The 57,671-nt window shown below is 43.2% G+C and carries 52 protein-coding genes and 1 pseudogene (2 of these 53 running past the window's edge); 20 read left to right on the forward strand and 33 right to left on the reverse strand.

All coding sequences use genetic code 11. The features are described 5' to 3' along the window. The 3 genes from fdrA to AABS66_RS13495 all read right to left on the reverse strand — a co-directional run. Window positions 1-614 carry the beginning of an acyl-CoA synthetase FdrA gene (fdrA, locus tag AABS66_RS13485; RefSeq protein ID WP_430225031.1) on the reverse strand. It extends 937 nt beyond the left edge of the window, so only the first 614 of its 1,551 coding nucleotides appear in the window; it begins with the start codon at window positions 612-614; its stop codon lies beyond the left edge, outside the window. Then, a complete protein-coding gene (locus AABS66_RS13490; RefSeq protein WP_272538897.1) occupies window positions 604-1,527 on the reverse strand; it encodes a DUF2877 domain-containing protein in 924 nt (307 codons plus the stop codon). Before AABS66_RS13490 ends, fdrA begins: the two co-directional genes overlap by 11 nt. A 148-nt stretch (window positions 1,528-1,675) precedes the next feature. Then, window positions 1,676-2,281 (reverse strand): ankyrin repeat domain-containing protein, encoded by a 606-nt coding sequence (locus AABS66_RS13495; protein ID WP_206085113.1) that lies wholly within the window; start codon window positions 2,279-2,281, stop codon window positions 1,676-1,678. Window positions 2,282-2,881: 600 nt separating this feature from the next. On the opposite strand from AABS66_RS13495, the gene AABS66_RS13500 reads away from it, so the two are divergent. Beyond that, window positions 2,882-3,817 (forward strand): LysR substrate-binding domain-containing protein, encoded by a 936-nt coding sequence (locus AABS66_RS13500; RefSeq protein ID WP_206085112.1) that lies wholly within the window; start codon window positions 2,882-2,884, stop codon window positions 3,815-3,817. Between the two features lie 259 nt (window positions 3,818-4,076). Here AABS66_RS13500 and AABS66_RS13505 read toward each other — a convergent pair whose 3' ends face one another. Together AABS66_RS13505 and AABS66_RS13510 are read right to left on the reverse strand one after the other, a co-directional pair. Beyond that, entirely contained in the window at window positions 4,077-4,934 is an 858-nt protein-coding gene (locus AABS66_RS13505; protein WP_430225032.1) for an alpha/beta hydrolase, read from the reverse strand. Window positions 4,935-5,086: 152 nt separating this feature from the next. Further along, window positions 5,087-7,135 carry a TonB-dependent receptor domain-containing protein gene (locus AABS66_RS13510; RefSeq protein WP_272538899.1) on the reverse strand — a complete coding sequence of 683 codons (2,049 nt, stop codon included), beginning with the start codon at window positions 7,133-7,135 and terminating at the stop codon, window positions 5,087-5,089. A gap of 262 nt (window positions 7,136-7,397) precedes the next feature. Between AABS66_RS13510 and AABS66_RS13515 the strand changes: the two genes are divergently transcribed. The 5 genes and pseudogenes from AABS66_RS13515 (at window position 7,398) to AABS66_RS13535 (ending at window position 15,251) form a co-directional block, all read left to right on the forward strand. Beyond that, complete coding sequence (locus AABS66_RS13515; protein WP_430225033.1) at window positions 7,398-8,480, forward strand: efflux RND transporter periplasmic adaptor subunit; 1,083 nt, start codon at window positions 7,398-7,400, stop codon at window positions 8,478-8,480. After that, complete coding sequence (locus tag AABS66_RS13520; protein WP_430225034.1) at window positions 8,477-11,563, forward strand: efflux RND transporter permease subunit; 3,087 nt, start codon at window positions 8,477-8,479, stop codon at window positions 11,561-11,563. Before AABS66_RS13515 ends, AABS66_RS13520 begins: the two co-directional genes overlap by 4 nt. Before the next feature lie 108 nt (window positions 11,564-11,671). Next, window positions 11,672-11,898, forward strand: a pseudogene (locus AABS66_RS13525) (type II toxin-antitoxin system Phd/YefM family antitoxin). A gap of 640 nt (window positions 11,899-12,538) precedes the next feature. Next, on the forward strand, window positions 12,539-13,711 hold the full coding sequence (gene emrA / locus AABS66_RS13530; protein WP_375083841.1) for a multidrug efflux MFS transporter periplasmic adaptor subunit EmrA: 1,173 nt from the start codon (window positions 12,539-12,541) through the stop codon (window positions 13,709-13,711). 16 nt (window positions 13,712-13,727) lie between these two features. Further along, window positions 13,728-15,251 carry a DHA2 family efflux MFS transporter permease subunit gene (locus tag AABS66_RS13535; protein ID WP_206085107.1) on the forward strand — a complete coding sequence of 508 codons (1,524 nt, stop codon included), beginning with the start codon at window positions 13,728-13,730 and terminating at the stop codon, window positions 15,249-15,251. A 44-nt stretch (window positions 15,252-15,295) separates the two neighbouring features. Here the strand turns inward: AABS66_RS13535 and paaY are convergent, their stop codons facing one another. From paaY to paaA, 13 genes are all read right to left on the reverse strand, one after another. Then, complete coding sequence (paaY, locus tag AABS66_RS13540; RefSeq protein ID WP_430225035.1) at window positions 15,296-15,889, reverse strand: phenylacetic acid degradation protein PaaY; 594 nt, start codon at window positions 15,887-15,889, stop codon at window positions 15,296-15,298. Window positions 15,890-15,910: 21 nt separating this feature from the next. After that, complete coding sequence (gene paaX, locus AABS66_RS13545; protein WP_430225036.1) at window positions 15,911-16,849, reverse strand: phenylacetic acid degradation operon negative regulatory protein PaaX; 939 nt, start codon at window positions 16,847-16,849, stop codon at window positions 15,911-15,913. A gap of 150 nt (window positions 16,850-16,999) precedes the next feature. Then, the gene (gene paaK, locus AABS66_RS13550; RefSeq protein WP_206085099.1) at window positions 17,000-18,310 is read right to left on the reverse strand and encodes a phenylacetate--CoA ligase PaaK; all 1,311 of its coding nucleotides are present in this window, start codon (window positions 18,308-18,310) and stop codon (window positions 17,000-17,002) included. Window positions 18,311-18,424: 114 nt separating this feature from the next. Next, window positions 18,425-19,627, reverse strand: a complete 1,203-nt coding sequence (gene pcaF, locus AABS66_RS13555; RefSeq protein WP_430225037.1) for a 3-oxoadipyl-CoA thiolase — start codon at window positions 19,625-19,627, stop codon at window positions 18,425-18,427. After that, on the reverse strand, window positions 19,620-20,063 hold the full coding sequence (gene paaI, locus AABS66_RS13560; RefSeq protein WP_272681299.1) for a hydroxyphenylacetyl-CoA thioesterase PaaI: 444 nt from the start codon (window positions 20,061-20,063) through the stop codon (window positions 19,620-19,622). The genes pcaF and paaI overlap by 8 nt, the downstream gene beginning before the upstream one ends. Next, window positions 20,060-21,610 (reverse strand): 3-hydroxyacyl-CoA dehydrogenase, encoded by a 1,551-nt coding sequence (locus tag AABS66_RS13565; protein ID WP_430225038.1) that lies wholly within the window; start codon window positions 21,608-21,610, stop codon window positions 20,060-20,062. The genes paaI and AABS66_RS13565 overlap by 4 nt, the downstream gene beginning before the upstream one ends. A 2-nt stretch (window positions 21,611-21,612) precedes the next feature. Beyond that, the gene (gene paaG / locus AABS66_RS13570; RefSeq protein ID WP_206085086.1) at window positions 21,613-22,407 is read right to left on the reverse strand and encodes a 2-(1,2-epoxy-1,2-dihydrophenyl)acetyl-CoA isomerase PaaG; all 795 of its coding nucleotides are present in this window, start codon (window positions 22,405-22,407) and stop codon (window positions 21,613-21,615) included. Window positions 22,408-22,409: 2 nt separating this feature from the next. Continuing rightward, window positions 22,410-23,183 (reverse strand): 2,3-dehydroadipyl-CoA hydratase PaaF, encoded by a 774-nt coding sequence (gene paaF, locus AABS66_RS13575; RefSeq protein WP_206085082.1) that lies wholly within the window; start codon window positions 23,181-23,183, stop codon window positions 22,410-22,412. Window positions 23,184-23,191: 8 nt separating this feature from the next. Beyond that, window positions 23,192-24,250: a 1,2-phenylacetyl-CoA epoxidase subunit PaaE gene (paaE, locus tag AABS66_RS13580; protein WP_206085080.1), complete on the reverse strand. Its 1,059-nt coding sequence runs from the start codon at window positions 24,248-24,250 to the stop codon at window positions 23,192-23,194. A 10-nt stretch (window positions 24,251-24,260) separates the two neighbouring features. Continuing rightward, window positions 24,261-24,770 carry a 1,2-phenylacetyl-CoA epoxidase subunit PaaD gene (paaD, locus tag AABS66_RS13585; RefSeq protein ID WP_206085071.1) on the reverse strand — a complete coding sequence of 170 codons (510 nt, stop codon included), beginning with the start codon at window positions 24,768-24,770 and terminating at the stop codon, window positions 24,261-24,263. Between the two features lie 4 nt (window positions 24,771-24,774). After that, window positions 24,775-25,533 (reverse strand): 1,2-phenylacetyl-CoA epoxidase subunit PaaC, encoded by a 759-nt coding sequence (gene paaC / locus AABS66_RS13590; protein ID WP_430225039.1) that lies wholly within the window; start codon window positions 25,531-25,533, stop codon window positions 24,775-24,777. A gap of 10 nt (window positions 25,534-25,543) precedes the next feature. Then, complete coding sequence (gene paaB, locus AABS66_RS13595; protein WP_206085056.1) at window positions 25,544-25,831, reverse strand: 1,2-phenylacetyl-CoA epoxidase subunit PaaB; 288 nt, start codon at window positions 25,829-25,831, stop codon at window positions 25,544-25,546. Between the two features lie 33 nt (window positions 25,832-25,864). Beyond that, the gene (gene paaA / locus AABS66_RS13600) at window positions 25,865-26,803 is read right to left on the reverse strand and encodes a 1,2-phenylacetyl-CoA epoxidase subunit PaaA (RefSeq protein ID WP_430225040.1); all 939 of its coding nucleotides are present in this window, start codon (window positions 26,801-26,803) and stop codon (window positions 25,865-25,867) included. Window positions 26,804-27,124: 321 nt separating this feature from the next. Here paaA and paaZ point away from each other — a divergent pair, with 321 nt between their 5' ends. Both paaZ and AABS66_RS13610 read left to right on the forward strand, forming a co-directional pair. Continuing rightward, window positions 27,125-29,188, forward strand: coding sequence for a phenylacetic acid degradation bifunctional protein PaaZ (gene paaZ, locus AABS66_RS13605; RefSeq protein ID WP_430225041.1), 2,064 nt, complete (start codon window positions 27,125-27,127; stop codon window positions 29,186-29,188). Window positions 29,189-29,236: 48 nt separating this feature from the next. Further along, window positions 29,237-30,046: a class I SAM-dependent methyltransferase gene (locus AABS66_RS13610; protein ID WP_430225064.1), complete on the forward strand. Its 810-nt coding sequence runs from the start codon at window positions 29,237-29,239 to the stop codon at window positions 30,044-30,046. Window positions 30,047-30,050: 4 nt separating this feature from the next. Here AABS66_RS13610 and AABS66_RS13615 read toward each other — a convergent pair whose 3' ends face one another. From AABS66_RS13615 to proP, 3 genes are read right to left on the reverse strand one after another with little or no spacing between them, the layout of a single operon-like run. Next, window positions 30,051-30,362: a monooxygenase gene (locus AABS66_RS13615; RefSeq protein WP_206085043.1), complete on the reverse strand. Its 312-nt coding sequence runs from the start codon at window positions 30,360-30,362 to the stop codon at window positions 30,051-30,053. 60 nt (window positions 30,363-30,422) lie between these two features. After that, window positions 30,423-31,862 carry a deoxyribodipyrimidine photo-lyase gene (gene phrB, locus AABS66_RS13620; RefSeq protein WP_206085041.1) on the reverse strand — a complete coding sequence of 480 codons (1,440 nt, stop codon included), beginning with the start codon at window positions 31,860-31,862 and terminating at the stop codon, window positions 30,423-30,425. Window positions 31,863-31,879: 17 nt separating this feature from the next. After that, entirely contained in the window at window positions 31,880-33,382 is a 1,503-nt protein-coding gene (gene proP / locus AABS66_RS13625; RefSeq protein WP_206085039.1) for a glycine betaine/L-proline transporter ProP, read from the reverse strand. Between the two features lie 483 nt (window positions 33,383-33,865). On the opposite strand from proP, the gene AABS66_RS13630 reads away from it, so the two are divergent. Together AABS66_RS13630 and poxB are read left to right on the forward strand one after the other, a co-directional pair. Next, window positions 33,866-34,837 carry a 3-oxoacyl-[acyl-carrier-protein] synthase III C-terminal domain-containing protein gene (locus AABS66_RS13630; protein ID WP_306803735.1) on the forward strand — a complete coding sequence of 324 codons (972 nt, stop codon included), beginning with the start codon at window positions 33,866-33,868 and terminating at the stop codon, window positions 34,835-34,837. A gap of 328 nt (window positions 34,838-35,165) precedes the next feature. Further along, complete coding sequence (poxB, locus tag AABS66_RS13635; RefSeq protein ID WP_272681288.1) at window positions 35,166-36,890, forward strand: ubiquinone-dependent pyruvate dehydrogenase; 1,725 nt, start codon at window positions 35,166-35,168, stop codon at window positions 36,888-36,890. A gap of 65 nt (window positions 36,891-36,955) precedes the next feature. Here poxB and AABS66_RS13640 read toward each other — a convergent pair whose 3' ends face one another. Continuing rightward, window positions 36,956-37,855: a DNA-3-methyladenine glycosylase family protein gene (locus AABS66_RS13640; RefSeq protein ID WP_375083848.1), complete on the reverse strand. Its 900-nt coding sequence runs from the start codon at window positions 37,853-37,855 to the stop codon at window positions 36,956-36,958. A gap of 149 nt (window positions 37,856-38,004) precedes the next feature. On the opposite strand from AABS66_RS13640, the gene AABS66_RS13645 reads away from it, so the two are divergent. Genes AABS66_RS13645 through AABS66_RS13655 form a run of 3 tightly spaced genes read left to right on the forward strand, consistent with a single transcriptional unit; the run spans window position 38,005 to window position 39,415 of the window. Beyond that, the gene (locus AABS66_RS13645) at window positions 38,005-38,508 is read left to right on the forward strand and encodes a DUF2569 domain-containing protein (RefSeq protein WP_206085026.1); all 504 of its coding nucleotides are present in this window, start codon (window positions 38,005-38,007) and stop codon (window positions 38,506-38,508) included. Between the two features lie 22 nt (window positions 38,509-38,530). Continuing rightward, window positions 38,531-38,893, forward strand: a complete 363-nt coding sequence (locus AABS66_RS13650) for a DUF488 domain-containing protein (protein WP_206085024.1) — start codon at window positions 38,531-38,533, stop codon at window positions 38,891-38,893. Further along, window positions 38,894-39,415 (forward strand): DUF2569 family protein, encoded by a 522-nt coding sequence (locus AABS66_RS13655; RefSeq protein WP_206085023.1) that lies wholly within the window; start codon window positions 38,894-38,896, stop codon window positions 39,413-39,415. Between the two features lie 35 nt (window positions 39,416-39,450). Here the strand turns inward: AABS66_RS13655 and AABS66_RS13660 are convergent, their stop codons facing one another. Further along, entirely contained in the window at window positions 39,451-41,022 is a 1,572-nt protein-coding gene (locus AABS66_RS13660; RefSeq protein ID WP_430225042.1) for an ATP-binding cassette domain-containing protein, read from the reverse strand. A 21-nt stretch (window positions 41,023-41,043) separates the two neighbouring features. On the opposite strand from AABS66_RS13660, the gene AABS66_RS13665 reads away from it, so the two are divergent. After that, on the forward strand, window positions 41,044-41,166 hold the full coding sequence (locus AABS66_RS13665; protein WP_272516277.1) for a hypothetical protein: 123 nt from the start codon (window positions 41,044-41,046) through the stop codon (window positions 41,164-41,166). A gap of 147 nt (window positions 41,167-41,313) precedes the next feature. Here the strand turns inward: AABS66_RS13665 and glpD are convergent, their stop codons facing one another. The 6 genes from glpD to AABS66_RS13695 all read right to left on the reverse strand — a co-directional run bounded on the left by glpD (window position 41,314) and on the right by AABS66_RS13695 (window position 46,484). Then, window positions 41,314-42,804: a glycerol-3-phosphate dehydrogenase gene (gene glpD, locus AABS66_RS13670; protein WP_272538912.1), complete on the reverse strand. Its 1,491-nt coding sequence runs from the start codon at window positions 42,802-42,804 to the stop codon at window positions 41,314-41,316. A gap of 291 nt (window positions 42,805-43,095) precedes the next feature. Continuing rightward, complete coding sequence (locus AABS66_RS13675; protein WP_225820094.1) at window positions 43,096-43,854, reverse strand: DeoR/GlpR family transcriptional regulator; 759 nt, start codon at window positions 43,852-43,854, stop codon at window positions 43,096-43,098. 28 nt (window positions 43,855-43,882) lie between these two features. After that, window positions 43,883-44,731 carry a rhomboid family intramembrane serine protease GlpG gene (gene glpG, locus AABS66_RS13680; RefSeq protein ID WP_272538913.1) on the reverse strand — a complete coding sequence of 283 codons (849 nt, stop codon included), beginning with the start codon at window positions 44,729-44,731 and terminating at the stop codon, window positions 43,883-43,885. Window positions 44,732-44,747: 16 nt separating this feature from the next. Continuing rightward, window positions 44,748-45,071, reverse strand: coding sequence for a thiosulfate sulfurtransferase GlpE (glpE, locus tag AABS66_RS13685; protein WP_047756248.1), 324 nt, complete (start codon window positions 45,069-45,071; stop codon window positions 44,748-44,750). 87 nt (window positions 45,072-45,158) lie between these two features. Continuing rightward, window positions 45,159-45,737 (reverse strand): Fe-S biogenesis protein NfuA, encoded by a 579-nt coding sequence (gene nfuA / locus AABS66_RS13690; RefSeq protein ID WP_047756247.1) that lies wholly within the window; start codon window positions 45,735-45,737, stop codon window positions 45,159-45,161. A gap of 63 nt (window positions 45,738-45,800) precedes the next feature. Continuing rightward, entirely contained in the window at window positions 45,801-46,484 is a 684-nt protein-coding gene (locus AABS66_RS13695) for a DNA utilization protein GntX (protein ID WP_206085011.1), read from the reverse strand. 47 nt (window positions 46,485-46,531) lie between these two features. Between AABS66_RS13695 and bioH the strand changes: the two genes are divergently transcribed. Further along, entirely contained in the window at window positions 46,532-47,308 is a 777-nt protein-coding gene (bioH, locus tag AABS66_RS13700; protein WP_206085009.1) for a pimeloyl-ACP methyl ester esterase BioH, read from the forward strand. 26 nt (window positions 47,309-47,334) lie between these two features. On the opposite strand, the gene AABS66_RS13705 is transcribed toward bioH, so the two are convergent. The 4 genes from AABS66_RS13705 to AABS66_RS13720 form a co-directional block, all read right to left on the reverse strand. Beyond that, entirely contained in the window at window positions 47,335-47,568 is a 234-nt protein-coding gene (locus AABS66_RS13705; RefSeq protein ID WP_206085003.1) for a FeoC-like transcriptional regulator, read from the reverse strand. Window positions 47,569-47,578: 10 nt separating this feature from the next. Further along, window positions 47,579-49,897, reverse strand: a complete 2,319-nt coding sequence (gene feoB / locus AABS66_RS13710; protein WP_430225043.1) for a Fe(2+) transporter permease subunit FeoB — start codon at window positions 49,895-49,897, stop codon at window positions 47,579-47,581. Between the two features lie 29 nt (window positions 49,898-49,926). Then, window positions 49,927-50,157 carry a ferrous iron transporter A gene (gene feoA, locus AABS66_RS13715; RefSeq protein WP_430225044.1) on the reverse strand — a complete coding sequence of 77 codons (231 nt, stop codon included), beginning with the start codon at window positions 50,155-50,157 and terminating at the stop codon, window positions 49,927-49,929. Window positions 50,158-50,521: 364 nt separating this feature from the next. Next, the gene (locus AABS66_RS13720) at window positions 50,522-52,852 is read right to left on the reverse strand and encodes a Tex family protein (protein ID WP_206084994.1); all 2,331 of its coding nucleotides are present in this window, start codon (window positions 52,850-52,852) and stop codon (window positions 50,522-50,524) included. A gap of 169 nt (window positions 52,853-53,021) precedes the next feature. On the opposite strand from AABS66_RS13720, the gene greB reads away from it, so the two are divergent. The 5 genes from greB to pstS form a co-directional block, all read left to right on the forward strand. Then, on the forward strand, window positions 53,022-53,507 hold the full coding sequence (gene greB, locus AABS66_RS13725) for a transcription elongation factor GreB (RefSeq protein WP_206084992.1): 486 nt from the start codon (window positions 53,022-53,024) through the stop codon (window positions 53,505-53,507). 114 nt (window positions 53,508-53,621) lie between these two features. Beyond that, window positions 53,622-54,341, forward strand: a complete 720-nt coding sequence (gene ompR / locus AABS66_RS13730) for a two-component system response regulator OmpR (RefSeq protein WP_042847751.1) — start codon at window positions 53,622-53,624, stop codon at window positions 54,339-54,341. Continuing rightward, window positions 54,338-55,669, forward strand: coding sequence for a two-component system sensor histidine kinase EnvZ (gene envZ, locus AABS66_RS13735; protein WP_206084984.1), 1,332 nt, complete (start codon window positions 54,338-54,340; stop codon window positions 55,667-55,669). Before ompR ends, envZ begins: the two co-directional genes overlap by 4 nt. Window positions 55,670-55,929: 260 nt before the next feature. Further along, window positions 55,930-56,763: a hypothetical protein gene (locus AABS66_RS13740; RefSeq protein ID WP_430225045.1), complete on the forward strand. Its 834-nt coding sequence runs from the start codon at window positions 55,930-55,932 to the stop codon at window positions 56,761-56,763. Between the two features lie 314 nt (window positions 56,764-57,077). Continuing rightward, window positions 57,078-57,671, forward strand: partial view of a phosphate ABC transporter substrate-binding protein PstS gene (gene pstS, locus AABS66_RS13745; RefSeq protein WP_206084975.1) — the 5' portion only. It continues 450 nt past the right edge of the window; the window shows 594 of its 1,044 coding nt (coding positions 1-594); it begins with the start codon at window positions 57,078-57,080; the stop codon falls past the right edge of the window.

Here is a 57,671-nt window from a genome sequence, read left to right on the forward strand (position 1 = left end):
TCTTGGCTACCTGTACCCGACGCACCAATAATCCCAATACTGCCACGGCGTACATTGTTACCAAAGCACAGTGCGGTGCCATTGATAATCGCGGTCCCGCAGTCAGGGCCCATCATTAATAAGCCTTTTTTACTAGCAAGTTGTTTCAGAGCCAATTCATCTTCAATGGAGACGTTATCTGAGAACAACATGACGTTAAGGTCATTTTCTAACGCAATACGCGCTTCACGAGCAGCAAATTGCCCATTGACAGAAATCACCGCTAAGTTGGCATCTGGAATGTGTGTTTTCGCGGAATTGATAGTGGCGTATTTTGCTTCATGGGATCCGCCACCTTGGTTTTTCTTATTAAATAATTCTTCGATAGCAATTAATGTTGCATCGTTGGCTTCATCACTTGGCCCTTTAATCACAATCATTAAATCGCCATTTTTGGCTTCTTCTAACTCAGCAGTTAATAACCCTAAATTACGCAGAACACCTTTATTCATCTCCGTTGCCATCGCGACAAAAGCTTGCTCAACATTATCGAGCTGATTGGCTTTAGTCGAAATAGACATCAGTGACACGGAATCAAAATAGGTATTTTTCTTTATGACAACTTTAGTCGACATGTCTTTCTCCGAAATAGTGAGTGAGATACAAAGCGTCGCGAAGGCCAAATAGCATGTCGCTGCCTGAACTCGACCCGATATTTAAAATCTCTAAAAATTGTGGATAAATATTTGTCTCTTGCGCATCAACTAATGATTGAATTAATTGCTGCATGTTTTCGCGATATTCTTGGTTTAAGGCCTTTTCTAACGTGATGGCGCTAATGGGGGTCGTTTGGCTTTTGCTTTGTGTTATCCCTTGATAAAAAGCAGGGAATAAAGTGCAAGCAGGGTGACCTTTTAATAACAAAAATGCCATTAACCCAACTAAATAATCATCACCAGAAGGCGTAAGCCCAATACCTAACCCAACAAATTGCTTAATAACCTTGGTAATACTTTGTTGGTCTTTGTTAATTAATGATTCAATTAGATTTAGACGTAATTGAACCAATTGTTTTGATACGGTTAGATAAAATAAGTTATCTCCCTGATAATTAAATAGAGAGCTTGAGTTATCCTGTAAAATAAAATCTAAACTTTTAATTTGGTTTGTTATATATAACAAATAGTTTTCGTTAATTAATTTTTTAGAATCAAAATTAATTTTTAATGGTTGCCAGTGTTTACATAAAGAAAACGAAATTGTGTAATTTTCACCAATATTCCATTCTTTATTTGAGAGATAAATAGGGTCTCCTGCTTTTAATTTTAAAAGAGAAAAGTCAGTATTTATTAATCGGCAACTATTTGGTGCATTATCTAACGAAGAGCAAAGTAATGAATAAAGGGTATTCTCTACCGTAAAATTAATCGCTTTATTGAATACCTGCTCTACTTTTCCTAAAGACTGCGGCTGATGTAAAAGGTTGAGAAAATGGTTATCAGCCGTGAGCCCGTATAATATTTGCCGATGGGATATGGATGCGTTCACATGCCTCCTTATCTCTACTCGTCATACTTCAAGTTGCATGGGTGTTGACTGCACTGAGCTAGCTGAATCATATACTTATGTATGCTCATCGAACGATCTTCGCTTGTCGCCTGCATGCAATTTGAATTATTTAGAGTATATGGTTTAGTTACGCGCCCGCGGCAACCAGTAGTTCAGCAATTTCGTGATAGCCTTTCTCACGTGCAAGTTCTAACGGTTTTTTGCCATATTTATCCGTCATATGCGGGTTTGCACCATGTTCTAATAGCAGCTTAACGATTTGCTGTTGCTTCTCGCCACCGTCATTTAAGACGATAGCTTCAAGGAGCGGAGTCCAGCCCACAAAGTTGGTGTGGTTGACGTTAATTTCTGTTTTTTCGAGCAGTTCACGGACTATCTCAACGTGGCCTTTTTCACTTGCTGGCGTGATCCCCACACCACCAAAACGTGTTAATAAATCTAAATTTGGTTTTGCCGGTAACACTAGGCGTAATAATGTTAAGTCGTTATTCAAGCAGCTTAATAAAAATGGGTTAAAACATGTTTGGTCTTGTTTATCGATGTCTGCGCCTGCATTAATTAGAAAAGAAACACATTCATAATGTTTATTGAGACTTGCATTCACAATAGCGGTACGGCCTTGGCGGTTGGTTGTGTTGATATCCACACCTTTTTCAAGGCAACCTTTTAATAAATCTAATTGCCCTTTTTCAGCAGCGGTTAAAAATTCTTGAGAAAGTGTGCTGGCGGTCATTATTTTCCCCTTAGGTTGGCTTATTGATATTGCCAACATAGATAAAGACAATTTAAAGATTATTTATGATGGTTAGAGCATACCAATTGCGATTAATAAAAAGAATCCATTTAAATTTAATTCATCAATGGGAGGCTCTATTGTTGAATAAAATTCAATAATAAGCCTTTTTTGTGCGTGTACGCATTATTTTTCATCCTTTTTTGACGTTTTTTGCCTGTTTTTTACTCGTTTTTATCGATTATTTTTAATTAATAGAGAACGGTGAGACGTCATTATTCTGTTCTGTGACGTACATCAAATTGAAGGTTTTATGATTGTTAAATTTGTGATTAATTTGATCGCGATCAGGGTAAATGTTAATACTTGGTTTGGGTATTTAATTCAATAATATTAAGTATTTTGATTATTAATAGTCTCTCAGCTTTTGTGGTTAAAATGACAGCTTAAGACAAATGAGATTAAAACACTTCTTCTTGGCAATTATTCTGTTAAGCTATCAATAAATCGGTTGAAAAATAGCCTGGTTTTCAATCTATTGAATAATATTCACATAAAAAGCCAATTTGATTAAAATTAAAACATTTTGGGAAGGCGAGTATGAACTCAATTTTTACTGAAGAAAATTTATTGACCTACACTACCGCAGCTAAATTTGCGAGCTTCAGTAAAGCCGCAGAAGCATTAGGTATTACTACATCGGCCGTGAGTTATACTATTAAGCGTATTGAAACTTATTTGGATGTCGCGTTGTTTATACGTGATACTCGCAATATTGAATTAACGGAAGCGGGTTATTATTTTTATCGTAAGGCAACGGACTTACTGAATAACTTTCATTCCATTCAAAAAAGTATTTATTCTATTGAACAAGGTATTGAAGCGCGGGTGCGCATCTGTATTAACCAACTTTTATATACCCCTTACCATACGGCTAAGTTACTGCAAATATTAAAGAAACAATTTGCTACTTGCCAAATTACCGTGACTACCGAGGTGTATAACGGTGTATGGGATGCAATTATTAATAACCATGCAGATATTGCGATTGGCGCACCGGGGACATTAATGGATGGCGGTGGAATAGATTATACGGAAATAGGCGCGATTCATTGGCAGTTTGCCATTGCGGCAACACACCCACTCGCATTAATGCCAGAGCCGATTGCTGAAAGCCAGTTGCGTCTTTATCCCAATATCATGGTGGAAGACACCGCAGATACGATAAATAAACGAGTTGGATGGTTACTGCATGGGCAAGAAGCGATACAGGTGCCAGACTTTAATACCAAATGCCAGTGCCAAATATTGGGCGAGGGGATCGGATTTTTGCCAGACTATATGGTGAAAGAGCACGCTAAGAGTGGTCGATTAGTGGTCAAAAATATTCAAAACCCGCGGCAAGATTCTAATATGCTATTAGCCACACAGCATTCAGCAACAGGGCAAGTGACTCAGTGGATACGCAAATCGTTCACGGAAAATGGGGTTTTAGCCGATCTTTACAGTGACTTGCTAAAACCTATTAGTGGGTAGGTAGGGGGTGTTTATCTTTGCCACGGATTTTCACCACTAAAAGGTCAAAAAACAATCCCAAAAATGGATGAATGTGTAAGTCGAGATTTGTGCTCAATACTGTGTTTAAAGGCTGCCCTACGGGTTCGATTAAAGCTCGTTTCACTCATTTGATGCTACGTTGAGAGGCCCTTGCCTAATTGACTAGGCGGCGACCCTCTCGCCTTGCCTAAAATGGCTTTAATTCAAATGAAAATTGACCATCAAAGATAAATAACCCCTAGTGCGTGGCAACCGCCAACGCTTTATTGATGGCATCGGGGATCACGCTTCCGTGGCTTTTACCCTCAAATAAAGTGAATTCACATACTCGCTGATGGGTTTGAATTTCAGTGCACACTTGGCGGGGACTGATCCAACTTTTGCGGTTTTGGTAGTTTTGGACTTGTTCTGCCGTTAACTTGGACAAATCAGGGGTCTCTTCTAAGCCACCCAAAGTGACAAAAATAGGTGCTGTGGCTTGTTTTTCAGTGAGTTTCGTTAGTTGCACCATTTCACCTTTCCCCCACCACAATGACGGACTTGCTGAAACATAGTACTGAAAATCATCGGGTTTTTGTTGATAAGCCATTAAGGTGAATAACCCACCAAATGAATGGCCGAATAAGGTTTGTTTTTGCTTATCAATAGGAAATTGTTGTTCAGCCCAAGGGCGCAATGTTTGGCTTATAAACTGGTACAGCGCAGGCGAACCGCCACCATGGCTAAAATCTTCCCCAGATACAGGTGGAGTATAGTCATAGGTGCGTAAAGCCTTTGGAAAGGCCTCATCAACGGGGTAACCGATGCCGATAATAATGGGTAGTGAGTCTTTATTGAGTGTTTCCACGGCACGGTTGACGACTTTTGGATATAACCCATTTCCATCAAGCATATACAGTACAGGGCGCTTGGCCGTGACGTTATACGGCACGGCACTGTAGATGCGTAGTGCTCGGTCGCCATAAGCCATATCCGTCTGTTTAATATCGTAAAATTGTGCGACGTTATCATCCAAAGGCGGAATACTTTGGCTAGGGCGAGCAATGGCATTACTGGCGATACAGAGCAATAAGCTAGCGGTGAATAATTTGTTCATATACTCGTCATCCTTCAAGCTGCATGGTTGTTGACTACGCTCGGCTACCCGAATCACATACTTTTGTATGCTCATCGGGATATCTTCTCTTGTCGCCTACATGCAACTTGAATGATTTAGAGTATCGAATAGGTAGCCTACAAAAATTAAAATTAGAAACTGACGTTAATGTTCGCCCAATAACGGCGTCCATCTTCCACATCCCAGTTTCCATCTACTTTATCAATTTTAGGGCCTTTTTCATTACCAATATTGAGCACCGCAAAGTTCAACTTGGTATTTTTTAATACTTGATAAGTTGCGCCCACATCCATGGTGGTATAGCCGCTACGGTAACGAGGAACTTTTGAACCGTTGCGCTGTGCTGCCCATACTTGTTCACCAGTATATTGTGCACGCGTATACAAATTGAGATCTTCGTTAAACTGCCAATCTAATTTCGCATTAGCCATATGTTTTGGTGTTTTATCCAATGGATAGCCTTTAAGTGAAATACCATTACCGAGTTTTTCATCATCACTTTTACGCTCTGAATCAGTGTAGGTGTAGTTGGCGCTGAATTTCCAGTCTTTAGCAATTGGAATACCTGTTGCGATTTCAACTCCTTTAACATTTGCCTTACCGACATTGTCATAAGTATAGAGATTTAGGTTTGAAAGCGGGTCTGGATTGCCAGTGTTATAGCTGGTTAACTTGTTTTTAAAGTCAGTATTAAATAGGGTCAGGCTGGCATCAAAGCCCGACTCATGGTTATAGGCAATGCTGATTTCTTCACTAACACTTTTTTCAGGTTTCAGGTCTGGATTACCATAAATAATCCCATTTCCACCTTCTGTAGAAGTGCCATAACCTTTACTGACCTCACGTAGTGTTGGCGCACGGAATGCAGATGACACGCCACCTTTAATGGTGATTTCGTCAGTTAGATAATAAACCGCGTAACCGCGAGGGTTCCAGTGGTTACCGTAAGTTTCATGGTGATCTAAACGTAATCCACCCGTTAGAATGAGGTCATCAGTTGCAGTAAATTCGTTTTCAACGAATAAAGCAGATTGGTCGACACTCATGCTGCTATTTTCAAATTTTCCTTTTGAAACCAATGAGCTGTCTTTGAGTTTTGAGTATTGGTATTGACCACCGACTGTTAAGATGTTGTCAGGTAAGAACGCAACAACTTTACCATCTACCACTGTATTAGTAATTTCAGGTACACGGTCTTCATAGCGGTATTCAGTCAGCTTAGTGATGGCATCTTTAATTTCTGTTTTGGTTTTTTTCTTCGTACTTTCTTGATAGACACTTAACTCTGTATTAAACGAATCCCATTCACCTTTATAAGTCAGCGCGGCGTGGTTTCGGTTATTGTAGAGTTCGGTTTTTTTATTATATTGTTTTGATTGTCCGCGCATTTCATATTCAGCAAGGGATTTGCCCGGGGTTTCTTCTCTTTCTTGCAGTGTTCTACCTGCTTCTAAAAGGAAGGTTTGGTTTTCAGTTGGTGTAAAACTTAGCTTAGCGGTGAGACTTTTGTTGTCTTTTTTGTAGTGTCCATCTGTAATTTTATCTTCCTGACGATAATCACCACCACCGTATAACTGCAAGCCTAATTTATCTTTAACGAGTGGGCCTGACAGATAGAAGTTACCGTCGGTGGAATTACCGCTATCACTGTTTTCTTGGATAATCGTGCCTGTTGTTACGCTACCGTGCCATTCATTAGTTACCTTCTTGGTGATGATATTGATAACACCACCCATTGCATCGGAACCATACAGGGAAGACATTGGTCCACGGATCACTTCAATGCGCTCAATGGCTTCGACGGGCGGCATAAAGCCCGCTTCAAAACCACCGCTGCCATTTGGGCGTGATTCACGGCTATTTTGGCGACGGCCATCAACCAGTATTAAGGTGTATTCACCGGGTAAGCCACGGATATTAATATCTTGTTTATTGGCTGAACCCACAATGCTGACACCTTCTACGTCTTTAACCGCATCAGCAAGGTCGCGCACAGGTTTGTTTTGTAACTGTTCGGCGGTGATCACCGTAATACTGGCAGGGGCATCGCGTAATTGTTGTGAATAACCTGATGCGGTGACGATAAGTTTGTCTGAATCTTCTGCTGCTGTCGTACTAAATGAAGCCAAAGCCGCGCAAATACCTGCGGCGACAAGTGTGTAGTGATGTTGCTTAGTCATAGTAATCCCTAGCAAATGTAAATGAGAATGATAATTATATTGTTTGCGAATAGTATCACTAAAACATATCGGAAATAAATAATTGGCTAGCTAATTTATGGTCGATATTTGATCTCAGTTAATAATTTTCCCGTATGGCAAAAATGCACTTGATGATTTTTGCCAAGCTTAACGAAAAATTAAGGTTTAACTTTGGTTTATGGAGTTTAGGGTTAAGCGAAATTACAGTAGCGCGAGCGTCTACTCGGGAATTTTATGACTTATGAAACACATTTTTTTAGCCATTTCATTATTTTTCATCTGCTTGAATATGCAGGCAGAGGAAATTCGCCTAAGCGTCACAAACCCAAAAAATGTGATGGCGGTTGATGTCGTCAGCATTCCTGGCAAATTTGTGGCAAAAAACGAAATTTCGATTGGTTCTCCATTGCAACAGCAAATGGTTACCGCAGTGTTTGTGGAAGAAGGGGAATGGGTTGAAAAAGGGCAATTGCTCGCGACGTTGGAATCACCGATCCAAAGTGCAGGGGTTAATCAATTAAAAGCAGAAATTGATAAAGCTGCGGCATACATTAAACAACAAGAAGCACTCAGCGCTCAATCTCAACAAGAGCTGCAACGCTTATCACCGCTGGCAAAAACAGGGGTGATTTCGGCGAATGAATTTGGCAAAGCCAAATCAGAAGCAGCCGCACAGAGCGAATTGTTAACAGCAAGCCGTGCAGAGCTGCGCCAACTCAAAGCCCAGTTAATGCGTGAACAAAGCCAAGAAGACAAATCGAAAATTATTGCCCCTGTTTCGGGGGTGATCAGTGAACGTCACGCCATGAATGGTACGCTGTCAGATAACAGCTTGTTATTTAAGTTGATTGAAAATAATGAATTAGAGTTTGAAGCGCAAGCTCACCCTTCCGAGCTTTCTCGCATTGTGGGCAGTAATCCCGTGGTGATTAACCTTGATGAAAACCAATCAGCATTGGGGAGATTACGTTATTTGTCGCCAAAAATAGATGCATTAACCCAACTTGGAAAAATCCGTGTGGCGCTTACAGAGCCGACTAAACACGTGCGTCTAGGTGAAACGGGCACCATGGTGTACAGAAATTCACCCCGTGAACAGCTATCGCTACCTTATAGTGCCATTCGTACAGAACCCAATGGCGAACGTTATATTTTTACTGTGACAGACGGCAAAGTGGCGAAACAAAAAATACAAATTGGCAAAATTCAGCAAGGGCGAGTGGAAGTGTTAACACCATTAGCGCCGAGTTTAGATGTTGTGGCTTATGCACAAGCTTTTTTATCAGATGATGACATTATTGTGCCTGTAAAGGATAGCCAATGAAATTACAGCTATCTTCTTGGGGCATTACTCGGCCGATTCCGACAATAGTGATGTTTTTGGCATTAACTATCGCAGGGTTATTCTCCTTTAATCAATTACCTGTAACTGCCAACCCTGTGGTGACGTTTCCGATTGTCACTGTCACCGTAACACAAGATGGTTCTTCGCCAACAGAGCTGGAAAATGCAGTAACAAAGCGGGTTGAGCGCGCAGTATCTGGAATACCTGGTATTCGCCATATTACCTCTTCCATTAGTGAAGGTGCATCGACCACGACTATCGAATTCGATCTTAGTGTCGATGCCCACGTGGCTACCAATGATGTGCGCGAAAAGATGGGGCAAATCCGTGGTGAGCTACCGCAAACGATAGATGAACCGCTGATTAACCGCATCGATGTTGAAGGGGGCGCGATTCTACGTTACGCCGTTTCGTCTGAAACTGAATCTCTCGCGGATTTATCTTGGTTTGTGGATGACACTGTGAGTAAGCAATTGATCACGGTTCCGGGGGTGCAAAAAGTCAGTCGCTTAGGGGATACCGAACGCGTGATCCGCATTGAACCCGATGCGAACAAATTAGCTGCGATGCAAATCTCCATAGCCAGTATTAATGAATTACTGAAAAATAATCACCAGAACTCAGCGGGTGGTAACTCAAAATATAACTCGTTGCAGCATACCATCCGCGTATTAGGTGAAAAATCGACCGCGGATGAGATTAAAAACATCATGTTACCCGTTGATAACCAGCAATCGGTACGGTTAGGCGAAATTGCCAATATTTATGATGGCCATAAGAATGTGAAATCTATTTCGCAGTTCAATGGTCAGGACGTGGTGGGTTTTGCGGTTTATCGTGCCAAAGGCTCCAGTGATACCAAGGTGGAGCAAGGCGTCGCTGAAGCGGTCGAAAAATTACAAAAAGCGAATCCAGATATTGATATTCGCCTGATTTCCTCAACGGTTAAATATACAGAATCGAGCTTCTTTTTAACCATTCAGACCTTATTAGAAGGGGCGTTTCTTACCGTCATTATCGTCTTTTTCTTTTTGAAAAGCTGGCGTGCAACGTTGGTGGCGGCAGTGGCATTGCCGTTATCGATATTGCCGACCTTCTTTGTATTAGCTCTGTTTGATTACAGCTTGAACAGTATTACGTTGCTGGCTTTGACATTGGTTATTGGGATATTGGTAGATGATGCCATTGTTGAAATTGAAAATATCCAAAAATATATCGAACGTGGCGAACGCCCCTATTTAGCGGCACTAAAAGCATCTGATGCCATCGGTTTTGCAATTGTGGCAATCACATTAACCATTGTGGCGGTGTTCTTGCCTGTCAGTTTTATTGGGGGGTTTGTTGGGCAATATTTTGTGCCATTTGGTGTGACAGTTTCAGCGGCTGTGCTCTCTTCATTGTTAGTGGCTAGATTGGTGACGCCGTTAATGGCGGCTTATGTGCTGCTACCGCAAAAAGGCGCACACGACGGCGTAAAAATTCCAAATTGGATAGCGCGTTATACGCGGTTTTTATTACTCACGTTAAAACACCGAAAATTAGCATCTGCATTGGCGGGGGGCTTTTTAATTGGTTCAGTCGCAGTGACTAGCTTGTTACCTGTCGGTTTTATGCCAGATGGTGATATCAGTATCAGCCAAATCAATATTGAGCTGCCACCAGGTACGCCGGTTGAGCAAACGCAGCAAAAAATGAATGAAATAACAAAACAGTTAAAAGATAGACCTGAAATTATTTCAACTTATACAGTGGCAGGGATAGCGGACGACTCAGAAGGGGTTGCTCAACACAAAGGCGAAATGATCCTCACTTTGGTTGAACCAAGTGAACGTGAATTATCACAAAAGCAATTTGAGCTTGAAATAGGGAAGTGGCTAAGTGAAAAAACAGATGCACGTTATACCTTTAGCAACAGTAATGGTGGCAAAGAGTTCTCCTTAATGTTTACAGGGACGGATCCTCAAGAGCTTGAAGCATCAATGCAAAAACTGCGTGATGCCATGGCCAAAGTGGAAGGGTTGAAAAATGTTCAGGTCATGAAACTGCTATTACGTAAAGAGCTAATTGTTAAGCCCAATTTAGTGGATATTGGCCGAACGGGTGTCAATGTTGAGGAGATCGCCAATACATTACGTATTGCGACCATGGGGGAGGCTAACTCACGTAGTGCCAAATTTAATTTACCCGATAGGCAATTGGCGGTGCAGGTTATTTTACCTGAGCATCAACAAAATAATATTGATGTACTGAATAATTTATATGTGAATAGCACAGGGGAGCAAGCTGTACCGTTAAAATCGGTCGCTAAAATCGACTCCAGTGATGGGCCTTCACAAATCGAGCGGATTAATCGACAAAGACAAATGTCGATAGAAGCCAATTTAGAAGGGCTAACACTTGGTGAGGCATTGGAAATTGTGGCGCAACTCCCTGAATACCAACAATTACCCCACAGCGTTTCACAAGTGGAATATGGCGATATGGAATATATGATTGATATGTTCGAGCGCTTTGGTACCACAATGGTATTTAGTATTTTGTTGGTCTTTGCCATCTTAATTGTGTTGTTTAAGGACTTTATGCAGCCAATCACCATACTTGTCGCGCTACCGTTTTCTATTGGCGGTGCCATCATCGCCCTTGTTTTATATGGTGCGATGATCGATTTACCTGTGATTATCGGTATTTTGATGCTGATGGGGATTGTGACCAAAAACTCGATTTTGCTGGTGGAGTTTATTCTGGAAAAGCAGCGCTCGGGAATGCCAAAAGAAGCAGCAATCATAGAGGCAGGTCAGGAGCGTATTCGACCAATTATCATGACGACATTTGCTATGATTGCAGGGATGATCCCCTTGGTATTAACCAGCGGTGCGGATGCAGGGTTTAGGGCACCAATGGCGATTGCGGTGATTGGTGGCTTATTGAGTTCGACAATTTTGAGTCTGTTATTTGTGCCGGTAATTTACAGTTTGATGGATGATTTAAAACATAAATTATTACCGCAACTGGCAAAACTCACCTCCGTGACGCAAGAAGACCGCAATATTAAACAGTGGTAAATAAAAGCCGGCCAATGTGCTGGTTATTGCTTTAAACATTGCGATTGCTGGAAAATTGCCGCTGGCCTATATTTAGTTCTTGAGTGTCGTATTGATTAGGAGTAGACCATGAAAATAGAGGCTATTAGCTATATTAAAAAGCATGCTGCAGGGCTTGAATTATCAGAGCCTATTTTAGTAACTCAAAATGGCATTCCTGCATATGTCATTGAATCTTATGAAGATAGAAAAAAAGGGATGAGGCAATTGCATTACTTAAATTACTTTCTATTTCAGAAAAAGATAGTAAAGAAGATAAATTATATTCACGTAGCCAATTATTGGATAGGCTCTAAACGACCATGATTGGATGATAGTTAATTTTAAGTATACAGAAACGTTTATTAGCTCGTTAAAGGAATTAGGTATCGGGAGAAAACAGGCTAATTTACTCCTTGATAAATACGAGAAACATTTACCCCCATTTCCAGAGTGTTGTTCAATACCTGAATATCTTCAAGATATTGGTGTCTCAAGGTATAGAGGATACTTATCACCAGAAAACTATACAATCCTCTATACGTATGAAATAGCCGAAAATACGATGATATCCCATGCCATCATTCATCAACGTCAAGATATGATGAGATTATTATTTAATCGAATGATAGAGCGCTAAATATTTTAGTCATATTTAAAATGCATCAAAAAAAGAAGGGTTATTATCGAACTAATGTATTCAATATATTTAATTGATATTGATTTTATGCAAATTGAATGAAAGTTATCTAATTATGACTAATTTCATTTAAATTAATCATAAAATGAATCTATTATAATCAGTTGTTATTTTTTTATTTATTTGATATTTATCAATGAATTATTTATTTTTTATGGTGATTGTTTTATTTGTAAAATATTAGCCCTTGCTTTATTGTATTTACTTCCTGAATATAGGGGGAGGATTAATATTGATTTTAGACCCTGAGAGTTATTATGAGTCAATCAACCCATTCAGAAACAAATAATCAAAAAACGAAAAATGAAAAACGCCGAACAATATGGATGACCATTGCGACAATAATTATTCTTTTATTATTTGTAGCCTATGGTGTGTATTGGTTTTTAGTTTTGCGTTTTCAAGAATATACCGACGATGCTTATGTCTCGGGTTTGCAAATCCCCATTATTGCGCAAACAACAGGCAATGTTACCCAAGTCAATTTTGAAAATACTGATTTGGTGAAAGCGGGGGATGTTCTGGTGGTGTTGGATAAAACCAACGCTCAACTGGCATTCGAACAAGCTAAGCACGATTTAGCGACCACGGTACGCAAAACCAAAGAGCTCTATATCAACGGTGATGAGTATCAGGCGCAAATACAGAAAAACCGTATCTCACTTGCGCAAGCTCAGAAAGATTACCAACGCCGTGCTGCACTTGGGCGCAGCGGAACAATTTCAAAAGAAGATTTGCAACATTCCCAAGAAGCAGTGCAACTCGCACAAGCGGCATTGGATATTTCCATTCAGCAATACAACGCAAACCGCGCGTTATTGCGCAATACCTCATTAAGAAAACAGCCTGCCATTCAGCAAGCCGCTGATAGTGTGCGCAGTGCGTGGATCAATTTACAACGTACTGAAATTAAAAGCCCAATGACAGGCTACGTTTCGCGCCGAAATGTGCAAGTGGGTTCCCAAGTCAGCCCACAAAGCTCTTTAATGGCGATTGTGCCTGTTCAACCTGTTTGGGTGGATGCTAACTTCAAAGAAACCCAGCTGGAAAAAGTACGCATTGGGCAGCCTGTTACCATTAACAGTGATTTTTATGGTGATGACATCGTGTATAACGGCACAGTAGTTGGCTTAGATATGGGAACAGGAAGCGCATTTTCATTATTGCCCGCGCAAAATGCGACGGGGAACTGGATCAAAGTGGTTCAACGCTTGCCTGTAAGGGTAGAGCTTGACCCTGAGCAGGTGGCAAAACACCCATTGCGTATTGGCTTATCAATGAATGTCACCATTGATATTAAAGACCAAAATGGCCCTGTGTTAGCCGAAGTTCAGCGTACAACGCCCGCGTTTGAAAGTGATGTGTTAGTGCTAAAATTGGCAGATGTCGACCACATTATCGATAGCATTATCAGTGATAATGCGGACTAGCTCGTAAGGAGTGATTGTGGCAGATATCCAACCCCTAAAAGGTGCGAAGCTAGTTTGGGCTACCATTGCATTATCTCTTGCGACTTTTATGCAAGTGCTCGACTCCACCATCGCAAACGTCGCTATCCCGACAATTGCGGGTAACCTTGGTGTTTCCGTCTCGCAAGGGACATGGGTGATTACCTCGTTTGGGGTGTCGAACGCCATTTCGATTGCTATTTCGGGGTATCTTGCTAAGCGTTTTGGTGAAATTCGCGTTTTCTTATGGGCGACGGCACTTTTTACTTTATTTTCATTACTTTGTGGCTTCTCGGATAGCCTTGGAATGTTGATTTTATATCGCGTTTTACAAGGTGCTGTTGCAGGGCCTGTTATTCCTTTATCCCAAAGTTTGATTATGCGGTGTTACCCACCGAAAATGCAGAATATGGCATTGGCTTTTTGGTCGATGACCATCATTTTAGCACCTGTATTTGGCCCCATTTTTGGTGGTTATATTAGTGATAACTTCCATTGGGGTTGGATATTCTTTATGAACGTACCTCTCGGCATTTTCGTCATTATTGTGGGTTCGATTATCCTTAAAGGAATGGAATCGACGGTGGTCAAAGTGCCGTTCAATGTCATTGGCCTGGCGTTATTATCCGTGGGGGTTGGTTGTTTACAAGTACTACTGGATAAAGGGAAAGAGCTGGGGTGGTTAGCTTCAAATGAGATTGTGGTTTTAGCCGTTGTTTCTGCTATCGCTTTAGTGTTCCTCGTGATTTGGGAACTAACGGATAAAAACCCGATTGTCGAGCTGTCTTTGTTTAAATCGCGCAATTTTACTATTGGCACTATTTCGGTCAGTTTGGCCTATATGGCGTATTTTGGTGCGATAGTGTTATTACCTCAATTGCTGCAAGAGGTGTATGGTTATACCGCAACGTGGGCGGGGCTTGCACTTGCGCCGATTGGCTTGTTACCTGTTTTATTTTCAGCGCCAGTGGCAAAATTATCCGACTTTTTGGATATCCGCTGGATAGTGACCTTTAGTTTTGTTTTTTATGCCATTTGTTTCTTCTGGCGAGCGTATACCTTTGAGCCGAGCATGGGGTTCTCCGCGGTAGTTTGGCCGCAACTGGTGCAGGGCATGGCGGTTGCGTGTTTCTTTATGCCATTGACAACATTGACCTTATCGGGACTTCCCCCTGAAAAACTAGCATCGGCTTCCAGTTTGGCAAACTTTTTCCGAACGCTCGCTGGCTCAATTGGTACATCAATCACGACCACGATGTGGAGCGACCGTGAGTCTGTGCATCATAGCCAACTCACTGAGTTTATTACGGATTATAATCCTGAATCTTTAGCAATGTACCAAGGCATGGCTGCTCATGGCTTAAGCACAGAGCAAACTTCAGGTTTTATTGCACAGCAAATTACTAGCCAAGGGTTAATCATCGCGGCGAATGAAATTTTCTGGCTATGTGGTTGGGTATTTATTGTGCTGATCATTACCGTTTGGTTTGCTAAACCGCCATTTGGTAATAATGCGAAGTAATAGTGAATGATTGGGAAGCGCTGTTGTGGGGCTTCCCAATCATTTTATAGCTGAGATTTTGGGATAATATTATCAAACTGAAGTACAGGGCGGTTGGCCTCTATTTCGGTTAATGGCTCAATTTCTTTTAATGTATTTAAACAGCGAGTAACGAGGTTCTGGTAGTCTTTGGTACCGTTACTTTTCCACTCAATTTCCTTTTCTGATAGTGTTCGTAACACTTTTGCTGGGGTACCCACGATTAGGCTATTTTGTGCAAATATGGCCTCCGCTTTAACAAATGCACATGCGCCAACAATCGAATTTTCCCCAATCACCGCACCATCCATAATCACGCTATTCATCCCAACTAAAGCATTACGTTTGATATGGCAGCCATGCAAGATAGCCCCGTGTCCGATATGCCCATCTTCTTCAATAATGGTGTCGAACTGTGGGAACCCATGCATCACGCAATTATCTTGCACGTTAGCCCCATCTTTAATAATTAACCGCCCAAAATCGCCCCGTAAGCTGGCATTAGGGCCAATATAAACATTTTTACCAATTACGACATCACCAATAACGACCGCAGTGGGGTGGACAAAACAATCTGGACTAACAACAGGCGTGATACCATCGATTTGATAAAAAGGCATAAGGGCTCCTTAACGGTTAATTTAGGCGGCGATTTCCCGCAGTACCCCACCAAAACGCCGATAATAGGCACTGGAAGGTTGAGGAAGCTCACCCACTGTCGTTTCGCTATTTTCTGAAACATATTGCGTTGCAGCTTGGTCGATACGTTGATAAATATTGGTGCACAAATGACGCGCAATATGCCCTTCCCATTGAGGCGGTAAAAGTTCGTCAGGCAATAGCGGGTCTTTGAGCGTGACGCGACGATAAAAGTGAATTAAAAGCAGCCGTAACTGAAAACAATGCTCAAGGCTGATGTGTGTTCCTGCATTATCCTTGAGTAACAAGGCCAATGGCCTGAATAAGGAAATAAATTGGTGATAATGCTCTGAAATATCTTGCAAAGACCATGCCTGAGACACGAGGTCTTTCAGGTTTTTTTCTGAGCGGCTATAGGGGTAGTCTGCATGAAAATAAATGGCTTGCTCAGTCGCATTGAGCTCATTTAATAACGCTGGTACATCACTTTGTGCACAACTTGGTGCTGCCATTAAGGATGTATTAAACTGCCCGAATCCTAGCCAGCTAAGCTCTTTTTTTAATCGAACTTTTTCTTCTTTATCTGCCGCTTCTAATAACAATAAGTCCCACTTTCCATCCCAATCAGGTTGCTCTGCGAGGTAAATTTTTTGCTCTGCCCGCCGAAACCGACTTTGCCCACGGGCTGAGATTCGGTAGTAGCTGCGTCGGCCAATTTTTTCGACATCTAACCACCCCTCTTTTTGTAAGCGGAAAACAGAGGTACGCACAAAGCGGTCAGTAAACCCCATGGGTTCTAATAATTTAGTTAGGCTACCTAACCAAACCTCGCCTCCTCGGTGATGTAGTGCATCACCGTATAAGGAACTAATGAGCGACGTACCACTAATGGGCTGACTGGCGATAGCATGTTGAATAAATTGGTCGAGCTTGGTATTCATTTATGTTTCATCCATAAATTTTTTGTATCAGAATTCTTCCTGAATAGTAGACATAAAAGTGAATATTGTCTCGTATCGTTTTTTATTAAAGCGTGTTGCATTAGGATGGCATATTAGGTAACCCATTCTTAATATGCCTTAATTCGTTGATTAAATTGCAATTCGGGTATCAATGACCCGCTCGGCTTTACCTTGTGAACGTGGAATATCACCACAATTCACGATACTGATCCGCGTGCTGATCCCAACCATGGATTTGATACGGTGTTTTAAATGATGGCAGATATTACAGCGCTCATCGTAAGTGAGTTGCTCTGGGTGTTTGAGCTCAACGCGGACTGATAAGTTATCCATATTGCCTTGGCGACCGATTTCGAGCTGATAGTGCGGTGAGAGTTCTTTGAACTGCATAATTTGTTCTTCAATTTGAGAAGGGAACACATTTACGCCGCGAATGATCATCATGTCATCAGAACGACCCGTGATTTTGCCAATTCGACGCATGTTGCGATTGACGCCCTTCATTAGGTGGGTTAAATCCCGCGTGCGATAACGAATTACAGGCATTGCCTCTTTTGTCAGAGTAGTAAACACTAACTCACCATGTTCACCATCCCCTAATGTTTTGAGGGTTTCGGGGGAAATAATTTCAGGGTAAAAGTGGTCTTCCCAGATAGTTGGGCCGCTAGAACCTGAGTCAGCACACTCCATAGCAACACCAGGCCCCATCACCTCTGATAATCCGTAGATATCCAATGCTTTGATACCAAGGCGAGTTTCGATTTCAGTGCGTAGAGATTCTGTCCAAGGCTCAGCACCGAATACGCCTAATCTAAGTGAGCACTTACTAGCATCACCACCCATGATTTTCTCAAGTTCATCAATAATACTTAGGCAATAGGATGGCGTCACCATAATGACATCAGGCTTAAAATCGGCAATTAATTGTGCTTGTTTTTCTGTTTGCCCACCTGACATTGGAATAACGGCGGCACCAAGGCGCTCAGCACCGTAATGCGCCCCTAAGCCACCTGTAAACAAGCCATAACCATAAGCTACATGGACTTTATCGCCACGTACTGTCCCCGCAGAGCGTAAACTGCGTGCAATCAAATCCGCCCAATTATCAATATCACGTTGTGTGTAGCCGACAACGGTTGGACGCCCAGTGGTACCTGAAGAGGCATGAATACGAATGATTTGATCCATAGGGACGGCGAAGGTACTGAATGGGTAGTTTTCCCGTAAATCCTGCTTAGTGGTATAGGGGAATTTTTCGATATCACTTAATTGTTTAAAATCATCAGGGTGTACACCCGCGTCATCAAACTTTTTACGGTACATTGGTACATTTTCATAGGCGTGAGTGAGTGTCCACTTCATTCGAGAATACTGTAATGACTCGATTTCATCACGTGAGGCAAATTCAATTGGGTCGATGCTATTTTGTATCATGCTCATAATTGCCATTCCTCATAATTATTATGTTAACCAGTTTTCGTTGATGACGTTGCTGGTTTTCGCCTGAGCAGGTGTCGGATTTCAGGCGGTTATTATTGATATGAATGCGTTTTTTCAGACTCGTTCGATAATCATGGCGATGCCTTGCCCTACGCCAATACACATGGTACATAGGGCGTAGCGACCTTGTTTGCGATGAAGTTCATTCATCGCGGCAATAGCGAGTCTTGCACCGCTCATCCCTAATGGGTGACCTAAGGAAATCGCGCCACCATTGGGGTTTACGTGCGAAGCGTCATCGGGTAAACCTAACCCCCTCAATACGGCGAGAGCTTGTGCTGCAAAGGCTTCATTTAGCTCAATAACATCCATTTGGTCGATAGTTAAACCCGCCATTTTCAATACTTTTTGTGAGGCAGGGAGCGGGCCAATCCCCATCAATCGAGGCTCAACACCACAAGTAGCAGTGGCAACAATACGGGCGCGTGGGGTTAAACCTTGCTGTTTCGCAATTGTTTTGGATGCAATAATTAGCGCAGCGGCGCCATCATTTACGCCAGAGGCGTTTCCTGCAGTGACAGTGCCATTTTCACGAAACGGTGTTTTCAGCTTTTGCAGTTGCTCAAAGGTGGTTTCTGCTCGAGGATGTTCATCTTCAGTGACCACGATTTCATTTTTGTGCTGTTTAATGGTGACAGGGACAATTTCTTGCGCAAATATACCGTTAACTTTAGCCCGTTCAGTGCGCTGCTGGCTGCGTAGTGCAAATGCATCTTGGTCTGCACGGTTGATCTGGTAGGTTTCTGCCACATTTTCAGCCGTTTCAGGCATGGAATCAGTACCGCATTGTTGTTCCATTAATGGGTTGATGAACCGCCAACCGATTGTAGTATCAAAGACTTGGGCTTGGCGTGAGAAAGCCGATTCTTGTTTCCCCATAACAAACGGTGCGCGGCTCATTGACTCAACGCCCCCTGCAATCATTAACCCTGATTCACCTGCTTTAATACTTCTCGCGGCAAGCGCGATTGCATCTAGCCCAGAACCGCATAAGCGGTTAATAGTTGTGCCTGAAACCGAAATGGGCAAGCCAGACAGCAAACCCGCCATGCGAGCCACGTTACGGTTGTCTTCACCCGCTTGGTTTGCGCAACCTAAAATAATGTCATCAGTCAGTGACCAATCTAACTGCGGGTTCCTTGCCATTAACGCTTTTAAGGGTAAAGTCGCGAGATCGTCAGGACGCAGGGAAGAAAGAGCACCACCATAACGGCCTATCGGAGTACGCACACCATCACAAATATACGCATCAATCATGGCAAGCCTCCTCTAAGCGGTGCCCTAAACGATGAGAGCGCCCTTGGAATAAGGCAAGTGTTTTGCCATCTTGGTTAGTTATTTCGACGTTATAGAGCCCGTTACGTTTGCCTTGATATTTCACTTTTGCGGTGGCAGTGAGTAAATCCCCTTCAAAGCCTGGACGGATGAAATCAATGGAACACATAGACGCAACAGCAGCATACCCTTGGCTATTACAGGCGTAGGCAAATGCGGTATCGGCAAGGCTAAAGAGTTGCCCACCATGGCAGGTCTTATGGCCATTAAGCATATTTGCAGTGATTGGCATTTTTAATTGCGCAAAGCCATCTTCGACTTTCTCAATCGACATACCCATTGCCTTTGCACATGCATCATCACGATACATAATATGAGCGGATTGTTGAGCAGTCGTGATATTCGGCACAGAAATCATAGCAACTCCTTGAAAGATAAAGACTGATAACCTGCAGCTAACTGCCTAAGTAATGGGTTGGGACGATAACGGCTATCCCCATAAAACTGCGCAAGTTGCTCAAGTACCGATAACATACGCGGCCAACCGAGTTGAGCTCCCCAAGTTAATGGGCCTTTGGGATAATTCACCCCAAAGCGCATGGCATTATCGGTATCTTGTACAGTAGCAACCCCTTTATTCACGACATCGAGTGCTTCATTACATAACATCGCAACCGTTCTCATCGTTAACAGCGCAGGGTAATCAGGTAGTACAATCACGTTTTTCCCAAGAGACTGAAAAAAGGCGATCGCGTGTTGGTTTTGTTGCGTATTGTTTTGCGTTGCGCAGGTGAGCGTGATGGCGCTTGCGGAAAGATAATTTGCCGATAAATCAAATAAAACCACCGCTTGCCCTGATCGCTGTGCATGAAATGATGCCAATTCACCATTTGTTAACATAATCATAACGTCATTAACAAGGAGGGTGGGAGATTGATTTGGCTGTTGTGCTAATCCTTCGAGTGAGATCCCATTTTCAGATAAAAGCTGCGCAAACTCAGGAAATATCTGCCAATCGCCACCAACTTTTACAGTTTGGGGGTGGTTAAGATGAACTTTTGCGGCAAATGACGCAGTGGGTTGTGGTTTATTATCATCATAATGATAGAAACCTTGTTTTGATTTTCGACCAAAATGCCCTGCTTGCACTAATTCCAATTGCATTAATGAGGTTTGAAAGCGTGGGTCATAACCGAAGGCCTGAAATACGGATTCAGTCACGGCATAGTTGACGTCATGGCCAATGAGATCAGTGAGTTGCAATGGCCCCATTGCAAAGCCTCCTGCATCCCGCAGCACACTATCTAACGTGGCTGGGGAGCCCACTTGCTCTTCGAGGGCGCGTAAGGTCTCTGCATAAAAAGGCCTTGCTACGCGATTGACAATAAACCCAGGTGTTGAGCGGCAAATAACGGGTACCTTACCCCATGAGAGAGTCAATGCTTTCAACTGTTCAATAACTTCAGATGATGTTTCTAGGCCACGAATCACCTCAACCAATTTCATCACGGGAGCTGGGTTAAAAAAGTGTAAGCCAGCAAGCCGTTCAGGGTGTTTCAATTGGCAACCAATCGCTGTAATCGACAATGACGATGTGTTACTCGCAAATATTGTTGATTTATGACAAATGCCTTCAAGTTCACCGAAGATAGACTGTTTTATTGCTAATTTTTCTGCAACAGCTTCTATGACAAGTTGGGCACTAGACAACTCAGACAAGTGTTGAGCGACATGAATGTTAGTGATCAGCGTTTCTATCGTTTTTGACTCAGCCTTTCCTTGTTCCACACGTTTACGTAAGCGTTGCGTCATCGTGTCTAATGAACGGGTTAATACATCTTGGTTAATATCAAACAGTAAAACGGTAAGCCCTGCGGTGGCAGCTACCTGCGCAATACCAATACCCATAGTGCCAGCGCCGATAACCGCAATTGTCGTGATGGTAGAAGTTGTAGGGAGTGTCATGGTTATCGCCCCTTAAACTGCGGTTCGCGTTTGTTTAAAAAAGCACTTACCCCTTCGCGGTAATCTTCGCTACGTCCACCTAAACGCTGCAAATCGCGCTCAAGGTCTAGTTGTTCATCTAGGGTATTGGTTGCTGCGCAGTAAATGGCTTTTTTGATTAGGCCGAGACCGTAGGTAGGTTGTGTCGCAAGGTGTTGAGCTAGTTGCTGAACAGTGTCTGTGAGTGCTTCATTTTCAGTAACTTGCCAAATCATTCCCCATTGCAATGCTTGCTCTGCGCTGATTTTGTCCCCCAATAATGCCATGCCCATCGCTCTGGCGTGCCCAGCTAGCTGGGGCAAAAACCAGCTTCCCCCTGAATCGGGAACTAAACCCAGGCGGCAAAATGACTGAATAAAACTGGCACTTTTGGCGGCGATAACAATATCTCCAGCTAATGCGATAGCTGCACCAGCGCCTGCCGCGACACCATTGACTGCGCAAATAATGGGTTTTGGTAAGGCCGTAAGACGGCGGATCAGTGGGTTATAATAGGTTTCTACAGAAAAACCGAGATCAGGCGCTTCGCTACCGACGTTGACATTACGATCGTTGAGATCTTGCCCTGCACAAAAGCCACGGCCAGCCCCTGTGATCACTAAGCAACGCACCGTGTCGTCACGTTCTGCAATTTTGATGGCATCACTCAACTGACGATGCATTTCATCATTGAAACTATTGAGCCTATCAGGGCGGTTTAAGGTTACCGTAAGAACCCCATTTTCCAGTGCGGTGAGGATCATCGCTTCGTTTGTCATGGTTATTGTCCTGTAAACTGAGGTGGGCGTTTTTCAAAGAAGGCTGCGATCCCTTCTTGCCGATCTTGCGTGCCTGCTAAGGCCACAAAATATTGGCGCTCTAGTTTTAGTCCCTCAGTAAGGTGGTTATCTTGGGCGTGGACTAAGGCTGCCTTTGCCGCACGCACGGCTAAAGGCGCATGCTCTGTAATGCGTTGTGCAAGTCGTTGAGCACGTTCGACCACTAAATCGTCAACGCAAATTTCACTGATTAAGCCCACTTGGAGTGCGTGTTTGGCACTAATCGGTTCCCCTGTCAGCACCATTTGCATCGCTAAAGATTTGCCTACAGCGCGGATCAAACGCTGTGTACCGCCCGCTCCAGGCATTAAACCGAGGGTAATTTCGGGTAACCCAAAACGGGCGGATTCCCCTGCAATCACCATGTCACTGGCGAGTAGTAGCTCGAAGCCTGCCCCGAGTGCATACCCATTGGTGGCAGCGATAATTGGCTTTGATATCATGGATAAACGACGCCATACTTGAGGGCGTTTATCCGTTATCGCGTTAGCGACAGTTTGCTGTTGTAGCTCTTTAAGATCCGCGCCAGCAGCGAAGAAACGCGGGTTGCCAGCGATGACTATCGCACCGATTTCCTCATTGTTATCAGCGGATTCAAGATGTTGTACCAGCAACTCAAGGCATTGGGTGCTAAGCGCGTTACGCACTTCGGGGCGATTCAACGTTAGAGTAAGAACACGCTGATTTTGCTGAGATAAAATCCAGGGGTTTTTCATTGCGCTTCCTATACGTCAAAGTCTAAAACAACGCCATCACCCTTTGGCCAGGCTTGGCAACTCAGGATGTAACCATCGGCAATCTGGTCTGGTTCAAGACTGTAATTGACGCCCATTTCCACTTCTCCTGAACGCAATTTGCATTTACAGGTTGCACACACGCCCCCTTTACAGGCATATGGCAGGTCAGCGCCTTGGCGTAATGCCGCATCCAAAATGCTGTCATCTTGACTGTCCATGCTGATATTCAAAGTGCGACCATCAAGGTGAATACTGACTTGGCGAGTTTCATTGGACTTGGCGGCAGTGGGTTTAAATTTTGCTCCTGATGTGTTGAAACGCTCAGTGTGTACGAATTCTTTTGGTATGCCGTAACTCACGAGGGTGTCATGCACCTCATCCATCATACTTTCAGGGCCGCAGATAAACGCGTGGTCAAATTGTTTAAAATTTAATAGTGTGTTACCTAATGCCAAAAGCTGTTGCTGGCTAATACGCCCGCTAAGGAGTTCACTGTCTTGAAGCTCTTGGCTAAACAGATAAAGCACTTGGAAACGCTCAGCAAAGCGGTTTTTTAAGTCTGAAATACTCTCTTTAAACATCACAGAACGGCTATTACGATTACCATAAATCAACACAAAATGGCTTTTAAGCTCTGTTTGCAATGTGGCTTTAATGATTGAAAGCAGTGGGGTGATCCCAGAGCCCGCAGCAACGGCAAGGTAGTGTGCATGGGTATGCGTTTCAGGCTGGTAGCCAAACTGCCCTTGTGGGATCATTACATCGAGGCTATCGCCGACATTCAGTTGTTGGTTGATAAAATTAGAAAAGCGTCCTTCATAAATGGCTTTTACGCCAATTTTTAGTGTCTCTTCGTCAGGTGAACTACAAATGGAGTAGCAGCGGCGCAAATTTTCACCATTAATTAAGGCTTTTAAGGTGAGATGCTGCCCTGGACGGTAACGATATTGTTCGCGTAAGGCATCAGGAATATCGAACGTCACCGCAACGGCGTCAGGGGTGTCGCGCTCAATGGCGGCAATACTTAAACGATGAAATACAGTCATATGAGTGCCCCTAAATACATTTAAAGTAATCAAATGGCTCTAAGCATTCGGCGCACTTATACAATGCTTTGCATGCGGTTGAACCGAATTCGCTAATTTTTTCAGTCTGTTCGCTATCACAGCGTGGACAACGAATGGCTCCCTTGTGCTCAGGGTGCTCGCAAGAAGTGCCTTGTGGCGGCGCAATACCAAATTCACGCAAGCGCCTTTTGGCATCTTGGCTCATCCAATCGGTGGTCCAAGCAGGAGCTAACATGACTTCAATATCAACCTGTTCAAAACCCGCATTGCCCAAAACCGTTTTAATTTCATTGATTAAAAATTCGGTTGCAGGGCAACCCGAATAGGTCGGTGTAAAAATGACTTTCCAACCCTGGTTATCTGGAAGCACTTTGCGGATCATGCCAAGATCAGTAATAGAGAGTGCAGGCAGCTCAGGATCGGAAATTTGGTGCAGCTGTTGCCAGATCTGATGAACTTGGGGTGATTGAAGCTCGTTGAATTGCAGTCTCTGTTCCATAGCATCACCACTGGCTATTTGGGTAAGCGCGTTGCATAAATTGCAATTGCGTTAACAGCAGGCCGAGATGTTCAGTATGGCTGCCTTGCTTACCCCCTAAACGATAAGCGTCTTTCTCAGGTACGCTAAGCGTGGCTTCATCAAAGATTTCATTGATGGTGTTTAACCATGTGTCTTTCAAAGAACGAGGATCAACGGCAAAACCCGCTTCGCTGAGGGCAATTTCAATGTTATCTGCGTGAAAAAGTTCACCAGTAAAGCGCCATAATGCATTAACAGAATCTTGCATTCGTCGATGACTTTCCTCTGTACCATCCCCTAAACGGATCATCCAATTACGGCTAAAGCGCAGGTGGTAAATTGCCTCTTTGAGGGATTTTTCTGCAATAGCCGAAAGTTGTTCATCGCGGCTATGGATCAGGGCTTGGTAGAGTGGAACGTGATAAGCGTCCATAAAAAATTGGCGTACCAGTGTGTCATCAAAGCCGTTATTTGGCTGTTCAGCGAGTAATAGATTGCTGAATTCTCGTTCATCACGTAAAAAGGCCAGCTTATCTTCATCATAATCGGTGCCTTTTAGCTGGGCGGCGTAGCTTAAAAAATTGCGTGCTTGCCCCAGTAAATCCAGGCCAATATTAGAGAGTGCGAGATCAATTTCGATTTCAGGTGCATGCCCACACCACTCACACAGACGTTGTGCAAGAATTAATGGCGAGTCACCGAGCCGTAATGTGTAATGATGGAGCTGTTCTTGATGATTCATGAGGTGCTCCTTACATGTTTTTAATGCCATCAGGGATGGTGTAAAAAGTTGGATGGCGGTAAACCTTGGTGTCCGCAGGGTCAAAGAATGTGCTTTTATCTTCAGGCTGCGATGCAATTAAATGGGCAGCTTTGACGACCCAAATCGAGCAACCTTCGCTGCGTCTAGTGTAGGCATCACGGGCGTTTTCTAGCGCCATTTGGTCGTCTGAGGCATGTAAGCTTCCGACATGGCGGTGAGCCAAACCTTGTTTACTGCGAATAAAAACTTCATATAAAGGCCAATCTTGGTTATTCATGGTATTTTCCTTTTCTGAGCATTGGTCAGTAAACTACGCTGCGGATTTTATGGACTTTTGCTTGCGACTATGTGCCATGGCACCTTCGCGTACCCATGCTCCGTCTTCCCAGCCTTTACGCTTTGCACCCAGGCGCTCATGGTTACAAATGCCGTTACCTTTAATCACTTGGTAAAACTCTGCCCAATCAATTTCCCCGAAGCGGTAGTGACCCAGCTCGTCATCCCACATGAGATCAGGATCAGGAATGGTCATACCGAGTGCTTCGACTTGGGGCACAGTGTTATCGATAAATTTTTGACGGAGTTCGTCATTACTAAAGCGTTTGATTTTCCACGCCATACTTTGTGCACTGTGCGGAGAATCGGAGTCATTCGGGCCAAACATGGTGAGAACAGGCCACCAGAAGCGATTTATTGCATCTTGTAACATCGCCTTTTGTGCTTCAGTGCCTTCTGCTAGGGCCATCACGGCTTCATAACCTTGGCGTTGGTGGAAACTTTCTTCTTTACAAATTTTCACCATTGCACGTGCATAAGGGCCGTAGGATGCACGGCATAGCGCGACTTGGTTCACAATCGCGGCTCCATCGACTAACCAGCCAACTACGCCTACATCAGCCCAATTCAACGTGGGGTAATTAAATATCGAGGAATACTTCATTTTTTCATCAAGCAGCTTTTGGTAGATATCTTGGCGAGAACAGCCAAGGGTTTCTGCTGCGCTGTATAGATAAAGGCCATGGCCAGCCTCATCTTGAATTTTGGCGAGTAAAATAGCTTTACGGCGCAGCGTCGGTGCGCGGGTGAGCCAATTGGCTTCCGGGAGCATTCCCACGACTTCGGAGTGGGCATGTTGGCCGATCTGGCGAATAAGGTTCTGCCGATAGGCATCGGGCATCCAGTCTTTGGGCTCGATGGAAATATCCGCTTCGATTTTGGCCTCGAAGTTAGCCTGATTTTTCTCGTTCATTGATTTTTCCATTAAGTGATTCGAAAAATATTTTTAATTTAAAATAATGAATCATTTATATTTAACATTGATGCTAGGAATATTTAACATAAAGATCAATGTTCATTAACTTAATTCTGCGAGGCACTTCACAAGGTTTTATTATAAATGGAATAAAATCAATAATATATATTCATTGTTTTTTGTATGGATTTGAGTGGGAACTTAGATTTATGCAAATTTGTTTTTAATTTGTTAAATTTAAATTAGCATCTATGATTATTTTTATGATACATATTTAAATATTGGTTTTGTTTATTTCCTTTATTTCTGGAGTGAGATATGCAGCATTTAACAAGTTACATTATGGGGAAGTGGGTACAGGGTAATGGTAAAGAGCGGGCGATCTATCATGCACTTACTAATCAGGCTTTATACGCGGTGACAACCGAGGGGCTTCCTTTATCTGACAGTCTGGCCTATGGGCGAGAAGTTGGAGGGGAGGCGCTATCTGCTATGTCATTCCAGCAACGGGGGCAGATGCTTAAAGCGGTGGCCAAGTATTTGTTGGAACATAAGGCGGAACTCTATGCGATTTCAGCGCAAACAGGGGCAACAAAAGCAGATAGCTGGGTGGATATTGAAGGGGGTATTGGGACGTTATTTGCCTATTCAGGTTTGGCAAGTAGAGAGCTCCCCGATGACACCATTTGGCCTGAAGGTGACACGGTTCCTTTGTCTAAGCAGGGGCAATTTATTGGCCATCATATTTTGACCTCTCGCCGTGGCGTGGCGCTGCATATCAATGCTTTTAATTTTCCTTGTTGGGGAATGCTAGAGAAACTGGCACCTACGTGGCTAGCGGGTATGCCTGCCATTATCAAGCCTGCGACAGCATCGGCTCAAGTCACCCAAGCGATGGTCAAGCTGATGGTCGACAGTGGTTTGGTACCTACGGGGGCTATTCAGCTGATTTGTGGTGGCGTCGGGGATATGTTTGATCACCTTGATTTTGAGGATGTCGTCACGTTCACAGGGTCAGCCTCCACAGGGCAAAAACTTAAATCCCATCCGCGTATCATAGAAAAATCAGTGCCTTTCACCATGGAAGCCGACTCACTGAACTGTGCGATCTTAGGGAATGATGTGCAGCCAGAACAGCCTGAATTTGCATTGTTTATTAAAGAAGTGACCAGTGAAATGACCGCAAAGGCAGGGCAAAAATGCACGGCCATTCGTCGTATTATTGTACCGAAAAATCAGTTAGACAATGTTAAACAAGCACTGCTTAAACGGTTATCGGCGACGACAGTTGGTGACCCCGCAGTTGATGGGGTACGCATGGGGGCGTTGATTAATTTAGAACAGCGCCAAGATGTGCAGACGAAAGTGGATTATCTACAAAACAATGGCTGTGAAGTACTCTGTGGTGGGCAGTTTGAACAATTAGCGGTCATCGGTGCTGATAGCCAAAACGGTGCCTTTTATCCACCGACATTATTGTACTGCGCAGAGCCATTTAAATCTTCGGCCGTTCATGAAACTGAAGCATTTGGCCCTGTTGCGACGTTAATGAGTTATGAAAGCCTTGAGCAAGCGGTGCAACTTGCTATTCTCGGGGGCGGTAGCTTGGCGGGCACATTAGTGACAGCGGATGCACAGGTCGCTCAATCAGTGATCCGAGCAAGTGCACGCGCACATGGACGCATGTTGGTATTAAATGAGGCATCGTCGGCAGAATCAACAGGACACGGCTCACCACTACCTCTACTAGTGCATGGTGGGCCTGGGCGTGCAGGTGGCGGTGAAGAACTGGGTGGATTGAGAGCGGTGAAGCATTATATGCAGCGCACAGCCATTCAGGGGAGCCCATCGATGTTAACCGCGATTAGCCAGCAGTGGATCCGTGGTGCGGAGATGGTAACTGATGTTGTTCATCCATTTCGAAAACATTTTGAAGACTTAGTGATAGGCGATACGTTGCTCACAGCAAGGCGTACGGTGACGGAGGCCGATATTGCTAATTTTGCTTGCCTCAGTGGTGATAATTTCTATGTGCACGTGGATAAAATCGGGGCGGCACAATCACTGTTTGGTGAACGTATTGCCCATGGGTATTTTGTGGTTTCAGCCGCAGCAGGTCTGTTTGTTGATGCAGGCGTTGGGCCAGTTATCGCAAATTATGGCATGGAAAATTTGCGTTTTATCGAACCCGTAAAAATTGGCGATACGATACAAGTTCGTCTAACGTGCAAGAAAAAGATAAAAAAACCACAGAAATTAGCCGAAGATAAACCAAATGGTGTTGTTGAATGGGATGTGCAAGTCTTTAACCAAGACGATACAGCCGTGGCACTTTATAGCATTTTGACGCTGGTGGAACGCCGTCATGGGGATTTTCATTAACCATGATTGTGATGAAACGGTTACAAACAAATAGGTGCTTTTTCAATCATTTTCTGTTGTGATGGGAAATCGCTAACAAAATGTCAGGAAACAGAAATGAAAACGCACCATCAAGCGGTTTATCAGCAATTTGATGAGCAAGCCAACGCCTATTTAACCAGTCAAGTTCATGCGCAAGGTGAAGATTTACTCGCCTTGCAGAGGTTGCTACAGGGTTGCCAAGCTGAGGATGTCCTTGACCTTGGCTGTGGTGCAGGGCATGCGAGTTTTTATACCGCGCCATGGGTTAAATCTGTCACAGCATATGATCTGTCTGACTCGATGCTGAGTGTTGTGGCGAAAAACGCGCAAGAGCGCCAATTAACCAATATCGCGACCTGCAAAGGCACAGCTGAACAACTGCCGTTTGCAGATAATCATTTTGATCGGGTGATTAGCCGCTATTCTGCACACCATTGGCATGATGTTGAAAAAGCGCTGCGTGAAGTCTGCCGTGTATTAAAAGTGGGTGGAAAAGGCATTTTTATTGATGTGGTTTCACCAGGTCACCCATTGTTGGACATTTATCTGCAAACCGTTGAAGTTTTAAGGGATACATCGCATATTCGCGATTATTCCGCAGGGGAATGGGCAGGGATGTTCAACAATGCAGGGCTATTTGTTAGTGGTGTTCAAAGTTTCCGTTTGCCCCTTGAATTTACCAGTTGGGTTGAACGGATGCGAACGCCACAACCTTTAGTTGAGGCAATTCGCCAATTTCAAAACACGCTCAGTGATGAAGTGAAACACCATTTTGCATTACAAGCAGATGGCTCATTTACCTCTGATGTGATGCTATTTGAATTTCATCGCCAATAAGTGCTTATTTTGCGATAAACTGCGCTTGGTTAAGTTGGCTGAGTGCGGTGTTCACGGCAAAAATTTCCCCTCGGACATCAGGCACACCAAAGGCTTTTAAACGCGCACTGTGTTTGGTTAAATATGCGTTTGCCTCTTGCTCAGAAGCAAACATGTAAACTCCACCTGCCATTTGAGTTTGTTGGTTTTCAGTCCAAATCTTCCAGATAAAACCAGGTTCTTGGTTGATTGACTGAGCTAAATCATTCATTGCTGCCGTCATTTCTTCGCCCCATGGGCCTTGGTATGGGAAGTCTACCTGTAAAATTACGCTCATCGATTGCATCTCCTTATCATTAGGCTTGCATAATAACCCTTAACACAAATAATAACTTTGCTATTTATCGTATTTAAGACTATTGCGTTTACCTGCTTCAAACGCATCCAGTGTGTTTAAACGCGCCTGTTTGTGATCAACGATAGGTTTCGGGTAATCAATGGCTATATTGTTTTCTTCTGCCCATTCATGGGGGGTATGGATATATTTATCAGGGACGCCATTTAATTCAGGGAGCCAATAGCGGATAAACGTGCCCTGAGCATCAAACTTTTTCCCTTGTGTGGTCGGGTTGAAAATACGAAACCAAGGGGAGGCATCCACACCTGTAGAGGCTGACCATTGCCAGCCGCCGTTATTCGCCGCTAAACTCCCATCAATCAGCTGGGTCATAAAGTATTTTTCCCCTTCCCGCCAATCAATGAGTAAATCTTTGACTAAGAAACTCGCCACAATCATTCGTAACCGATTATGCATCCAGCCTGTGGTATTCAGCTGCCGCATGGCTGCATCAACAATTGGGTAGCCCGTTTGTCCGATTTTCCATGCCTCAAAATCGGTAGGTGAATCATTCCAATGAATATATTGTGTCCAATGAATAAAGGGCTGGTGGCGGCACAGGCGAGGAAATGCCACTAAAAGGTGGGTATAAAATTCACGCCAAATTAATTCATTTAACCAAGTGAATGCGCCGCTATCAGGGTAGTCAAGAAATTGTGGGTTTTCAGCTTGCAAACGATTGATGCACTGGCGAGGGGATAACACTCCAATCGCGAGGTATGGCGATAGCTGGCTAGTGCCATTAATGGAGGGGAAATCTCTATCATGTTGGTAATCTGTAACTTTTTTAGCGCAAAACTGCCTGAGCTGCTTTAAGGCCGCTTGTTCACCTGCAGGGAAAGATTGCGCGATGTTTTGATCCTCATGAGGAAATAGCGGCAGGATTGTTTTAATCTCTAACGGCTTTGAGCGCTGAGCAGGGGCACGTAAGGAACGGTAGTCTGTGACAGTGAGTTGGGTTAGAAAAGCACGGCGAAATGGGGTATAAACTTGGTACATCTCACCTTTTTGATTTGTTACTGCGCCAGGTGGGAGCAACAGCGCATCATCAAAAGTATGGACATGCATTGGTGATGCGTGTTCTATCAACCACTCATCACGTTTCTTTTCATTCCATTCATACTGCCGATTGAAAAACAAGGCATCCGCCTGCTGTTCTTTGGCGTAATTTAGTACCCATTTAGCGGCATCTACAAAATTATCCACAGTATGGCAAATGAGTGGGATACCTAACTCAGCAAGGGAATGTTGTAATTCGACAAGGTTTTGATGAATAAAGGCGATTTGCCGTACAGAGACATCATGCTGTTTCCACTGTTCGGGCGTGGCGGTATAGAGGGCGATGACATTGGCCTGCGGGTCAGCGCAGGCCGAGGAAAGGGCTTTATTATCTGTGACGCGTAAATCATGACGAAACCAGATAAGATGCTTGGCTGCCACCGCTTTCCTCCTAGGCGTTAATCTAATTTAGGATGCTGGTTAATTAACGACTGGCGTTTTTTCTCAAGTTCAGCAATTTGTTGGTCAATATCTTCAACTTTTTGCTCAATATTGTCAAAATGTTCACTCAAGATTTCTTTCGCCTCGGCTTTATCCGACGCCGCTGGTGTTGCACCCCGCAACGGTTTATTGGCTGTTTCTGGCATGCGAATACCTGTGTATAAGCCAATCAATGCAATCACCATCAAGTAATAGGCTGGCATGTATAAATCTGTGGTTGATTCGACTAACCAAGCTGCAACAGTTGGGGTAGCACCTGCAATTAATACTGAGATATTAAAGGCAATGGCTAAGGCACTGTAACGAATATGCGTTGGGAAAATCGCGGGTAAAATTGATGCCATGACTCCAGTAAAACAGTTTAGCAATATCGCAAGGATCAGTAATCCTACAAAAATTAACCCAACTGAGCCGCTGTTAATTAGCATAAAAGCAGGGTAAGCCAATAGCACTAAACCTACGCTACCGATAATAACAAATGGGCGACGGCCAATTTTATCACTGGTTAAGCCAATCACGGGTTGAACAAATAGCATACCAATCATAATGGCGATAATTATTAGCACACCATGGTCAGTTGAATAATTTAGGTTATGTGATAAATAACTTGGCATGTAAGTCAGCAACATGTAATACGTGACATTAGTTGCAATCACTAAGCCAACACAAATTAATAAGCTTTTCCAATGCTTCGATGCCACTTCGCGTACTGAAACTTTGGGTGGATTTTGAATATTGGCTTTGTCTTGTTTTTCCAGTGACTCAACGTGCTGTTGGAAAGCGGGCGTTTCTTCAAGGGAATGGCGAAGATATAACCCAATGATCCCTAAAGGTAAGGCTAAGAAGAACGGAATTCTCCAGCCCCAATCATGGAAGTTTGCCTCTCCAACGATACTGGAAATTAGCACGACTACACCTGCACCTAGCACGAAACCTGCGATAGAACCAAAGTCTAACCAACTGCCCATAAAGCCACGCTTACGGTCAGGTGAATATTCGGCAACAAAAATTGCAGCCCCTGAATATTCCCCACCGACAGAGAAGCCCTGTGCTAATTTAGCAATTAATAACAAGATTGGTGCCCAAATACCGATGCTTTCATATGATGGGATCAAACCAATACAGAACGTACTTATCGCCATAATGATAATGGTCATCGACAACACTTTTTGTCGACCATACTTATCACCTAAGATACCAAATACCACTCCCCCTAATGGCCTAACTAAGAAGGGCACGGAGAATGTCGCTAGTGCAGCAATCATCTGGACGCTCGGTGATGCGTCTGGAAAGAAAACTTGACCTAATACGTAAGCTAAGAAGCCATATACACCAAAGTCAAACCATTCCATCGCATTACCCAGTGAAGCAGCGGTAATTGCTTTTTTTAATTTACCATCATCAATGATTGTAATGTCATTAATATTTAATGGTTTTTCTTTTTTCTTCTTGAATTTCATGAAACCATCCTCTTATTTGAATTTCAACAACGAGATAAATCACATTTAAGGTGTGGGTTTTCATACTTAAACAACGTGTAAAGTCCTATCATTTATAATAGTCGCTGTATGAATTTTTGTTCAGTTTTTAAAATTTAAAATTGAGCTAGATAATGGAGTAATACAGTAGAGTTAGAGAGAGAAATAGAGAGCACTTTTTTTTGTAAATAGAGCAAAATAACCACCTGAGAATAATCAAACTAGTTACCAATAATACATTAATATCGCTAGAATGTAAAATACTCGGCTTTTAATGCCGAAAAAAAAGAATTTTTAGCGTTTTATTTTAGCGGGTTAGGTTTATAACAACATGTTACTTATATCAATAATGCATTAGGCTAACAATGTTGATTATATATAATAAAAACCATAACAATCAATATGTTGTATTTTATTTTTGCTGATTTGAACTATGCTAAATACTCCATGAATATAGGGGGTAATATGAACAATTCCGTGAAAATATCAGCGATTAATGTTTATCATCCTGCAAAAATTAGGGGGAATGAATATTTTATCAAAAAGCATGGCGATATTAAAAATATTAATAATCTATTTGAATCATTAGGTAAGCGACAGCGTTATGTTTCTGACCTTGAAAGTGAAAATGTATTAACGATGGCATTTAAATCAGCAGAGCCGATAGTGGATGATAGTAATATTGATATTATTATTTTCGCATCAACGACGGTAGAGTATTTATCGCCAACTCACGCATTATTTATTCATCGAAAGTTCAATATTAAACACAATTGTATTTGTATCGATATGAATATAAATTGTTTAAGTATGCTGGCAGTTCTTGAACAAGCGGCCATGATGCTGAAATTAAAAGCGTCCTATTGCAGAGCATTGATTATCTCTACAGATCAAGTTTCTCGATATGCAAAACCACATGAGTTTTTCCCTGAGGCTTTATTTGGGGATGCGGCGGTTGCAATGATACTCGATAAAGTAAAGGACAACTCAGGCGCTGGGCTCATCGATAGTCAATATTACACTGATAGTCAGTATGCCGATACGATTGTATTTCCACACTATGGATTGTCGCATAGCCAAAATATGCAAGAAGAGAAATTTCACTGGGATAATTTTACAGGAGAGCTCTGTGTGCCCTTTGCGATAGAAGCCATTCAATTCCAGTTGGAAAAACATCATTTAAAATTGAATGATGTTTCTTGTTTTTTCTTTTCTCAATTATCAAGAAATTATATTGGAATGATTAAAAATGCATTAAATCTTTCCTGGGAGCAGATTGAATATATTGGTGATGAGTATGGTTATACAGGCGGAAATAGCCCATTAGTTGCCTATGCACATCGTTTGAAAAAAGGGTTACTTCATGAAGGTGATATTATTGTATTTTGGTCATTTGGTGCTGGGTATCAAACAGGTGTTTTACTGTGGAAAGTATAACTTAATCATTCTCAAATTGATTAGGTAATTATGCTAATCATTTTACGATATCTATATGGCAGTGATTAATATTAACAATAGTCTCTTAATTTATTCCGTTATCATCATCTTCTTTTGATAATAACGGAGGATTGTGTCGTTCTGTTTTATAATGGATTTGATAAGTAGGAATGAATAATTGACTTGGTTACAATCAAATAAATGATTTTAAATAAGTTTGATAATCAGAGAGTACAGTAAGATTTAAAATGAATTTTACCAAACTCTAAAAGAATACGCGCTGTATTTTATCAAGCGTGTATGACCTCCGACTGAGAAGAGTGCCATTATGAAAAAACAGAGTGTTGCATCCTATATTGCAAAAGTACTTGATAACGCAGGTGTTAAACGTATTTGGGGCGTTACTGGAGATTCATTGAATGGCTTAACCGACAGTTTGCGCCGACAAGGGGCAATTGAATGGTTAGGCACTCGTCACGAGGAAGTGGCGGCATTTGCTGCGGGCTCAGAGGCCCAGCTTACTGGGCAACTAGCCGTTTGTGCAGGCTCTTGTGGGCCTGGAAATATGCATCTTATCAATGGACTATATGATTGTCATCGTAACAGAGTACCTGTATTGGCGATTGCAGCACATATTCCATCAAGTGAAATTGGCAGCAATTATTTCCAAGAAACCCACCCAACAGAACTATTTCGTGAATGTAGCCACTATTGTGAGATGGTCTCTAACCCAGAACAAATCCCACAAGTGCTTGGCATTGCAATGCGTAAAGCAATTCTGAACAAAGGGGTATCCGTTGTTGTCATTCCAGGGGATATTGCATTAAAAGATGCACCAGAGACCGCCAAAGAAACATGGTATCAGCCTCAAGCCCCATTGATCATGCCACAGCGCTCTGAAATCGAACAATTAGCACAAGCTTTAAATGAAGCCAAAAATGTTACATTATTTTGTGGTAATGGTTGTGCAGGGGCACATGATGAAGTGGTCAAACTGGCAGAAACGCTAAAAGCACCTGTAGTTCATGCACTGCGCGGTAAAGAACATATTGAGTGGGATAACCCGTACAGCGTGGGAATGACAGGTTTAATCGGTTTTTCATCGGGTTACCATGCAATGATGAACGCCGATACGGTTGTTTTACTCGGAACGCAATTCCCATATCGTCCTTTCTACCCAAATGATGCAAAAATTATTCAAGTTGATATTAATGCAGGGAGCTTAGGTTCTCATTGCCATATCGATATGGGGCTGATTGGTGATATTAAAGCAACTCTGGATGCCTTGCAGCCGCATCTACAAACTAAACAAGATAAAAAACACCTTGAGAGCGCATTGAAGCATTATGAGGAAGCGCGTAAAGGGTTAGATGATCTCGCAAAACCAGGGCATGAAGGGCTCATCCATCCACAGTACTTGGCAACTAAAATTAGTGAACTGGCCGATGATGATGCAATCTTCACTTGTGATGTGGGTACGCCAACGGTCTGGGCAGCACGCTATTTGAAAATGAATGGTAAGCGCCGTTTAATTGGCTCGTTTAATCATGGTTCTATGGCGAATGCGATGCCACAAGCAATTGGTGCGCAGGCTGTTGATAAAACACGCCAAGTGGTTGCCATGTGTGGTGATGGTGGATTTAGCATGTTAATGGGGGATTTTATTTCTCTTTCACAAATGCAATTGCCAGTAAAAATCATTATTCATAATAATGGGGTATTGGGCTTTGTAGCAATGGAAATGAAAGTCGCGGGTTTCTTAACAGCAGGAACAGATTTGCATAATCCGAATTTTGCTGCAATTGCGAACGCTGCAGGTATCAAAGGTATTCGTGTGGAAAAAAGTGAAGATCTCGATAGCGCACTTAAAGAGGCTTTTGCCCATGATGGCCCTGTGGTGGTGGATGTCTTAACTGCAAAACAAGAGCTTTCAATGCCACCAGAAATTGCTGCTCAGGAAGCCAAAGGTTTTAGCTTATATATGCTAAAAGCCATTATGAGCGGGCGCGGTGATGAAGTGGTGCAATTGGTGAAAACTAACTGGCTACGTTAATACCTGTTGTTCGTTCATAAAGAAGCCTAATCAATTGATTGGGCTTTCTTTTTATTGACCATAAATTAATAGCCTGCTGCAGATTGACTACGCCACAAATGAGCAGCGACAAGTGCCCGCCATGGGGAATATTGCGCTAACCATTTCTCTGTCTCTTTCGCGGTCGGTTGTTCTTGGCTGTTTAATAAGGTTTGTAAATTACGCCTTACCGCGACATCGCCATGCAAAGAGCCATTGAGATAATTAAAGCCCCGCAAGAGTGCATAACTGACCGTCCAAGGGCCAATTCCTTTAATTTTGAGCAGTTGTTCTGTTACCACATCGGCATTGTCATGGGTCACTTGTACAGATAAATCAATCTGTTGGGTTTTAATTGCTTCACATAACGCTCTAAGAGCAACAATTTTCCCTAATGAAAACCCTGTTTGTCTGAGTGTATCATCACTGACTAAACCCACTTGTTGGATATCAGGAAAACACCAAATTCCTGATGAGTGCTGTGTGCCCACGGCTTGTATAAAGCGCCGACGGATAGCGATAGCGGCATGGACACTAATTTGTTGCCCAATAATCGCCCATACTAAAGCCTCGAAAGCATTAGAGGATTGATAAATTCTTAATCCCTTTTGTTTTTCAATGAGTTGACCAAGCACTGGGTCTGTTAGGTAGTGCATTTCAAATTCATTAACGGGTTGATGTAAACCCAATAAGTGTTTCCCAAGGGTGCTGAGTTCTGTTTCAGTTGGGGAAATATTCGAAGAATCAATATCCAAAGAAATTGTTGCATGCTGGCTTTCAATGGCTAGCTGAATGTTGGCGGGATGATTTTGCCAAATTAGGCCTTTTTGCAAACAATTGTCGACAACAATCTCTGCCACATTTTGTTGGTCTCTTAAATGGAAGGCAAAAAAATCCGCAGAGCGATAAGGTTGTGGAAGAGGTAAATTAACAGTGAATGTTTGCATTATGATGACCTGATAAGATTTTTCTTTAATCCAAATATATTGTGTATTGGTGCATTAGGTAACTCATATTTTAGTGAACAAATATGTTATCTTAGTAAGATGGATTATTTCGTCACTGACATGGTGTTTACAGCGAATAAGGAAGTGAAATGAAAACTGAAGATCGCAGTTCATCTCATAACCCTCCAGCCTCTCCTAAGCCTGAACTAACAGGGATAGGTGGTTGGCTGATTTTACCCATGTTAGGGATCGTGCTATCCGTTATTATTCTTCCATTTGCAATTTACGGGCAAAATATCCAGGTTATTGAGTATTGGGATGAGTTAACGAACTCCCAATCCGATACATTTATACCCTTATTTAAAGAACTTATCTATTTTGAGCTTTTAGGGAATGCGATTTTATATACTTTATTGCTTTTCTTGTGTTACGTCTTTTTTACGAAGAAAAAGCTTACGATCAAAATTTACATTTTCTTCCAGCTATTTGCTTTAGTGCTGACTATTTCAGATATTATATTGGCAGGAACATTATTAGATTTAGAGGTTGAAGCATCGGATATTCGCGACATTTTTCGTGCCCTGATTGGCTGCGCAATTTGGATACCGTATTTTTTGGTTTCTAAGCGGGTAAAAAATACTTTTGTGAATTAAATACCGTCATTGAGGTGAAGTGATGATTTATTGCAAAAGAGTGTATGACCCTGTGACTAAGAATGATGGCTATCGTGTCTTAGTCGATAGGCTATGGCCTCGAGGGATTAAAAAAATCGATTTACAGTGTGATGAGTGGAATAAAGAAGTGGCTCCCTCTAATGAGTTACGAAAATGGTTCCATCAACATACCGATCAATTCGAGCAATTTGTGCAGCGCTATTGCGAGGAATTGAATAACACCGAGGCTTGGCAAAGGTTAGTTGAGCAGGCTGAGCAAGGTCATGTGACATTATTGTATAGCGCAAAAAATACAGAACATAATCAAGCGACTGTACTCAAAAAATACATTGAAGAAAAAATACAGAATACAAAGGTTTGTTAAATGGAGAATTCTCAATCCACGGTTCAATTAGAGCAGGTTGTCGCTCAAGTCGTCCCGCAGGCCCCGAAAAAAATGCTTGAAGGACTCGGTGGTTGGTTGATTTGGCCAGTTATTGGGCTGTTTTATATGTTGTATAAAATGGTCATGATGTTAATGCAAGAAGTCTCTCAAGTAAAAACGGTTTGGCCGCTTGCTACACAAGTGGGCTCTGACTTTTATGTGCCAGGTTTTTCAATGGGTTATTACCTATTGCAAACGGGTTATGGGGTTATCATTGCATTACTATTGTGGACTTTTATTGCAGCAGTTAAATGGAAAAAAAGTGCGAAGTGGTTGTTTATCATAACCATGTTGCTATATACCTTGATGGTGTTTGTTGCCCGCTTTGTATTCCCTTATACATTCGGTATGGAAATTAATTACTCAAACATTATCACTGCGATTAATGGCAGCTTCTATTGTGTGTTATGGATTCCGTATTTTTTAGTTTCTAACCGCGTTAAAAACACGTTTATTCGCTAATAATTAACCACCTCTTTCGAAGGTGGTTAATTATTCTATTCGTTAGAAAGATTCAATGTATGGGTAATATTGCAGCGCTCAATAAAGGCGTTATCATGGGAAACCAATAGCAATGTACCTTGGTAATTGTTTAATACATCCTCCAGTAATTGCTTCGATTCTAAATCCAGATGGTTATCTGGCTCGTCGAGTAACAAAATCGCAGGTGGATTCGGGCTATGGGTCAGCGCTAATAATGTGGCTTTGAGCTGTTCGCCCCCACTCAGTTGTTGTAGTGGTAGCAAGGATTTATCGCCTCGAATCCGTAACATGCCTAGTTGTGTCCGCCATTGTTCAACCGTAAATATGGGCTGGTGTTGGTGGAGTGCCTCGCCAACGGGTAGCGTTTTATCGAGTAAGTTTAGGTGCTGGTCTAAATAGCAAAAACATCCACTTAGGCGGGATTCGCCCGATTGGGCTTTCAGGTGCCCTGCAAGTACTTTAAGTAAGGTGGATTTACCACAACCATTATCACCTTGAATATGCCAATGCTCCCCACTGTATACGGTGAATGATAGAGGTGATAAATGGCCATAGGGCAAGCAAAGATCGGAAGCGAAAATCGTCACTTTTTTCCCCTCACACTGGTAGGCAATGACCATTTTTTGCTGCTTGATATGGTGTATTTTCTCTTGGTGTTCTTGTTGTTGTCCTTGCAAATTATCCATCACCCGTTGATGGCGGTCGGCAACATTAGACTGCCTTTTTTCCGCACGGTTTTTCTGCATATCGAGTAGCAGTAAGGACTGAGAGCCACCATAACGGATTTTTTCTCCTTGTTTTTTCCGTTGAGCGGCTTTTTGTAACGTGGTTTGTAGTTGCTTTTTTTCTTGGTTAATACGTTTTTCTAAACGCGCAGCTTGGGCATCAATCGCCGCGATTTCGAAATTCTTCTGCGTGTCATATAACGCATAATTTCCCCCATATTCTTGTAAACCTTTCTCGGTGAGTTCAAAAATCGTTGCCATTTCACCCAGCAATGCTCTGTTATGAGAGATAACAAGGCTACCTGCTCTGTGCTCAGTCAGTTTTTGGCTTAGCCATTGACGGCTTCTGGTGTCTAAGTGGTTATCTGGTTCATCAAGCAGTAGAAAGCTATCTTGCTGTAAAAAGGCACGACATAGAGCAAGGCGCGTGCGCTCGCCACCACTGAGATGGGCGATAGGGGTTTCCATCGAAACGGGCAACCGTGCGGAATCTAGCAAATTTTGCCATTGAGACGGTAAATGCCATTTGTCGTCGACTAACTCAAAATCGGGTTGAGTTCCATTACCCGCTTCAATACGAGAAAAGGCGTGATAGAGCGAGGTAATACCTAAGGCATCGACGAGAGTTTCTCCTGTTAAGCGGGTGAGTTGATTAACATGGATAAAAGGTATATTCCAATGTACATCACCTTGTGTTGGCACGAATACTTGAGCCAGTAACTGCATGAGTACGGATTTACCTCGACCATTATGGCCAATTAAGGCATTTTTTTGACAAGATAATGTCCCGCTTAGAGGGGGGAACAGGGCCGTTTGGTTAAATTCGATATTCAGTTGTGAAAAGTGACACGCAATTGTCATAGGCACCTCCAAAAATAAAGAGTGCAGACAACGTCGTTGACTTATCAAGAAGCGTCGATGAATAGCGTTGCCTGCCAAGAACAGAAAAATGAATACCAAGGTGGTATTGGAAAATATTTTCTGGCAGTGCTTAATTCATCGTAGGGAGTACCTGCTAAGTTAAGTGATGGGATAAAAGCCGTGCATATTATAGACAAAGAAAATCAATTTAAGCAACATATAGACTTAAAATATAAAAAAGCCAGTCAATTCAAGTTGACTGGCTTTGTACTAACAACGAGATTTTTACGATTATGCAGAGGTGTGCTCTGACAACCATTGTGCAATGCGCTGTTTTTCTGAATCATTCAGCCACATGCCCAATTTAGTACGACGCCAGATAGCATCATCCAATTCTGTTACCCACTCATTTTCCACTAAGTAACGTAGTTCGGCTTCATAGACGTTGGCACCGAATGATTCGCCGAGATCACTGAGCGAGTTTGCGCCATCCAAAATCAGCTTGCTGTTACTGCCGTAAGTTCTTGCATAACGCAGCGCGATCCCTTCAGGAAGCCATTGATAATGTTGGCGTAATACGCGAGCATAGCCATCACGGTCGCAACCTTCGATATCACCACCTGGTAATTGACCATTTTTCGTCCACGGGCTACCTGCGTTCGGGTAATAAGTGGCGAGCTTATTCACAGCAGCTTCAGCTAGTTTACGATAAGTGGTTAATTTACCGCCGAATACAGACAGTAACGGTGCTTGGCCTTGCTCATCGTGAATATCTAATGTGTAGTCACGGGTAATTGCTTGCGGTGAGTCAGACTCATCATCACACAGTGGGCGAACGCCTGAGTAATCCCATACCACGTCTTCAACGGTTAACTGTTTTTTGAAGTGATCGTTGTACACTTTGAGTAAATAGCTGACTTCTTTGTCATCAATTTTGACGTCTTTTGGATCGCCTTTGTATTCCACATCTGTTGTACCGATGATTGAGAACTCATCCATCCACGGAATAACAAAGACAATACGGTTATCCTCGTTTTGCAGGATGTAAGCTTGTGGTTCATCGTGAGCGCGTGGAACAACGATATGGCTACCTTTAATTAAGCGAATGCCGTATGGCGATTTTAATTTCAAGCCATCGTCGAAGAATTCTTTCACCCATGGACCCGTTGCATTCACCAGTCCTTTCGCTTTCCAAGTGAGAGTTTCGCCTGTACGTAAGTCTTGTGCTTCAACAACCCATAAGCCATTTTCACGATAAGCACGAGTCACTTTTGTGCGAGTGCGAACTTCACCATGCTTACGTACCACTTCTTGAGCGTTTAGAACAACCAAACGCGCATCATCAACCCAACAATCTGAGTACTCAAACCCTTTGGTTAATTCAGGTTTCAGCACAGAGTTTTGGCCGAATTTTAAGCTTTTACTGCTTGGTAGGCTCACACGTTTACCTAAATGGTCATAAAGGAACAGACCGATACGGATCATCCACGCAGGGCGTAAATGAGGTTGGTGAGGTAAACGAAAGCGCATTGGAAACGCAATGTGCGGTGCCAGTCGTAATAAGACTTCGCGCTCAGCCAGTGCTTCACTGACTAATCTGAATTCATAATGTTCTAGGTAGCGTAATCCACCATGGATCAGCTTTGAACTCGCTGATGAGGTTGCACTCGCTAAGTCTTGAGCTTCGAGCAGCAATACCGATAATCCACGACCTGCAGCGTCAGCTGCAATACCAGCGCCGTTGATCCCGCCGCCGATGACAATCAAGTCTTTAGTTTCCATGCATCCCCCTGAGATGTTCGAAACACTTTCAATAATGTTCGTTTTCGCTCATTTGATTGTAGTCAAAATGAATAGTGATGCCAACTATTATTAATAAGAAAAATAACAACTGCGTGATATTGGTAACAATTTTTTTTCAATAACCACAAATAAAATAATGGTATATAGGCAGGAAAAAACATTTTTGAGCGAAAAAGAAAAAGGAAATAACAGTTAGAAAGTTAAAGTAGAAAAGGGATATCATTAAGAGTGGTGGTAGTTAGCACTACCACCATGAGAATAACGTATTGATTAACAAAGCTCTAATTGAACGTTATGTTGCTCAATCACTTTGAGAATGCTGTCTGGCGGCTGTTTGTCGGTAAATAAATAGTCGATTAAGTTCATATTACCGAGATTGACCATTGCATTACGGCCGAACTTAGAGTGATCGGTGACTAACATCACGCAACGTGAATTTTCAATAATGGCGCGTTTTGTACGCACTTCATGATAATCGAACTCCAGTAGCGAGCCGTCCATATCAATGCCGCTAATGCCCAAAATGCCGTAATCTAACCTGAATTGAGAGATAAAATCGAGGGTCGCTTCACCCACAATACCACCATCACGCGAGCGTACTTCACCCCCCGCTAAAATTAAGCGGAAGTCTTCTTTTGGCATGAGTAACGTGGCGACGTTTAGGTTATTGGTAACAACACGCAGGTTTTTATGGTTAACCAACGCATGGGCCACAGCTTCAGGCGTGGTTCCGATATCAATAAATAGCGTCGCACCATCAGGAATTTGGCTCGCGACATGCTGCGCAATACGGGCTTTTTCATCTGACCACATGATTTTGCGGTCATGATATGCCGCGTTTACGGAGCTTGAAGGCAGTGCTGCGCCACCGTGGTGCCGCTGAATTTTATTTTGTTCAGCGAGGTCATTGAGGTCTCGTCGGATGGTTTGAGGGCTAACCTCAAAATGCTCGACAAGTTCTTCAGTACTGACATATCCCTGAAGACGCACAAGTTCAACGATTGCATCATGTCTCTGGGTTTGTTTCACAGCGTTAGCCTCTAATTATTAAAATGTATTATCTGGAACTCTGGTGTTTAATAAAGCTGTGCCTATTATCCCACACTCCCATCAATAAGCCGATAATTAACCCTGAAGTGTGTGCGGCATTCGCAATATGCATCCCTAAAATATCGAAGTAACCAAAAAAGAGCCAGATAATTGAGAAAATCATTAACCCTCGGGGAACATTCACGCCGCTTTCTGGGTTGCGCTCACCTGTTAGCCAAACGTAGCTAACTAGGGCATAAACGACACCCGATAAGCCCCCAAAGTTGTTTTCGCTAAACAGCGATTGTCCCCAGTTACTAAACAGGGCGGAGACTAATAAAATAGTAAAGAGCTTTCCTGTTCCCAGCTTGCGTTCAACTTGGCCAGCTAAAAACCACCATAGCGCAAGGTTAAACCCAATATGTGACAGTGAAAAATGCACAAAGGCGGGGCTTATCCAACGCCAAAGTTCTGATTGTTGGTCTCCAATTGGCCACGCTAAGTAACGTAATACTTCACGAGCATCGGTCATTTCTACCCAAAGATATACAATAATCGATAGCAGAATAACAGCAATTGTGAGTGGCCCTGATTGTTCTTTCAGGTAACCCCAAGTGAGAAAATTGCGGTATTGAAATTGCGCATCGGTATTACCTGTTTGCCAGCTAGCAGCAAGGTAGCGCGGGTCATTTGGGTTTTGCAGGAAAGTATCAAGCTCTTGACGGACTTGATTAAGAAATTGGTCATCTTCCAACCAAAGTTCATACAGCGCTTGTTCTTGGGATGGTTTAAGGCTTAAATGGATATTTTGCCCTGCCATATAGTCAACAAATGCTTGCGCCATTCTTGGGTTAGCAAAGGAAGTGATGTGGATCATGAATGCGTTTTCTCGTCTAGAGCGCCGTGACGGCTTGTGGATATTCCCTTAACCAGGCTTCAAACCCGCCATTAATGCTGTAAACAGATTCATAGCCGATGTTTATCAGGTATTGTGCTGCGCCTTGGCTGCTGTGCCCGTGGTAGCACATTACCATGACGGGTTGTTCATAATCTGTTTGTTCTAAAAATTGACTCAGCGACTCATTGGTGAGGTGATAAGCACCGCTAGCATGACCTGCGCGGAAGCTTTGTGGATCACGTACATCAACAAGTACGGCAGAGCTTTCCAACCAATGTTGATAAGCTTGCTCTGGTGTTAGTGTCTCAAAATGGTCCATAAAATACCGAATATAGCGGGGAAAACCCCATAAAAAACGAATACGGCACCTGTAAGCAGAAAAACAGGTGCCAGATATCAGTGGCAATTAGTAGAAAGAGTGCTCGCCACGTTGGTGTTCAGTCAGGTCTTTAACGCCTTTTAACTCACCATCAAACATTTTCAGTAATTCTTTTTCGATACCTTCTTTTAAGGTGACATCGACCATAGAACAACCGTTACAACCACCACCAAATTGCAGGATAGCAAAGCCTTCATCGGTAATTTCCATTAGGGAAACACGGCCGCCGTGGCTGGCTAATTGTGGGTTAATTTGTGACTGTAAAACGTACTCAACGCGCTCGATTAATGGTGCATCATCAGAGACTTTGCGCATTTTTGCGTTTGGTGCTTTAAGCGTCAGTTGTGAACCCAGTTGGTCGGTAACGAAATCAATTTCGGCTTCTTCTAAGAAAGGCGCGCTAATTTCATCAACATAAGCAGATAATTTTTCGAACTTCAGTTCCTTATCTGTTGCTTCAACGGCACCTGGCGGGCAGTATGAAACGCCACACTCAGCTGTTGGTGTACCTGGGTTGATGACAAATACACGGATTTGGGTTCCTGGCTCTTGATTTTCCAACAACTTGGCAAAATGAGCCTGTGCTGCTTCAGTAATATTAATCATAATCATTTGCTCAATAATAGTTGACTGCTTTAGTTGGTTATAATACGCCCATTTACCCCTTTCCTACAAGGTGCGACAGAGTGACCACGCATCAACAGTGCGCGCTCCCGCACAAATCAACAATTGTGCGGCTGTATTCATTGTCGAACCTGTCGTAATAACATCATCGAGAATGGCGACATGTAGGCCAGAAACCGTAGTTTCTAAGGTAAATGCTCCCTTTAGGTTTTTTCGGCGATGTTCACGTTTTAATGTAATCTGCGCCAGTGTATCACGACTACGCAGTAATGAATTTTGCGAATAGGGGATATTTAACCATCTGGATAAATTTTCGCCTATTAATGCCATGTGGTCAAATCCTCGCCACCATAATCGATGACGATGCAAGGGAATGGTCATAATGAGGTCGGGTTTTTGCCATGTATTTTCGCGGTAACCCTGTAGCCAAAATAAAACAAAAATGCGCGCTAAAGCAAAAGCGAGCTGCGATTGTTGATTAAACTTAAAGTGATGAATAAGCTTACGTAATGGAGCTTGATAGGGTGCGGCGGTAATTAAACGTTGCCAAGCAGGGGGCTGTTTTAAGCAACGACCGCATTGCAGTGTTTCGAGTTCACTGGGCAGTGCACAGCGTGGGCAGCACTTCGGCATAGTCGGTAAGCTTTTCAGGCAAAAACTGCAAATACCTTGGCAGCTTAAATTGAGTGATTGATGGCATAGCCAACATGCCCCTTCCATTGATAGCATGATGATATTCCGTTAAAAAACGTTGATTGAATAAAGAGAGTGTAACCATGGCAAAGCTATATTGGCAGACCGTCGGCGAAGGAAAACAAGATCTTGTGTTGCTGCACGGGTGGGGGTTGAATGCGCAAGTTTGGCAAACAATTATTGTGCGAATCGCGCCGCATTTTCGTGTTCATCTCGTTGACTTGCCAGGTTATGGGCGGAGCCAAGATTTTGCACCAATGAACATTCAATCCATGGCAGATATTTTGTGGGAACACGCCCCGAAAAACGCCATTTGGTTAGGGTGGTCGCTGGGTGGACTAGTTGCCAGTCGAATTGCACTGGATCACCCTCATGAAGTTCAAGGGCTGATTACCGTTGCATCCTCCCCTTGCTTTAGAGCTAATGAGGATTGGGCGGGTATTCGGCCTGAAGTATTATTGGGCTTTGAACAACAGCTTGCCGCGGATTTTCATCGAACCGTTGAGCGCTTTTTAGCGTTGCAAACTTTAGGTACCGAAAGCGCCCGCACCGATGCGCGCACTTTAAAATCAGTGGTGCTTGAACAACCTATTCCAACGGTGGAAACGTTAAATGCGGGGCTTGAATCATTGCGAACAGAAGATTTACGTGAAGAATTGAAGAGCTTACCTGTGCCGTTCTTACGGATTTATGGTTACCTTGATGGTTTAGTGCCGCGAAAAATAGTGCCTATGTTGGATGCGCTTTATCCAAACTCTCCATCCGTGATTATGCGCAATAGTGCTCATGCACCGTTTATTTCGCACCCCGATGAGTTTTGTGAATATTTACTGGATTTTCAAAGCCGATTGGAAGAGTAAAGCGAGTAAGCCGCTGAGGTTGTGGCTTATTTCATCTTATAAACAAAATGGGCGCAGTCGGTGCTTTCTGGGCAGCCTTTGCAGCTGGAGCCCGTTAAGCAGGCGCTTATATCCACCTGCTCAATTTTTCCTAAGCTTTCCAACTTTTCCACCATCGCTTTTATCATTGGCGTTGGGGTGTTGAGTTGCTCGCTAAGTAACGCGATGTCAGCTTGCCCGTATAAAGCAATCAAATCTCTCACTTGTAGCAAGCTGATCATCGTTTAGTCCTTAGTGGCAGGTATTGCTAGAGCAGCCAGAGCACTGCTGTGCGGTTTTGCTTTTAATATTCAACGTCACGCGGCTACGCATGCGACGTAGGAACATGAACAGGGCAATATTAAACACCACAACAGCCACAATAGTCATTAAGCTACTTTGTGGGTGCTCACTGAAAGTTGCGGTTTGGTAAAACAGTGCTGACAGGCTATAGGCCACATTCAGTCCCCAGAAGATGGAGAAACTCATCCAGCTTTTGTTCGTTTCGCGAGCAATTGCCCCCATGACCGACACACAAGGCACATACAGTAAGACAAAAATCAGGTAGCTATAGGCGGCGATACCTGAGCCAAATTTCGCAGCCATAGTGCCCATTGAGCCTGATTCCATTTCGCCATCCCCTTTGCTAGCTTCGATTGGGTTCGATAACGCGCTTAGGGTAAAGGTTTCTTTTAAGCTATCCCATGTTTCAGATACTGCATCTTCCAGCTCATTCCATAAGTTGAAGGACTCTGCATCGAACGGTTCCGAGGTAATCGCTTCGGCGGTGTAGAGGGTATTCAACGTCCCAACGACCACTTCTTTTGCCATCGCTCCCGTAATCAAGCCCACGGTTGCTTGCCAGTTGTCGGCGTGAACACCGATTGGCTGCAATGCAGGGGTGATCACTTTACTGACTGAAGCTAGAGCTGAGTCATTAATGTTATCAACAGGTTTACCTGAGAACGAGAAACTATTGAGTGCGCCGATAAAGATACTCGCCACAACAATGACTTTACCTGCACGCACCACGAAGCCTTTTAAGCGCTGCCACGTTTGAATTAACAACGTTTTGACGTGCGGTACGTGGTACACGGGTAGTTCCATCACGAATGGTGATGCTTCACCACGCATGAGGGTATGTTTGAGTAAAAGCCCCGTGAGGATAGCGACCACAATCCCTAAAATATACAGGGAGAACACGACACTCGCGCCATTTTTACCAAAGAAAGCTGCGGCAAATACCGCGAAGATCGCCAGCCTTGCGCCGCAAGACATAAACGGCGCCATCAGAACGGTAATCAGCCTTTCACGTGGGGCATCAAGGGTACGAGCGCCCATAATCGATGGGACGTTGCAACCAAAGCCGACGATTAATGGAACAAACGATTTGCCCGGTAGGCCCAGCGCCTGCATCAATCTGTCCATCACGAAAGCGGCTCGTGCCATATAGCCTGAGTCTTCAAGGATGGAAAGGAACAGGTACATCATCCCGATTTGCGGTACCAATGGCAAAACGGTATTAATACCGCCACCAACACCTTGAGCCAAGAAGATAGTGAGCCAATCAGGGAAACTAAAGTAGGCACCAACCCACTGAATACCATGGATAAATATTGCCTCAGAGGCACCTTCAAAGAACGGCTGAAGTGCCCCACCAATATTGATGGCAAGGACGAACATCAGGTACATCACAAACAAGAAAATGGGGACGCCTAGCCAACGGTTGAGGATAAATTTATCCAGTGATTGCGTCAGTCGGTTAGGTTCAGCGGCACTATTGTTGATCGCCGCTTGGCAAATGGTCGCAATAGATTGATAACGCGCATCAGCAATCAGAAGTTCAGGTTCTTCATTTAATGTTTCAGTGAGTTGCTGGCGAGTGGCGTGTAATTGCGTTTCTGAAATTTCAGCACGTTGGCGACTATAAATATCCCCTTCTAGAATTTGCAGGGCTAACCAGCGGCGTTGTTGGTGGCTAAATTGTTGAGCTGAAATTTGTTCAGACAATGAATCAACAGCTTGTAATAGCTGTGGTGGATATTCAACAAGGGCTTTTTGGTTATTTTTTGGATGAGTATCAATGGTTTTTTTCAGTTTATCGATACCTGTTGCACGGGTTGAAACCATTGGGATCACAGGGCAGCCCAGCTGTTTTTCCAGTTTAGCAATATCGATATCAATATGTTGGCTTTGGGCGATGTCCAACATATTCAAGGCGACAATACAGGGGACGCCTAACTCAACGAGTTGTAATGTGAGATAGAGATTGCGTTCTAGGTTCGACGCATCGACGACGTTAATCAACATGTCAGCTTCGCCACTTAAAATAAAGTAGCAGGCGATTTGTTCGTCGAGGGAGGTTTGTTCCGAAATGGTCGTGAGCGAGTAGGTGCCAGGGAGGTCGACAAGCTCAATTTTGTGGTCATCCGTGTGAAAGCGGCCAACCTTGCGCTCAACGGTGACGCCAGCCCAGTTACCGACGCGCTGTCTTGACCCTGTTAGCTGGTTAAAAAGGGTTGTTTTACCTGCATTGGGGTTACCAATTAAGCCGATAGTCAATCGTTTCATAGTGTTTGCCAATAATCAAAAAAGAAGACTTAAGCGGTAGGCGCTTCATCAAGGTTTAGTAGGGCGAGGTCCTTTTTGCGTAGCACTAAGCTGACGCGGTGAGTTTCGATTTGTACAGGATCGCCAAAAGGCGCTAAACGCACCACTTTAAAAACGGAGCCCGGTAATAAACCGAGAGACAATAATTTTTGTCGGTATGCAGGGCTTATTTTGGGGGAGAAGCCCAGAATTTTGTAACTGCATTGAGGAAGTATAGCCATAGTGTCTTCCTATTATCTTCCTAACGATTCAATTCATAATGATACGGATAATTATTGTTAGAAAAGTTTGTGTCCACAAGCAAAACGCAGAGTAAAACAAAAATAAATCTAATTAACAATGAGAATCATAATCATCCACCTTTTGTTATATTTAGCCTCTTTTTTCGTCAATTTGACTTGATGTGGATCAACGAAGCATGGAGTTAGCGGTGTTTTTTAGATAGCGATGGAATAAGGCGAAAAGAATTGGCTGGGTTGATTTTCGAACAATATATTGGATTTGTTTATTAATTTAGTAGTGAAGATATTTCTAGAAAATACTAAATACCCCAATGAATTTATTGGGGTATTTAGCTTAATCAGACTACTTTTTTTTGCCAAACGCAGCGGCAAGTGCATCGCTCATAGCACTGTTACCTGATGAATTCACGTTTTGGCGTGAGTTGCCACGAGGTGCAGGGGCTTTACGTGCGTTTTTATCTTGTGCTGGTGCCGCTTTGCGAGGTGCGCTGTGAGAATCCCCTGCTTGTTCGTCCAAACGCATGGTGAGGGCAATACGCTTGCGGGCAATATCCACATCTAACACTTTCACTTTCACAATATCGCCCGCTTTCACCACTTTGTGTGGGTCTTCGACGTAACTATTGGAGAGTGAAGAGATATGCACTAAGCCGTCTTGGTGTACGCCGATATCCACAAACGCACCAAAGTTGGTCACGTTGGTCACCGCACCTTCTAAAATCATGCCAGAAACGAGGTCATTCATTGTTTCCACACCTTCTGCAAAGGTAGCGGTTTTAAATTCAGGGCGTGGGTCACGACCTGGTTTTTCTAACTCTTTGATGATATCTGTAACGGTGGGTACACCAAATTGTTCTGTGGTGAAATCACGCGGACTCAGTGTGTTGAGCACTTGTGAATTACCCATAATGTCTTTCAATGGCTGGCGGACGGTTTGCAGAATTTTTTCAACAATAGGGTAAGCTTCAGGGTGAACTGTTGACGCATCCAGCGGGTTCTCACCATTGGTGATACGCAGGAACCCTGCACATTGTTCAAAGGCTTTAGGCCCAAGGCGAGCTACTTTCAACAACTGTTTTCGGTCATTGAATTGGCCATTTTCATCGCGCCAATCAACCACGTTCTGCGCGATCATTTTGCTCAAGCCTGCAACACGGGTAAGCAAAGCGACTGACGCGGTATTTAAGTCTACACCTACGGAGTTTACGCAGTCTTCGACAACGGCATCCAGTTTACGGGCGAGTTGGGTTTGGCTAACATCATGTTGATATTGACCCACGCCAATAGATTTCGGGTCGATTTTAACCAGTTCAGCCAGCGGGTCTTGTAGACGGCGAGCAATCGATACGGCACCACGCAAAGACACATCCAAGGTTGGGAATTCTAGCGCGGCTAGCTCAGAGGCGGAGTACACTGATGCACCCGCTTCACTGACAATCACTTTTTGCGCAGTGACTTCAGGGTATTGTTTTTGCACCTCCGCAAAGAAACGTTCAGTTTCGCGAGACGCGGTACCGTTACCAATCGCCACTAATTCAACGTTATGTTTTTGGCACAATGCCGCCACAATGGTTGCTGCTTTCGCTGCTTGCCCAGTGTGCGGGTAGATAGTATCGGTCGCGATCAGTTTTCCTGTCGCATCCACAACCGCAACTTTCACCCCAGTACGTAGACCAGGATCGAGGCCCATCGTTGCACGCATACCTGCGGGCGCAGCCATCAGTAAGTCGCTGAGGTTACGGGCAAAAACATTAATCGCTTCTTCTTCGGCTTTTTCACGTAAAGCGCTCATCACTTCTGTTTCTAAGTGCAGAAGCACTTTGACACGCCATGTCCAGCTAATGACCGCTTTACGCCATTGGTCGGCAGGGGCGTTATTCAAACGCACATCTAAGTGGCGAGTAATAATCTCTTCGCAATAACTTTCTTTGGGTGGCTCATCGAATTGAGGGTCACAATTTAACGAAAGCTGTAAAATGCCTTCGTTGCGACCTCGGAACATTGCCAGTGCGCGGTGTGAAGGCACTTGGGAAACGGGTTCTTGGTGTTCGAAGTAATCGCTAAATTTGACGCCTTCTGCTTGTTTGCCTTCTGCAACGACGGAAACGAGGTGCGCATTTTTCCAAATATAGTCACGAACTTTCGCCAATAAAGTTGCATCTTCGGCGAAACGCTCCATCAGGATGTAACGAGCACCATCTAAAGCTGCTTTCACATCCGCCACGCCTTTATCTGCGTCGATATAAGTTTGAGCAAGGGCTTCAGGGGATTGGCTTGGGTCTGTCCACAGCGTATCCGCTAATGGCTCAAGTCCTGCTTCAATGGCGATTTGCCCACGAGTGCGACGTTTTGGTTTGTAGGGTAAGTAAAGGTCTTCAAGTTCGGTTTTATTGAGCGTGCTGTTGATAGCAGCGGCGAGTTCAGGGGATAACTTCCCTTGTTCTTCAATCGACTTGAGAATGGTTTGCTTACGATCGTTGAGTTCGCGTAAGTACCCTAAGCGGCTTTCTAGCTGGCGAAGCTGAGTATCGTCCAACCCTCCGGTAACCTCTTTACGGTAACGCGCGATAAACGGGACAGTATTGCCTTCATCCAACAATGTGATGGCAGAAAAAACCTGTTTCGGTTGGGCTTGCAGTTCTGCTGCAATAATTTGGCTTAGAGTTTCATTCATGTCGTGTTTAAATACCTACTGAAAGAACAGTTAAAAAATTTACTGCACTGTTATACTTGGTGGTAGCGAGAATTTCCAGACTGAATTTCGGTCTATTGGTAGGAAAGTCTCAGATTATGTTCTATAAAATATTATCATTTTTGTACTTATTGACTAATATTCTAAGGTTATGGCGAAAAGTCTATTAATAACGCGTGAAGGTTGGGATACGCTCGACAAAGAGCTTAAGTATCTGTGGAAAGAGGAACGGCCTAGAGTGACCCAATCGGTCTCAGAGGCTGCGGCACAAGGCGATCGCTCAGAAAACGCTGAATATATTTATGGTAAAAAAAGGCTGCGTGAGATAGACCGACGCATTCGTTTTTTATCTAAAAGATTGGATCAACTCAGGATTATCGAGCCAGATCCTCGCCAAGAAGGCCGTGTCTTTTTTGGTGCATGGGTTAAACTTGAAGATGATAATGAAAATATCAGAATATTCCGCATAGTTGGCGCGGATGAGTTTAATCCTGCAAAACAATGGATTTCAATTGACTCTCCTGTTGCACGCGCTCTGATTGGTAAGCAGGTTGATGATGAAATTACGGTGAACACGCCTGGTGGGGATGTCACCTATTTTGTTTTAGAAATAAGCTATAAACCACTAACCGCCTGAAGTGTAAAATGATTCATTAAATCTATGGTTAATGGTAAATTAGTGAACATTAAACGTGTTTTTGTTTACTTTTAGAACAATAATTTGAAAGATGCACATCTTGAGGGCTACAAAATGCAGGAAAGTTATAAAGTTCTTGTCGTCGATGATGATATGCGTTTACGTGCACTGCTGGAGCGTTACCTCACTGAACAAGGCTTTCAGGTCAGGAGTGCTGCAAACGCCGAACAAATGGACAGGATCCTGACGAGGGAATCTATTCATCTGATCGTGTTAGATTTAATGCTTCCAGGTGAAGATGGCCTATCAATCTGCCGTCGTTTACGTAGCCAAAATAACCCAATCCCGATCATTATGGTTACGGCAAAGGGTGAAGAAGTTGACCGTATTGTTGGTTTAGAAATCGGGGCGGATGACTATATTCCTAAACCGTTCAACCCACGTGAGCTGCTGGCTCGTATTCGCGCCGTATTACGCCGCCAAGCAAATGAATTGCCAGGTGCGCCATCTCAGGATGACGCAGTCATTACCTTTGGTAAATTTAAGCTAAATCTTGGAACGCGTGAAATGTTCCAAGGTGATGAAAATATGCCACTGACCAGTGGCGAGTTTGCGGTATTAAAAGTGTTGGTTTCTTATCCAAGGGAGCCGCTATCTCGTGACAAGCTCATGAGCCTAGCAAGAGGCCGCGAGTACAGTGCGATGGAACGTTCAATTGACGTTCAAATTTCGCGTCTGCGCCGCATGGTTGAAGAAGACCCAGCGCACCCACGCTATATTCAAACGGTTTGGGGCTTGGGCTATGTGTTTGTTCCGGATGGAAGTAAAGCATGAAGCGACTGAGGTTCTCACGACGTAGTACATTTTCTCGTTCGTTGTTTTTATTTGTTGCGCTGCTGTTCGCGAGCTTAGTGACCAGCTATATGGTGGTATTGAATTTTGTTGTGATGCCTAGCTTACAACAATTCAATAAAGTCCTTGCGTACGAAGTTAGAACATTGATGACCGAGAAAATGGTTCTACAAGATGGGACCTCAGTGCGGGTTTCCCCCGCTTTGCGTAAGAAAATCTACAATGAATTAGGTATTACGTTCTATGCCCATTCTGCTGCCATGGAGGAAGGGCTGAATTGGGCTAAAGAGTATGATTTTCTGAGCGAACACATGTCGCAATACTTAGGCGGTAAGGCAAATGTTCATCTTGAGCTTGGCCGTGAGTATCCGATTTTGTGGTTAACGTCTTATCTCGCCCCAGATATTTGGGTGCGAGTACCTCTGACTGAAATTGGTCAAAACCAGTTTTCCCTTGTTTTCAGGTATACCTTAACCATTTTCCTCACGATCTTTGCAGGGGTATGGCTGTATATTCGCTACCAAAACAAGCCATTACTTGAATTGGAGTACCATGCAGGGGAGGTCGGAAAGGGCTTTGTATTGCCCCCGATGCAAGAAAAGGGGGCAACGGAAGTTAGGGCAGCAATTCGGTCTTTTAACCACATGGCTGCTGGGATTAAAACCCTTGAAAATGACCGAACTGTCTTGATGGCAGGGGTTAGCCATGACTTAAGAACACCATTAACTCGTATCCGCTTAGCGACAGAAATGATGAGCCCAGAAGACAGCTATCTGGCAGAGTCTATCAACAAAGATATTGAAGAGTGTGATGCGATTATTGGCCAATTCATGTCTTACCTGAAAACAGGTCAAGAGATGGATATGGAATTCTGCGATCTCAACGCGATTCTGATGGAAGCAGTCAATTCAGAAAGCAGTGTGGTTGGCGAAATCGAAACGGCGTTAGAACCTGGATCCATGATTGTGAACGGTAACCCGTTGGCCATCAAACGTGCAATCACTAATATGATTGTAAATGCGTACCGCTATGGAAATGGCTGGATCAAAGTCAGCAGTGGAAAAAACGAAGATTTTGTCTGGTTCCAAGTGGAAGATGACGGCGCGGGTATCAAAGACGAAGATATCCACCGCTTATTCCAACCGTTCGTGCAAGGCGAAAAAGCACGAAGTAATACAGGGACAGGCCTGGGGCTAGCGATTATACGCCGTATAGTGGACGCCCATGAAGGGAGCATTGAGATCCACAAAAGTGAGCGCGGCGGGTTTGCAATACGGGCTTTACTTCCTCTTAAAGAGAAAGAAGACTGATATGCCTACAACTTGCACTATTTAGAGCTATCTTTCTAAAATAATGCCATTAATTGGGCTCCAATTGTTTTGGGCCTTTCCCTGAATTTTCATATCTGCACGGTTGCGTCCAGCTGCTCGGTGCTGGATTCTTAATACCACCCGCTTAATAAATTTCCTTCTTATCTGTTCATTTATCAATGTCAGAATCGTTATATAAAAGACGCAATAGGTACCTTGTTTGGATAATCAGTGCAAATAAAATCATTATGGTAAATATTATGTCAGTTCATATTAGTGCAACTAAAATCATTCATAGTTTATCCAAAAGCTTAAAAACATGCTCAAATTTTTTATTTAATAAAAATAAAGGGAGTGTTTCGGGGCAGATGAAAAATGTAATGAATACGAATATTACAAATGTTTTACAAAAGGAAAAGAAAATAACACTGAAGGAACCGGTAGTTGGCAACTCGATTACAAAAGTTGCTGTACAACCATCAGAAAAACAAGCTGAACCAAAGCTATCCACCGCTTTACCAATGTCGATATCTCAGCCAGTATCACCACCACCACCACCACCACCAATGCTTGATACTCTTCCAATACAACGATTACCAACAACTGAATTACCTAAACATGAAGTGTCAGTTAGGACAGAGGCAAACCATACGGTATTAAATCGACAGTTGACAGATAAAGTCGCCTCAGGTTTATTTGAAGAAATGGCAACCTTGCAAAGGTTTAAGGATGCGGGAAAGGAATGCAATAAGCCAGAATATGCCGCAAAGGAACTGACTGAAAGTGAAGCAGCAGTGCTAAAATTGAAAAATTCAGTTATTAAAAAGAATCAAAAAGTAGCAGGTTTTTCTGCTGCTAGTCTTGAAGAAAGTTCACTATTTAGGAAATTACAGGCAAAAGCGAAAATGGAAGACGATATTAGTCCTAAAAAACCTTCTTTAGAATCAACTTGTTCTCCTGCTATTAACAAATATATTGAACATGAAAGACAGTCGAAAAAAGATCTAGAAGCAAAAAAAGAAAGTATGAAAGCTGAGCTGATTGCTAGAGTCGCTAATCCAATGCTACGTAAAACAGGGATTAAGCTATCGTAATGTTATTTTGTTTTTTCTTTCGATAAACTCGCGAATGCGGGTTTATTTTTTTATAGATAAAATAATTTAAGACTTTTTTATGACAATACATCATTTCGTTATTATGGATGTTTTTTTTCTGACTTATTGATTTTATTTGAAATTAAACATATTCCTTTTTGTTTTTTTCCTAAGCTAGGTGTGAATACAGTCAATTGTCATAAAACTGTCATAAAAACGACATGTTGTCGTAACTAAATTGTCCTATTTTTCCTACCGTGACATACACCCAACAATTTTATACTTGATTGTTTCTATACATCCCCGGAGGGATTATGAAAATGACGCGTACCACCTTAGCAAGCGTAATGGCAGCAACTTTGTCTCTGACTGCAATGTCTTCTTTTGCTGCTACCAGCCTGACCGGAGCTGGCGCGACCTTCCCTGCTCCTGTTTATGCGAAGTGGGCAGACTCTTATCAGAAAGAAACAGGTAATAAAGTGAACTATCAGGGGATTGGCTCTTCTGGTGGTGTAAAACAGATTAATGCAAAAACAGTTGATTTCGGTGCGTCTGATGCGCCATTGACTGATGAAAAACTAAAAGAAGATGGTTTGTTCCAATTCCCTACCGTTATTGGTGGTGTGGTATTGGCGGTTAACGTAAAAGGCATCGAATCAGGTCAACTGACTTTAGATGGCAACACATTAGGTGATATCTATTTAGGTAAAATCACCAAATGGAATGACCCAGCTATTGCAAAATTAAATCCGAAAGTGAGCTTACCAGACCAAGCTATTGCGGTGGTTAGACGTTCTGATGGTTCAGGTACTACATTTGTTTTCACCAGCTACTTAGCAAAAGTAAGTGCGAATTGGAAAGATGAAATTGGTGCGGGCTCAACCGTTAACTGGCCGAAAAACAGCGTA

Source organism: Providencia sp. SP181, from assembly GCF_050446505.1.
Taxonomy (GTDB): domain Bacteria; phylum Pseudomonadota; class Gammaproteobacteria; order Enterobacterales; family Enterobacteriaceae; genus Providencia; species Providencia vermicola.

Excerpts from the sequence above, each read along its gene's own strand:
- AABS66_RS13495 (WP_206085113.1), bottom strand. The coding sequence starts at position 2,281 with ATGACCGCCAGCACACTTTCTCAAGAATTTTTAACCGCTGCTGAAAAA.
- AABS66_RS13500 (WP_206085112.1), top strand. The coding sequence starts at position 2,882 with ATGAACTCAATTTTTACTGAAGAAAATTTATTGACCTACACTACCGCA.
- AABS66_RS13505 (WP_430225032.1), bottom strand. The coding sequence starts at position 4,934 with ATGAACAAATTATTCACCGCTAGCTTATTGCTCTGTATCGCCAGTAAT.
- AABS66_RS13510 (WP_272538899.1), bottom strand. The coding sequence starts at position 7,135 with ATGACTAAGCAACATCACTACACACTTGTCGCCGCAGGTATTTGCGCG.
- AABS66_RS13515 (WP_430225033.1), top strand. The coding sequence starts at position 7,398 with ATGAAACACATTTTTTTAGCCATTTCATTATTTTTCATCTGCTTGAAT.
- AABS66_RS13520 (WP_430225034.1), top strand. The coding sequence starts at position 8,477 with ATGAAATTACAGCTATCTTCTTGGGGCATTACTCGGCCGATTCCGACA.
- emrA (WP_375083841.1), top strand. The coding sequence starts at position 12,539 with ATGAGTCAATCAACCCATTCAGAAACAAATAATCAAAAAACGAAAAAT.
- paaY (WP_430225035.1), bottom strand. The coding sequence starts at position 15,889 with ATGCCTTTTTATCAAATCGATGGTATCACGCCTGTTGTTAGTCCAGAT.
- paaX (WP_430225036.1), bottom strand. The coding sequence starts at position 16,849 with ATGAATACCAAGCTCGACCAATTTATTCAACATGCTATCGCCAGTCAG.
- paaK (WP_206085099.1), bottom strand. The coding sequence starts at position 18,310 with ATGAGCATGATACAAAATAGCATCGACCCAATTGAATTTGCCTCACGT.
- pcaF (WP_430225037.1), bottom strand. The coding sequence starts at position 19,627 with ATGATTGATGCGTATATTTGTGATGGTGTGCGTACTCCGATAGGCCGT.
- paaI (WP_272681299.1), bottom strand. The coding sequence starts at position 20,063 with ATGATTTCTGTGCCGAATATCACGACTGCTCAACAATCCGCTCATATT.
- AABS66_RS13565 (WP_430225038.1), bottom strand. The coding sequence starts at position 21,610 with ATGACACTCCCTACAACTTCTACCATCACGACAATTGCGGTTATCGGC.
- paaG (WP_206085086.1), bottom strand. The coding sequence starts at position 22,407 with ATGACAAACGAAGCGATGATCCTCACCGCACTGGAAAATGGGGTTCTT.
- paaF (WP_206085082.1), bottom strand. The coding sequence starts at position 23,183 with ATGAAAAACCCCTGGATTTTATCTCAGCAAAATCAGCGTGTTCTTACT.
- paaE (WP_206085080.1), bottom strand. The coding sequence starts at position 24,250 with ATGACTGTATTTCATCGTTTAAGTATTGCCGCCATTGAGCGCGACACC.
- paaD (WP_206085071.1), bottom strand. The coding sequence starts at position 24,770 with ATGGAACAGAGACTGCAATTCAACGAGCTTCAATCACCCCAAGTTCAT.
- paaC (WP_430225039.1), bottom strand. The coding sequence starts at position 25,533 with ATGAATCATCAAGAACAGCTCCATCATTACACATTACGGCTCGGTGAC.
- paaB (WP_206085056.1), bottom strand. The coding sequence starts at position 25,831 with ATGAATAACCAAGATTGGCCTTTATATGAAGTTTTTATTCGCAGTAAA.
- paaA (WP_430225040.1), bottom strand. The coding sequence starts at position 26,803 with ATGAACGAGAAAAATCAGGCTAACTTCGAGGCCAAAATCGAAGCGGAT.
- paaZ (WP_430225041.1), top strand. The coding sequence starts at position 27,125 with ATGCAGCATTTAACAAGTTACATTATGGGGAAGTGGGTACAGGGTAAT.
- AABS66_RS13615 (WP_206085043.1), bottom strand. The coding sequence starts at position 30,362 with ATGAGCGTAATTTTACAGGTAGACTTCCCATACCAAGGCCCATGGGGC.
- proP (WP_206085039.1), bottom strand. The coding sequence starts at position 33,382 with ATGAAATTCAAGAAGAAAAAAGAAAAACCATTAAATATTAATGACATT.
- AABS66_RS13630 (WP_306803735.1), top strand. The coding sequence starts at position 33,866 with ATGAACAATTCCGTGAAAATATCAGCGATTAATGTTTATCATCCTGCA.
- poxB (WP_272681288.1), top strand. The coding sequence starts at position 35,166 with ATGAAAAAACAGAGTGTTGCATCCTATATTGCAAAAGTACTTGATAAC.
- AABS66_RS13640 (WP_375083848.1), bottom strand. The coding sequence starts at position 37,855 with ATGCAAACATTCACTGTTAATTTACCTCTTCCACAACCTTATCGCTCT.
- AABS66_RS13645 (WP_206085026.1), top strand. The coding sequence starts at position 38,005 with ATGAAAACTGAAGATCGCAGTTCATCTCATAACCCTCCAGCCTCTCCT.
- AABS66_RS13650 (WP_206085024.1), top strand. The coding sequence starts at position 38,531 with ATGATTTATTGCAAAAGAGTGTATGACCCTGTGACTAAGAATGATGGC.
- AABS66_RS13655 (WP_206085023.1), top strand. The coding sequence starts at position 38,894 with ATGGAGAATTCTCAATCCACGGTTCAATTAGAGCAGGTTGTCGCTCAA.
- AABS66_RS13660 (WP_430225042.1), bottom strand. The coding sequence starts at position 41,022 with ATGACAATTGCGTGTCACTTTTCACAACTGAATATCGAATTTAACCAA.
- glpD (WP_272538912.1), bottom strand. The coding sequence starts at position 42,804 with ATGGAAACTAAAGACTTGATTGTCATCGGCGGCGGGATCAACGGCGCT.
- glpG (WP_272538913.1), bottom strand. The coding sequence starts at position 44,731 with ATGATCCACATCACTTCCTTTGCTAACCCAAGAATGGCGCAAGCATTT.
- glpE (WP_047756248.1), bottom strand. The coding sequence starts at position 45,071 with ATGGACCATTTTGAGACACTAACACCAGAGCAAGCTTATCAACATTGG.
- nfuA (WP_047756247.1), bottom strand. The coding sequence starts at position 45,737 with ATGATTAATATTACTGAAGCAGCACAGGCTCATTTTGCCAAGTTGTTG.
- AABS66_RS13695 (WP_206085011.1), bottom strand. The coding sequence starts at position 46,484 with ATGCTATCAATGGAAGGGGCATGTTGGCTATGCCATCAATCACTCAAT.
- bioH (WP_206085009.1), top strand. The coding sequence starts at position 46,532 with ATGGCAAAGCTATATTGGCAGACCGTCGGCGAAGGAAAACAAGATCTT.
- AABS66_RS13705 (WP_206085003.1), bottom strand. The coding sequence starts at position 47,568 with ATGATCAGCTTGCTACAAGTGAGAGATTTGATTGCTTTATACGGGCAA.
- feoB (WP_430225043.1), bottom strand. The coding sequence starts at position 49,897 with ATGAAACGATTGACTATCGGCTTAATTGGTAACCCCAATGCAGGTAAA.
- feoA (WP_430225044.1), bottom strand. The coding sequence starts at position 50,157 with ATGGCTATACTTCCTCAATGCAGTTACAAAATTCTGGGCTTCTCCCCC.
- AABS66_RS13720 (WP_206084994.1), bottom strand. The coding sequence starts at position 52,852 with ATGAATGAAACTCTAAGCCAAATTATTGCAGCAGAACTGCAAGCCCAA.
- greB (WP_206084992.1), top strand. The coding sequence starts at position 53,022 with ATGGCGAAAAGTCTATTAATAACGCGTGAAGGTTGGGATACGCTCGAC.
- ompR (WP_042847751.1), top strand. The coding sequence starts at position 53,622 with ATGCAGGAAAGTTATAAAGTTCTTGTCGTCGATGATGATATGCGTTTA.
- envZ (WP_206084984.1), top strand. The coding sequence starts at position 54,338 with ATGAAGCGACTGAGGTTCTCACGACGTAGTACATTTTCTCGTTCGTTG.
- AABS66_RS13740 (WP_430225045.1), top strand. The coding sequence starts at position 55,930 with ATGTCAGTTCATATTAGTGCAACTAAAATCATTCATAGTTTATCCAAA.